The organism is Plesiocystis pacifica SIR-1, from assembly GCF_000170895.1.
GTDB classification, from domain to species: domain Bacteria; phylum Myxococcota_A; class Polyangia; order Nannocystales; family Nannocystaceae; genus Plesiocystis; species Plesiocystis pacifica.
In genome coordinates, this window is record NZ_ABCS01000022.1 from 1 (window position 1) to 57671 (window position 57671).

The 57671-nt window shown below is 71.0% G+C and carries 40 protein-coding genes (1 of these 40 running past the window's edge); 19 read left to right on the forward strand and 21 right to left on the reverse strand.

What is annotated here, in order from left to right; translation table 11 throughout:
* Positions 1-61: 61 nt before the first annotated feature.
* Positions 62-544 (reverse strand): AgmX/PglI C-terminal domain-containing protein, encoded by a 483-nt coding sequence (locus PPSIR1_RS13560; RefSeq protein ID WP_006971647.1) that lies wholly within the window; start codon positions 542-544, stop codon positions 62-64.
* Between the two features lie 185 nt (positions 545-729).
* Between PPSIR1_RS13560 and PPSIR1_RS13565 the strand changes: the two genes are divergently transcribed.
* On the forward strand, positions 730-1509 hold the full coding sequence (locus PPSIR1_RS13565; protein WP_006971648.1) for a hypothetical protein: 780 nt from the start codon (positions 730-732) through the stop codon (positions 1507-1509).
* Positions 1510-1595: 86 nt separating this feature from the next.
* On the opposite strand, the gene PPSIR1_RS13570 is transcribed toward PPSIR1_RS13565, so the two are convergent.
* Positions 1596-1970 carry a response regulator gene (locus tag PPSIR1_RS13570; protein ID WP_006971649.1) on the reverse strand — a complete coding sequence of 125 codons (375 nt, stop codon included), beginning with the start codon at positions 1968-1970 and terminating at the stop codon, positions 1596-1598.
* Positions 1971-2226: 256 nt separating this feature from the next.
* Here PPSIR1_RS13570 and PPSIR1_RS13575 point away from each other — a divergent pair, with 256 nt between their 5' ends.
* Entirely contained in the window at positions 2227-2862 is a 636-nt protein-coding gene (locus tag PPSIR1_RS13575; RefSeq protein ID WP_232296480.1) for a hypothetical protein, read from the forward strand.
* Here the strand turns inward: PPSIR1_RS13575 and PPSIR1_RS13580 are convergent, their stop codons facing one another.
* The gene (locus PPSIR1_RS13580) at positions 2863-3645 is read right to left on the reverse strand and encodes a hypothetical protein (RefSeq protein WP_006971651.1); all 783 of its coding nucleotides are present in this window, start codon (positions 3643-3645) and stop codon (positions 2863-2865) included. It abuts the gene before it with no gap.
* A gap of 57 nt (positions 3646-3702) precedes the next feature.
* Here PPSIR1_RS13580 and PPSIR1_RS13585 point away from each other — a divergent pair, with 57 nt between their 5' ends.
* The 3 genes from PPSIR1_RS13585 (at position 3703) to PPSIR1_RS13595 (ending at position 13481) form a co-directional block, all read left to right on the forward strand.
* On the forward strand, positions 3703-5286 hold the full coding sequence (locus PPSIR1_RS13585) for a hypothetical protein (RefSeq protein ID WP_157595519.1): 1584 nt from the start codon (positions 3703-3705) through the stop codon (positions 5284-5286).
* A 204-nt stretch (positions 5287-5490) separates the two neighbouring features.
* The gene (locus PPSIR1_RS13590) at positions 5491-11196 is read left to right on the forward strand and encodes a trifunctional serine/threonine-protein kinase/ATP-binding protein/sensor histidine kinase (protein WP_006971653.1); all 5706 of its coding nucleotides are present in this window, start codon (positions 5491-5493) and stop codon (positions 11194-11196) included.
* A 374-nt stretch (positions 11197-11570) separates the two neighbouring features.
* Positions 11571-13481: a flavin-containing monooxygenase gene (locus PPSIR1_RS13595; protein WP_006971655.1), complete on the forward strand. Its 1911-nt coding sequence runs from the start codon at positions 11571-11573 to the stop codon at positions 13479-13481.
* A 5-nt stretch (positions 13482-13486) separates the two neighbouring features.
* On the opposite strand, the gene PPSIR1_RS47795 is transcribed toward PPSIR1_RS13595, so the two are convergent.
* Positions 13487-14113: a hypothetical protein gene (locus PPSIR1_RS47795; protein WP_006971656.1), complete on the reverse strand. Its 627-nt coding sequence runs from the start codon at positions 14111-14113 to the stop codon at positions 13487-13489.
* A gap of 28 nt (positions 14114-14141) precedes the next feature.
* Here PPSIR1_RS47795 and PPSIR1_RS13605 point away from each other — a divergent pair, with 28 nt between their 5' ends.
* Positions 14142-15968: a S10 family serine carboxypeptidase-like protein gene (locus PPSIR1_RS13605; protein WP_157595520.1), complete on the forward strand. Its 1827-nt coding sequence runs from the start codon at positions 14142-14144 to the stop codon at positions 15966-15968.
* A 218-nt stretch (positions 15969-16186) separates the two neighbouring features.
* On the opposite strand, the gene PPSIR1_RS13610 is transcribed toward PPSIR1_RS13605, so the two are convergent.
* Positions 16187-17011, reverse strand: coding sequence for a hypothetical protein (locus tag PPSIR1_RS13610; protein WP_157595521.1), 825 nt, complete (start codon positions 17009-17011; stop codon positions 16187-16189).
* An 83-nt stretch (positions 17012-17094) separates the two neighbouring features.
* Here PPSIR1_RS13610 and PPSIR1_RS13615 point away from each other — a divergent pair, with 83 nt between their 5' ends.
* Entirely contained in the window at positions 17095-18447 is a 1353-nt protein-coding gene (locus tag PPSIR1_RS13615; protein WP_006971659.1) for an Ig-like domain-containing protein, read from the forward strand.
* A 13-nt stretch (positions 18448-18460) separates the two neighbouring features.
* On the opposite strand, the gene PPSIR1_RS13620 is transcribed toward PPSIR1_RS13615, so the two are convergent.
* From PPSIR1_RS13620 to PPSIR1_RS13635, 4 genes are all read right to left on the reverse strand, one after another.
* Entirely contained in the window at positions 18461-20272 is a 1812-nt protein-coding gene (locus PPSIR1_RS13620) for a methyltransferase (RefSeq protein WP_086001300.1), read from the reverse strand.
* A gap of 147 nt (positions 20273-20419) precedes the next feature.
* Complete coding sequence (locus PPSIR1_RS13625; RefSeq protein ID WP_006971661.1) at positions 20420-20770, reverse strand: hypothetical protein; 351 nt, start codon at positions 20768-20770, stop codon at positions 20420-20422.
* A gap of 18 nt (positions 20771-20788) precedes the next feature.
* Positions 20789-21337, reverse strand: coding sequence for an OmpA family protein (locus PPSIR1_RS13630; protein ID WP_006971662.1), 549 nt, complete (start codon positions 21335-21337; stop codon positions 20789-20791).
* A 199-nt stretch (positions 21338-21536) separates the two neighbouring features.
* Positions 21537-21923, reverse strand: coding sequence for a hypothetical protein (locus PPSIR1_RS13635; protein ID WP_157595523.1), 387 nt, complete (start codon positions 21921-21923; stop codon positions 21537-21539).
* Positions 21924-22119: 196 nt separating this feature from the next.
* On the opposite strand from PPSIR1_RS13635, the gene PPSIR1_RS13640 reads away from it, so the two are divergent.
* Both PPSIR1_RS13640 and PPSIR1_RS13645 read left to right on the forward strand, forming a co-directional pair.
* Complete coding sequence (locus PPSIR1_RS13640; protein WP_006971664.1) at positions 22120-23244, forward strand: MBL fold metallo-hydrolase; 1125 nt, start codon at positions 22120-22122, stop codon at positions 23242-23244.
* Between the two features lie 68 nt (positions 23245-23312).
* On the forward strand, positions 23313-24341 hold the full coding sequence (locus PPSIR1_RS13645) for an AAA family ATPase (protein ID WP_006971665.1): 1029 nt from the start codon (positions 23313-23315) through the stop codon (positions 24339-24341).
* A gap of 30 nt (positions 24342-24371) precedes the next feature.
* Here PPSIR1_RS13645 and PPSIR1_RS42635 read toward each other — a convergent pair whose 3' ends face one another.
* Positions 24372-24722 (reverse strand): glycoside hydrolase family 3 protein, encoded by a 351-nt coding sequence (locus PPSIR1_RS42635; protein WP_420813359.1) that lies wholly within the window; start codon positions 24720-24722, stop codon positions 24372-24374.
* On the reverse strand, positions 24626-25465 hold the full coding sequence (locus tag PPSIR1_RS13650; protein ID WP_006971667.1) for a glycoside hydrolase family 3 N-terminal domain-containing protein: 840 nt from the start codon (positions 25463-25465) through the stop codon (positions 24626-24628). Before PPSIR1_RS13650 ends, PPSIR1_RS42635 begins: the two co-directional genes overlap by 97 nt.
* Before the next feature lie 568 nt (positions 25466-26033).
* On the opposite strand from PPSIR1_RS13650, the gene PPSIR1_RS13655 reads away from it, so the two are divergent.
* The 4 genes from PPSIR1_RS13655 (at position 26034) to PPSIR1_RS13670 (ending at position 31799) form a co-directional block, all read left to right on the forward strand.
* Complete coding sequence (locus tag PPSIR1_RS13655) at positions 26034-26291, forward strand: acyl carrier protein (protein ID WP_006971668.1); 258 nt, start codon at positions 26034-26036, stop codon at positions 26289-26291.
* Between the two features lie 238 nt (positions 26292-26529).
* A complete protein-coding gene (locus PPSIR1_RS13660) occupies positions 26530-28098 on the forward strand; it encodes an NAD(P)/FAD-dependent oxidoreductase (RefSeq protein WP_269744709.1) in 1569 nt (522 codons plus the stop codon).
* A 40-nt stretch (positions 28099-28138) separates the two neighbouring features.
* Positions 28139-29446 carry an NAD(P)/FAD-dependent oxidoreductase gene (locus PPSIR1_RS13665; protein WP_053335360.1) on the forward strand — a complete coding sequence of 436 codons (1308 nt, stop codon included), beginning with the start codon at positions 28139-28141 and terminating at the stop codon, positions 29444-29446.
* A gap of 343 nt (positions 29447-29789) precedes the next feature.
* Positions 29790-31799: a TIGR04551 family protein gene (locus PPSIR1_RS13670; RefSeq protein ID WP_086001304.1), complete on the forward strand. Its 2010-nt coding sequence runs from the start codon at positions 29790-29792 to the stop codon at positions 31797-31799.
* Positions 31800-32038: 239 nt separating this feature from the next.
* Here PPSIR1_RS13670 and PPSIR1_RS13675 read toward each other — a convergent pair whose 3' ends face one another.
* Entirely contained in the window at positions 32039-33373 is a 1335-nt protein-coding gene (locus tag PPSIR1_RS13675) for a cytochrome P450 (RefSeq protein WP_006971672.1), read from the reverse strand.
* Positions 33374-33506: 133 nt separating this feature from the next.
* Here PPSIR1_RS13675 and PPSIR1_RS13680 point away from each other — a divergent pair, with 133 nt between their 5' ends.
* On the forward strand, positions 33507-33938 hold the full coding sequence (locus PPSIR1_RS13680; protein WP_006971673.1) for an SEL1-like repeat protein: 432 nt from the start codon (positions 33507-33509) through the stop codon (positions 33936-33938).
* A gap of 179 nt (positions 33939-34117) precedes the next feature.
* Complete coding sequence (locus PPSIR1_RS13685; RefSeq protein WP_006971674.1) at positions 34118-35380, forward strand: hypothetical protein; 1263 nt, start codon at positions 34118-34120, stop codon at positions 35378-35380.
* A 3-nt stretch (positions 35381-35383) separates the two neighbouring features.
* On the opposite strand, the gene PPSIR1_RS13690 is transcribed toward PPSIR1_RS13685, so the two are convergent.
* Positions 35384-36478: a fatty acid desaturase gene (locus PPSIR1_RS13690; RefSeq protein WP_232296481.1), complete on the reverse strand. Its 1095-nt coding sequence runs from the start codon at positions 36476-36478 to the stop codon at positions 35384-35386.
* Between the two features lie 103 nt (positions 36479-36581).
* Here PPSIR1_RS13690 and radA point away from each other — a divergent pair, with 103 nt between their 5' ends.
* Together radA and PPSIR1_RS42640 are read left to right on the forward strand one after the other, a co-directional pair.
* Positions 36582-38003 (forward strand): DNA repair protein RadA, encoded by a 1422-nt coding sequence (gene radA, locus PPSIR1_RS13695; protein ID WP_006971676.1) that lies wholly within the window; start codon positions 36582-36584, stop codon positions 38001-38003.
* Between the two features lie 73 nt (positions 38004-38076).
* Positions 38077-39570, forward strand: coding sequence for a ferritin-like domain-containing protein (locus PPSIR1_RS42640; protein WP_006971677.1), 1494 nt, complete (start codon positions 38077-38079; stop codon positions 39568-39570).
* Here PPSIR1_RS42640 and PPSIR1_RS13705 read toward each other — a convergent pair.
* The 4 genes from PPSIR1_RS13705 to PPSIR1_RS13720 form a co-directional block, all read right to left on the reverse strand.
* The gene (locus PPSIR1_RS13705) at positions 39545-40684 is read right to left on the reverse strand and encodes a sensor histidine kinase (RefSeq protein WP_006971678.1); all 1140 of its coding nucleotides are present in this window, start codon (positions 40682-40684) and stop codon (positions 39545-39547) included. The two genes, PPSIR1_RS42640 and PPSIR1_RS13705, sit on opposite strands and share 26 nt — an antisense overlap.
* The gene (locus PPSIR1_RS13710) at positions 40681-41352 is read right to left on the reverse strand and encodes a response regulator transcription factor (protein ID WP_006971679.1); all 672 of its coding nucleotides are present in this window, start codon (positions 41350-41352) and stop codon (positions 40681-40683) included. The genes PPSIR1_RS13705 and PPSIR1_RS13710 overlap by 4 nt, the downstream gene beginning before the upstream one ends.
* Before the next feature lie 61 nt (positions 41353-41413).
* Positions 41414-41902: a Spy/CpxP family protein refolding chaperone gene (locus PPSIR1_RS42645; protein ID WP_006971680.1), complete on the reverse strand. Its 489-nt coding sequence runs from the start codon at positions 41900-41902 to the stop codon at positions 41414-41416.
* Positions 41903-42190: 288 nt separating this feature from the next.
* The gene (locus tag PPSIR1_RS13720) at positions 42191-43684 is read right to left on the reverse strand and encodes an outer membrane protein assembly factor BamB family protein (protein ID WP_006971681.1); all 1494 of its coding nucleotides are present in this window, start codon (positions 43682-43684) and stop codon (positions 42191-42193) included.
* Positions 43685-44030: 346 nt separating this feature from the next.
* Here PPSIR1_RS13720 and PPSIR1_RS13730 point away from each other — a divergent pair, with 346 nt between their 5' ends.
* Together PPSIR1_RS13730 and PPSIR1_RS13735 are read left to right on the forward strand one after the other, a co-directional pair.
* Positions 44031-45626, forward strand: a complete 1596-nt coding sequence (locus PPSIR1_RS13730; RefSeq protein ID WP_006971683.1) for a hypothetical protein — start codon at positions 44031-44033, stop codon at positions 45624-45626.
* Positions 45627-45753: 127 nt separating this feature from the next.
* Positions 45754-46785 (forward strand): Rpn family recombination-promoting nuclease/putative transposase, encoded by a 1032-nt coding sequence (locus PPSIR1_RS13735; protein WP_006971684.1) that lies wholly within the window; start codon positions 45754-45756, stop codon positions 46783-46785.
* A gap of 26 nt (positions 46786-46811) precedes the next feature.
* Here PPSIR1_RS13735 and PPSIR1_RS13740 read toward each other — a convergent pair whose 3' ends face one another.
* The 4 genes in view from PPSIR1_RS13740 to PPSIR1_RS13755 are tightly spaced (at most 53 nt apart) and all read right to left on the reverse strand, a layout consistent with a single transcriptional unit that may run on beyond the window.
* Positions 46812-47639 carry a hypothetical protein gene (locus PPSIR1_RS13740; RefSeq protein ID WP_006971685.1) on the reverse strand — a complete coding sequence of 276 codons (828 nt, stop codon included), beginning with the start codon at positions 47637-47639 and terminating at the stop codon, positions 46812-46814.
* 53 nt (positions 47640-47692) lie between these two features.
* Entirely contained in the window at positions 47693-49180 is a 1488-nt protein-coding gene (locus tag PPSIR1_RS13745) for a hypothetical protein (RefSeq protein ID WP_006971686.1), read from the reverse strand.
* A gap of 27 nt (positions 49181-49207) precedes the next feature.
* Positions 49208-55708, reverse strand: a complete 6501-nt coding sequence (locus PPSIR1_RS13750) for a beta-ketoacyl synthase N-terminal-like domain-containing protein (RefSeq protein WP_006971687.1) — start codon at positions 55706-55708, stop codon at positions 49208-49210.
* Positions 55709-55761: 53 nt separating this feature from the next.
* Positions 55762-57671, reverse strand: partial view of an SDR family oxidoreductase gene (locus tag PPSIR1_RS13755; protein WP_198154508.1) — the 3' portion only. 976 nt of this gene lie beyond the right edge of the window; the window shows 1910 of its 2886 coding nt (coding positions 977-2886); the start codon falls outside the window, past its right edge; its stop codon occupies positions 55762-55764.

The following is a 57671-nucleotide window of genomic DNA, read 5'->3' on the forward strand; positions in this document are numbered from 1 at the left end:
ATCAAATCTAGAGGCTGAGGCTCGCTCAGCTGGGCTTCCGGGAGGAAGTCCAGCTACGCGATCACTCGGCCGGCGCGAGGTTGAAGGGGTACTCCATCGTCATCCCGTCTTTGCTGGGCGCGTCGAAGCCCCAGCCGGCCGCGGCCTCGGCGATGCACGCGGTCAGGCCCTCGTCGGACAGGGTGCTGCCCTCGGCGGCGGCGACGCTCACCGATCCGTCCGCGCCAAAGGTGAACACGGCCTCGAGCTCGCCGGCCAGCTCGGCGTTGCCCTCGAGCGCGCTCATGTAGCACTCGAGCACGGCGTCCATGTTGTCGTTGATGGTCGAGTCGAAGCTGTCCTTGGACAGCACGCTCGGGGCCTCCTCCTCGGGCTCGGCGGGGGCGTCCACCTCGGCGCCGTCGTCCATCGAGCCGTCGGCGTCGTCCGTGGCCGCGTCCGCGCCCTCGTCGGGGCTGGTGGTCGGCTCCTTCTTGCAGCCCGAGGCGGCGAGGGTGGCCAGGCAAAACAGTGTGCAGATCGCAGTGGAGGGGAGGCGAAGCATGGCTTTCGATACCACCAATCGCGATTCGATACTCGATTCGACACTCCAGAATCACCCAGAGTTTTTTGGGGAAATAGCAACACGCGCACGCCGAGGCCATGCGAAGTTTGTTACGTTGGGAATGAGAGGTACCCCCTATGCTTCGGTTTCAAAGCGTTTCTGTCCTAGTTGCCGCCAGCGCCTTCTTGCTGACGGCGTGCCCCAAGAACGAAGAGCCCGGTGACACCACCGGCGGCGACGAGGCCTCGGACGAGACCGACGAGGGCGGAGACGAAAAGGGCGACGACGGAAACACCGACGCGGGCTTCATCCCGGCCGACGACATCCCCAACGCGAACACCTGCGACCCGTGGCTGCAAGACTGCCCCGAGGGCGAGAAGTGTGCCGCCTACGCCGTGGGCAACACCTGGGACGCGACCAAGTGCGTCGAGGTCATGGGCGACGGCGTCGTCGGGGACGAGTGCGTCTACAACGGGGCCGTGCTCGGCACCGACGACTGCTCCAAGGGGCACATGTGCTACTACACCAACGAGGAGGCCGTGGGCATCTGCGTGGCGCAGTGCACCGGCTCCCCGGACAACCCGGTCTGCGACGACGGCTTCAACTGCTCGATGTCCAACTCGGGCTCGCTGCTGCTGTGCCTCTACGGCTGCAACCCGCTCATCCAGGACTGCGAGGTCGACGGCTCCGGCTGCTTCTACGACGGCACGCTGTTCAACTGCGACCCCGCCGGCGACCTGATGGAGGGCGAGGTGTGCGGCTTCATCAACGACTGCGCCGCGGGCAACTACTGCGCCGACGCGGCCGCGCTCCCGGCCTGCGCCGGCTCGTCCTGCTGCTCGGGCTTTTGCGACCTCGACGACCCGAGCTGCACGATCCCCGATACGGAGTGCGTGGCCTTCTTCGAGGAGGCCTCGGCCCCTCCCGGCCTCGAGAACGTCGGCCTGTGCATCCTGCCCGGCTGAGCTCGACCCGCGCCGCCAAACAAGAGAGGCCCCGCTCGTCGGGGCCTCTCGCTTTTAATTTGCTCGGCCGGCTCGGCCCGCGCCGCTCACTCGTCGGGCGAGACGGCCTCGATGAGATCTTCCATGTCGACCGGCTTCTCGAGGAAGCGGTTGACCAGGCCTGGATCGAGGTAGTTGGCCAGATCCATGTAGGAGCTGCCCGAGAGCAGGATCCGCTCGCAGTCGGGGAACTGATCGCGGACCTTCTTCAGCAGCCAGGCGCCGTTGGGCCCGTTCATGTTGAAGTCCACGATGACCACGTCGTAGAGCGCCCCGCTCTCCTTTTGGACCTTCTCCATGTGCTCGAAGGCAGCCTCGGCTCCAAGGGCAATCTGGACCTCGGCGTAGTCGCCGAGCAGCCGCTTGAAGGACCGCAGGATGTCGAGATCGTCGTCGACAACTAGAACTCGCTTTTCCGTCACCTTGAGCCTCTTCCTCCTCCGAAGTGTACGGCATTCGTGAGCGCTTGACTCGGGTCGAGTTCGCCCCATCACCAAGATTGCGCAGACCGAGCGCATTCGACACACCACCGGACCCATGGCCGGAACACCCCACCCACCGACGGGCGAGAGCCGCCACGGCGAAATGCGAGTGGGCTCCGCTGCAAGACGAACTCTTGGCCAAAAGATCAAGTTTTGGCCTGGTCACGAGCGCCCCCGATGCGCGAGACTGCGAAAGATGCGTCTCGCTGACATGCGCCGCCGTCTTGGAGTCCTGGGCCTGTGTCTGGGTCTTTTCCTGCTCCTGCCCCCCGAGGAGGCCCACGCAGGCCAGGCTACGGCCAGCAACCCGCCGGCGGCCCTGCGCCCCGGCCAGACCAAGACGCCGCACGAGCTCGGCGCGAGCGTCAATGGCGGGTTTGGGCCCGATGCGCTGTTTCCGTCGGGTCACTGGCGCATGCACTTCCCCTCGACGGGCAAGATCGGCCAGCTCAGCGGGCTGTGGATCGGCCTCGACGCGGGCCCGACCATTCGTCTGGGCGACGTCGATCTCGACCTCGACCGCCCCGGCCGCGGCGGCGTCTGGGGGCACACGGGCTTCGAGATCGGCTACGAGATCGACCCCTGGTCGAACCTCGCCCTGACCATCTCGCCGGTCCTGCACAACGACTTCCACTTCGGGCCCAACCGCTTTCGCTTCGTGCAGACCTTTGGCCCCGTGGTCCGGCTGTACATCAACCAGCACTGGGTCGTGTACGTCGAGCCGGGCTGCGGCGGGTGGAACCTCAACACCCACCACCGCAGCGACGACATCGATGACATCCGCGCGGGCTTCTCCTACCGCGGCGGCATGGGCTTTTCCTACAAGTTCTAGCTAGGCGCCCTCGCCCTTGGAGGCCCCGGGGTTGCCGGGGCCGACCCCGGGGATGGCGGTCATCAGCAGGACCAGGGCCAGCAAGGCCGCGCCGATCGCCAGCGCGGCGCGGGTCAGGGCCTGGCCGCGGTTGGGCTGATCGAGGGTGTCGAGGAGGACCACGGGGGGCTGCTCGAGGCCGGCCATGGACGCGCCCTGCACGGTGAACAGCGAGTCCGCGATGTCGACGTCGACGGGGCCCAGGCGCCCGCGCAGGGTCTGGAGGCTGGGTCCGTCGAGGCGCTCGGGCGAGACGCGGGCGACGACCAGCAGGCCGTCCTCGGCGATGACCTCGTCCTCGGAGCCGAGCAGCGGCAACAGCACGGCCTTCGCTCGGTCGTCCTGATCGGGGCGCTCGCCCGAGTTCACCGCGTACTCGTCGACGACCCAGGCGTCGCGCAGGTAGCCGCGCAGCGCCACGTAGTCCCGGCTGCCCAGACGGCTCATGGGCAGGGCTCGCTCGCGCAGGTCGTGGATCGGGAGCGACTCGGGATCGCCGGTCATCGCCAGCATGTCGGGCACGCCGGGGCTCGAGCCAGCGGCCATGGCCGCGAGCGCGGCCCCGATCACGGCCTGCGAGCGGTTGTCCACCGCGTGATAAAGGATTGGGATCGCGCACGCGGCCGCGAGCGCGGGGCCGAGCCAGCCCAAGCCCGCGGAGCTCAGCACCCCCGACACGGCGGACACGGCCATCAACGCGGGGATGACCAGAGCCGAGACGATGGCGAGGCTGCGCAGGAGCACGGGTGGAGCTTAACAAGGCTGCCCCCCATCGAACACGGCCCTGCTATGCTGCCGCTGGTGCTCTTCGCGCACGTCTTCGGCCCGCTCCTCGCCCAACACCCCGCTCGCGCCCCGCGTCCGGGGTCGGTCGCCGGTCTGGTCCTGGGCTCGAGCCTGGCCCTCGCCACGACGGGCTGCGGACGCAAAGCCGAGGCCCAGTGGATCCCCGACGACGCGGCGGTCGTGCGCTGCACCGTGTCCGGGCCCAACCTCCAGCTCCCCCACCTCGTCGACGAGCTGGCCACGCCCCTGCCGCCCACGGGGCTGCTCGCCCGCAAGATGGACCCCATCGCCCTCGACGAGCTCGGCTACGAGCGCGACCGGATCGTGTGCGCGACCATGCAGACCCCGAGCGCCGAGGAGTTGGAGCGGGCGAGCGCGGCCATCGAGGAGCTCAGCGAGCTGCGCAAGACCATCAAGCCCACCGTCCGCAACCTCGGCCGCTGCCGCTGCACCTACGCCGAGGCCATCGACGCCAAGGGGCTGATCTCCGGCTGCCGCGACACGCCGACCGACGAATCTTGCGAGCCGGAGGCCGAGCAGGTCGAGGCCTTGCAGGAGGCCCTCGCCCCGCTGCGCGCCAAGCTCGAGACCACCGAGGTCCCGCGGATCCACTGGCGCATGGTCGGGCGCAGCGATCGCCTGGGCCGCTTCGCCGCCCGAAGGGACGAGCTGATCGCCCGCCACCCCGGCGGCTCCGAGGTCTACGTCCCCGGCAACCCCCTGCCCCCGCGCTACGGCGCCAAGCTGATCGCCGCGATGCTCAGCGAGGACCACGTCGTCGCCGTGGTCAGCCAAGACAGCGGCCAGGGCCTGCTCGTCGTCCGCGAGATCGGCAGCCTGCTGGTCCTCGATCACTTCTCGCACCCGGACTGGGGCGGCCACGCGCGCGCCGACGAGTACATCCTGCTCACGATGATGGAGGACGCGCAGATCGAGCGCTACCGGGCGGCCCTCGACGCGCCGACGAGCGCCCGCGCGCTCCAGCTCGAGCCCCGCGACGGCTACCTCATCGAGGTCGACCGCGACGCCCTCGAGCGGGTCGATCGCGCCGCAGAGATCTCGACCAATTTCGTCGCCCGCAACTACGACCCGGCCCGAGAGCAGCGCGTGCTGCCGCCGCTGCTGACCGATCGCGTCACCCTCCAGGTCCCCTTTGGGACCGAGGGCACCACCTTGCGCGCGCGCTATCGGCTGACCAAGGAGGGGCGCAAGTGGACGGAGTTCGCCGCCGGGGCCCCGCTCGTCGAGACCCTCGCCGACCTCGGTGAGCCCGACGTCATCCCCCGCTTCGTGGCCGCGCGAGGTCGCGCGGGGGGGCTGTTCCAGCTGCGCGGGACGGCGACGGAGCGGCTGCTCTTCGCCGGGCTCACGGGCCTGCCCAAGGTGCTCCTGGCCATCGAAGCGGCCAACCCCGGCAGCATCGAGGGCGACTTCAATGACTGGCAGGTCGCGCTCCCCTCGGGGCCCCTGCCGGGCGAGCTGAAGAGCCGCGACGGTGTCCGCGAGCTCCGCGAGCGCCTGTCGATCGACCCCCACACTCTGTCCGGCGGGCTCAGCAAGGACGGCGGGTACGTCGACGTCGAGCTCGCGCGGCGCTGAGGCCACGGGGCAGACCCGAACCTTCGACGCGAGCGAACAGGCACCTCCTGTCTCGATCCTGATCCCAGGGTCGGGACGCGCGAGCGGGATCGTCCAGGCTGCCGGCTCCGTCCGCGAAGCCGTGGCCGATTCCTGCGCGCTTCGCTAAAGTGCCTGCGGCTCACGCCGCGGCGGTGCCCGGCTCAGGGGCGCTGGCTCCCCACCATGGCTCTGAACATCGACGGCCTCCGACCGCTCAAGCTCCTGAGCAGTACGGCACACACCCAGGTCTGGTCCGCCGAGCGCGAAGCGGACGGCCTCGAGGTCGTCGCCAAGGTGTTCAGCCTCGAGGGTCAGCCCGGGGTCGAGGCGCGGGTCGAGCACGAGTTCGAGCAGCTCACGCACCTCGACGTGCCGGGGGTCGTCCGCGCCCTCTCGCTCGAGCGCAGCGGCCACGAGATGGTCCTCGTGCTCGCGGCCCACCAGGGCGTGAACCTCTCGGAGCACCGCGGCGAGCGGGTCCTGCCCGTGTCCGAGTGTCTGGAGATCGCCATCCAGCTGACCACGATCCTCGACGCGGTCCACCGCCGGGGCGTGCTCCACCGCGACATCAAGCCGACCAACGTGCTGATCGACCCCAGCACCGGCGAGGTCGCCCTCGCCGACTTCGGCATCTCGGTGCTGCTTCAAAACGAGCGCCGGCAGCTCCACGACATGCTGGTGGTCGAGGGCACGCTGCCCTACATGGCGCCGGAGCAGACCGGCCGCACCGGCCGCTCCGTCGACTACCGCAGCGATCTCTACGCCCTCGGGGTCACGCTCTACGAGCTCCTCGCCGGCCGCCGCCCCTTCCCCGCGGACTCGGCCCTCGAGCTCATCCACGCCCACCTCGCGCGCAAGCCCTCGCCGCCGCTGCGCGCCCGCCCCGACCTGCCCCGGATCCTCTCGGACCTGGTCATGAAGCTGCTCGAGAAGGCCCCCGAGCGCCGCTACCAGTCGGCCGCGGGCTTGCTCGCCGACCTGCTCGAGATCCGCGCCCGCCTCGGCCGCGGCCAGAACTTCGAGGACCTCCGCCTCGGCCACGCCGACGTGCCCCTGACCCTGCAGCTGTCGCAGGTGCTCTACGGCCGCGAGACCCAGCGGGCCGCGCTCGCGGCCGAGTTCGAGCACGTCCGCCGCGAGGCCAGCCCGCGCCTGGCGGTGATCGTCGGCGAGTCCGGGGTCGGCAAGTCGGCGCTGTGCGGCGAGCTGACCGAGACCGTCCACGCCGTGCGCGGGTTCATGACCCGCGGCCGCTTCGACGACGGCCTGGACCAGCACCCCTTCTCGGCCTTCGTCGGCGCCCTCGAGGACCTCGCCGACCAGCTGCTGACCCTGCCCGAGGAGGCCCTCGAGCGCTGGCGCAAGAAGCTGGCCTCGGCGCTGATCGGCTACGTGCCGATCATCCTCGAGTTCGCGCCGCGCTTTCGCCCGCTGCTCGACTACGACTTCGAGCGCGAGCAGCTCGGGATGATCAGCGTCAGCGGCTCGGGCGAGGACACGATCCAGCGGACCCTCGAGTGGGTCCCCAACCAGGTCGCCCCGGAGCTGGCCCCGGCCGAGGCGCGCAACCGCATCGAGGTCGCCTGCGCCCGGCTGATCGCCTGCTTCGCCCGGCCCGAGCACCCCCTCGTGCTCGTGCTCGAGAACCTGCAGTGGAGCGACCCGGGCAGCCTCAACCTGCTGCACAGCATCTTCGGCGAGGATCAGCTGGCGCTCCTGGTCGCGACCACCGCCCGGCCCGAGGCGCTCGAGGACGGGCACCCGACCCTCGGGCTCCTGGCCAAGCTGCGCAGCGCCGAGCTCGAGCCGGCGCTCATCGAGCTCGCCCCCCTCGAGCGACCCGAGCTCGAGCGCATGCTCAGCGATCTGCTGTCCCGCCCCGTCGCCGAGCTCGGCGAGCTGACCGGGCTGGTGCTGCGCAAGACCGGCGGCAACCCCCACTTCGTCCAGCAGTTCCTCGTCCACCTCAGCGAGCAGGACCTGCTGACCCACAGCGCCCAGGGCTGGCGGTGGCAGGCCGAGGCCATCGCGCGGGCGAGCCTGCCCGACGACTTCCTCGGCATGCTCACGGCCAAGCTCGAGCGCATCGGCGAGCAAGACCCCGAGCTGCGCGAGCTGTTGTCCGTAGCCAGCGTGTTCGGGACCGAGTTCGAGGCCACCGCCCTCGAGCGCGTGGCGGCCTCCGAGCGGGTCGAGGTCGAGCTCCACCGGCTCACCGACGAGGGCCTGCTCTCGGCCCTGGGCGGCCACGGCTACGCCTTCTCCCACCCCCGCGTGCGCGAGGCCGCCTACCGCTGCCTGAGCCCGGACAAGGCCCGCTCCCTGCACCTGGCCGTGGGCCGCGACCTCCAACTCAACCTCGACGAGGAGGCGCTCAACCGGCGGATCTTCGAGGTCGCCGACCACCTCAACCGCGGCTACGCCCTGACCGGGACCGTGACCGCGGACAGCCAGGTGCTGCCCCTGCTCGACGACATCAAGCTCGAGCGCCTGGCCAGCATCAACCTCGCCGCTGGCCGCCGGGCCCTGCTGACCGGCGCCCCGGGCTCGGCCTCGGCCTACCTCGACGTCGCCCGCTCCCTGGCCACCTTGCTGTCCCCCGACTTCCCCGGCCCGGGCGAGGCCAACCACGCCCTGAGCTACGAGATCGAGCTGCGCTCGGCTCAGGTCGAGGCCCTGGTCGGCAAGCTGCAGCGCGCCGACGAGCTGTTCGAGGCCCTGAGCCAGCGCGCGCTCGAGCTGGCCGAGTACGGCGAGATCGCCATCGAGCGCGCCTGGGTGCTCAACATGGCCGGTCAGCCCGAGCGCTCCCTCGAGCAGGCCCTCGACGTCGTGCGCCGCCTGGGCGTCAAGTTCCCCCGGGAGCCGAGCCCGACCCACATGCTCTTGGCCCTCCCGCGCATCGCCTGGAACCTGCGCGAGGCCTCCGTCGTCCGCTGGCGCAACATGGCCCCGTGCACGGACCCGGCGATCAACGTGGCGATCGACATCCTGTTCGCCACGACCTGGACCTCCTACGCCGCCGCGCCCGTGACCTTCAGCCTGGCCGTCGAGCGCGCGGGCTCGCTGATCCTCCGCCACGGCGACCACGAGCTCGCGCCCAACATCTTCGCGCTCATGGCCATGGTCCACGGCAACGCGTTCAACAAGCGCGAGCGGGCCCGCGAGCTCGTCGTCCAGGCCCGGCAGATCATCGAGGCCCGGGCCGTGCCCAAGGGCGTGCACAACATCCTGCAGCTCGAGCACTTCCTGCAGCTGTGGAAGCTGCCCCTGCACCGCCTCTCGGACCAGGCCCTCGAGCTCTTCGAGCTCGGGCTGGCGGCGGGCGACGTGCGCAGCGCGGCCTACTCGAGCTCCTTCGCCGTCGAGCTCGGCTTCTACGCCGGCATCCACCTCGAGGTCGTCCAGCGCCGCTTCGAGACCCGCCAGCGCTGGCTCGACCGCTGGGGCCTGCTCGCGCCGAGCGGCTCGACCATCGTCCAGACCGCCTGCGTGCGCCTGACCAAGGGGCCCCCGCCGAGCCTCGACGAGTCCCGGGGCCTCGAGCGCCCCGAGCACGCCGTGGTCCAGACCACCCTCGTGCACGGAGCCGACGCCCTGGTCGAGAGCCTGGTCTACTCGGTGTTCGAGCGCTGGCGCGAGGTCCTCATCCTGCTCGAGGACGTCCCCGCGGAGCTCATCCGCACCATCCCAGGGACCTGGCACGGCGTGTTCGCGGCCTTCTTCCAGGGCCTGGCCGCCTCCTCCCTGGCCCTCGAGCTGCACGCGTCCAAGGTCGCCTACCGCCGCGAGCTCGTCCGCGTGACCCGCCAGAACGTCAAGCGGCTGCGCCGCGTCGTCGCGCAGGGCGGAAACTTCGAGATGCTCCTGCTCCTGCTCGAGGGCCAGCTCGCCTGCCTCGACGGCCGCCTGTCCGAGGCTGGGCCGCTCTACCTGCAGGCCGCGACCATCGCCCGCAAGCAGCGCAACCCGATGCTCGAGGCGCTGACCCACGAGCGCACGGCCAAGCTCGGCGAGCTCCTCGACATCCCGGCCTTCTCCGACGGCCCGCTCGAGCGCGCCCGCGAGCGCTACCTCCACTGGGGCGCCTTCGCCAAGGTCGAGGAGCTCGACAGCCGCCGCCCGGCCCTGCGCGAGTCCCCGGCCGCGACCGAGCGCGGCCTCGACTCGACCAGCAGCGGCCGCATCCGGACCATCGCCTCGGCTTCCATCAGCACCAGCAGCGGGCTGACCAGCCACTCCTCCCTCGACGCCGCGACCTTGCTCGAGGCCTCCCGGGCGCTGAGCGAGGACATCCGCCTGGCCGAGGTCGTCGAGCGCATCCTCGGCCTCGCGATCGAGAACGCCGGGGCCGAGCGCGGCGCGCTGATCCTGTCCGAGGCCAGCGAGCTGCACGTGGTCGCCGAGGCCCACGGCGACGGCCAGGTCGTGTCCCACGTCGAGGCGCCCCTGTCCCTGAGCGCGGCCGCCGAGCGCCTCCCGGCCAGCTTGCTGCGCTGGGTCGAGCGGACCAACGAGGCGACCGTGTTCGCCGACATCACCAGCGACTCGCGCTTCGCCTCCGACCCCTACCTGCACAACCGGGGCTCGCGCGCCGTGCTGTGCACGCCCCTGCTCAAGCAGGGCAACCTCGTGGGCCTGCTCTACCTCGAGAACCGCCTGCACACCGACGCCTTCACCCGCGATCGCCTCGAGACCATGCGCGTGCTCGCCAGCCAGGCCGCGGCCGCCCTCGAGAACGCGCGGCTCTACGACGACCTGCGGGCCAGCGAGATCCGCTGGCGCTCCCTCGTCGAGCAGCTCCCCGACTACGTCGTGATGGCCGGACGCGAGGGCCGCGTCGACCTCGTCAACCCCGGCCGCAACCCCGAGCAGCTGCCCATCAACCGGGCCCTGCGCAAGCTGGTCAAGGCCGGGCGCGAGGACCCCCAGCACCCCCTGTCCGCGGTCCTCGACGGCCTCGGCGAGCAGACCTTCGAGCAGGCGATCACCACCAACGAGGGCGAGCGCCGCTGGCTCGACGTGCGCGTGGCCCCGCTGAGCGTCGACGGGCAGATCGAGCGGGCCCTGCTCGTGGCCACCGAGGTCACCGAGCGCAAGCGGGCCGAGGCCCAGCGCGAGCACCTCGAGGCCCAGCTTCGCCAGCAGCAGCGCCTCGAGTCCATCGGCACCCTCGCCGGGGGCGTCGCCCACGAGATCAACAACCCGGTCCAGGGCATCATGAACTACGCCGAGCTGATCGCCGGCTCGTCCGCGGCCGACGAGCTGATCCGCGAGTTCGCCCAGGAGATCGACCACGAGACCCAGCGGGTCGCGACCATCGTCCGCAACCTGCTGGCCTTCGCCCGCGAGGACCAGGACGCCGCGTTCACCGAGGTCACGCCCAAGTCCGTCGTCGACGCCCCGCTGTCGCTGATCCGCGCGCTGATCCGCCGCGACCAGATCCAGATCGACCTCGAGATCGCCGAGGACCTGCCCAAGGTCCGCTGCCGCGCCCAGCAGATCCAGCAGGTCGTCATGAACCTGGTGACCAACGCCCGCGACGCCCTCAACGGCCGCTTCACCGGCTTCCACGACGACAAGCGCATGCTGATCTCCGGCGAGCCCTTCACCCGCGAGGGCCAGCCCTGGCTGCGCCTGAGCGTCGCCGACAGCGGCGGCGGCGTCCCCCAGGACGTCTCGCTGCGGATCTTCGACCCCTTCTTCACGACCAAGGGCCGCGACCGCGGCACCGGGCTGGGCCTGTCCGTCAGCCACGGGATCATCAGCGACCACGGCGGCGAGCTGCGCCTGGTCAACCGCCCGGGCGAAGGCGCGACCTTCATCATCGAGCTGCCGATCGCCGGGCCTGAGGCCGACGCTGGCGAGCCCTCGAGCGCCGCCGATTGAGGCCCCAGCGGGTCGGGCCGCGGGCCCACCTGCCCAACCCATCCGCGGCCTGGGAAAGGCTCCGGTCTAGAGGTTGCGCACGCAGGCGCGATCGAACATGACCGGCGTCCCGCGGGCGCTGCCGGTGAGTGCCACCATTCAGACTGTATCTAAATCGACACCCACGAACTCACGAGTATCGATTGCGCTCACTGTAGAGACCCACATAACTCCGTTCCATGAAGGAATCGAGCGAAGCCGGCGATCACGCACGAACTGCGCGTGCGAACGCGCTCACGAGGCCGCGTCAGGATTCACGCCCACATTGCAATCCGTATACTCAGGCAACTTCGTCGCGCCCGTCTCCACGGAGGGAAAGGGCACTCAAGGACACCATGAATGATCGTAAACGATGTGCCGTAATTGGCGCGGGGATCTCGGGGCTGCTCGCGGCCAAGGAGCTGATCGACGCCGGCGTCGGTGAGGTCGTCATCCTCGAGAAGGCCCCGGAGCTCGGGGGCGTGTGGTCTCGCTTCATCCGCAGCCGGACGATCCTGACCTCGTCCAAGTGGATCACGGAGTTCTCGACCCACCCGATGCCGGGGGACTACCCGGACTTCCTGACCATCCAGCAGATGCTGGCCTACGTCCGCTCCTTCGTCGAGCGCTTCGAGCTCGGCCCGCGGATCCGCTGCGGCGTCGAGGTGCTCGGGGTCGAGCGGGGCGAGGACGGCCGCTACGCCCTGGCGACCTCCGAGGGCGAGCTGCCCGGCTTTGACTTCGTCGTGGTCAGCACGGGCCTGCACGGCGAGCCCACCGGCATGGACATCCCCGGCCTCGACGAGTTCGAGGGCACGGCGATCCACGGCAGCACCTACACAGACCCCGAGCCCTTCCGCGACAAGCGGGTGCTGAGCATCGGCCTGGGCGAGAGCGGCGTCGCCGTGTGCAGCGAGGTCCACGGCGTCGCCGCGAAGACCTACGTGTCGTCGACGGGCTTCACCGGGGCGACCCGGGTGTTCCCCTACACCATGCTGGCCGCGGACCAGATGCAGTTTTGGCCCCTGGGCGAGTACATGAAGGACTACCAGGAGGTCGCGACGGCGGAGATGAGCTGGTACTTCCGGCTGCCCGAGGCGTGGCGCCCGGCCTTTCGCCAAGCGCCCCCCCATCTTGAAGTCTACCCCGAGCAGTGGCGGCCCAAGGACATCTTCCCCTATCGCTGGCACGCCAAGTTCTTCCCCAAGCCGGCCACGGACAACGCCCAGGACACCGGCAACATGACCCGGCCCGGCTCGCCCCCCGACGACGTGCTGTGGCTGGCCCACTCCGGTCAGGTCGTGCCCAAGGGCCGGGTCGAGCGCTTCGAGGGCAGCACCGCCCACTTCACCGACGGCAGCGCCGTCGAGCTCGACGCGGTCATCGTCAACGCCGGCTTCACGCCCACGCTGCTGAAGATCGACTTCCCCGACGGCTGGCAGTACCGCCACCTCGACCTCTACAAGGGCTGCTTCCACCCCGACCTGCCCAACGTCGCCTTCGTCGGCCTGGTCCGCCCGACCATCGGCTCGCTCACGGCCATGGCCGAGATGCAGTCCCGCCTGGTCGCCCAGGTGTTCACCGGCGGCGTGCAGCTGCCCGAGCGCGAGGCCCTGCGCGCGTTGATCGAGCGCGAGGCCAAGGCCCACGTGACCGAGTGCCCGACCATGCTCGCCCGCGTGCCCCACGTGTACTTCTTCGACCAGTGGATGGAGGAGGTCGCCGAGCTCGTCGGCTGCCGCCCCCGGGCCCGCGATCACCTCGGCTCCATCGCCCAGCTGCGCGCCTACTGGTTCGGCTCGCCCATGCCGCTGCGCTTTCGCATGCGCGGCCCCGGGGCCCTCCCCGACGCCCGCGAGCGCTACGCCAAGCGCATCACCAAGAACTGGTCCGGGACCATGGGCAAGATGATCACGGCGATGGTCCTGATCCGCTTCGCCTACCCCTTCTTGCTCAGCGCTGGGGTCGGCGCGACCTTGGCCCTCGCCACCTCCTTGCCGCTGTGGGTCGCGCTCGTCGCAGGGCTCGCGGTGCTCGGGCTCTACATGGTCTCGGACCTGTTCCGCATGGTCGTGTCCCTGCCCTTCGTCTTGCCCATGCTCGACTTCGGCGAGCCCAACTGGGAGCGCCTGCGCAAGATCTCACCGGCGACGCCGCCGGACTACGCCTCGCCGGGGGTGTTCCAAAACGACGGCCCGCCGGCGGATCAGGTCATGCGCGACCTCCACCACGAGGCCCTCGCCCAAGCCCACAGCGCGGCCGAGTAGCCCCGTCAGCTGTCGACTTCGAAGGCCAGGGTCATCGAGGTGCGGTCCCAGACCAGCACCTTGGCCCGCGGCACCTTGCCCGTCGCGGCCTGGACCAGGGCCTGGCAGTTGGCCATCGACAGCTGGCGGTAGATCGGATCCCGGCAGTAGCGGAAGTCCTCGTAGTGGATCAGCACGCGCCCGTCGTCGGTGAGCTCGGTGCTCAGCTCGGCCGGCCCGCGGCGCAGCCGCTTCCACACCACCGGCACCTTGCGCAGCACGAAGCGGGCCGAGGCCAGGCCCAAGAGCATGCGAAAGAAGCGGCTGATCCCCGCGAGCGCCAGCCCGCGGACGATCTCCATGAAGCGCTGATCGTCGCCGTGGGCGAGCTGCTCGTGGACCGCGTGCATGAAGCGGCGCATCTCGCCTTCGGGGTACCACTCGTTGAAGTCGGCCTCGTCGAAGATCTTGCGCGTGTGCCGGGGCAGGCTCTCCATGAGCAGGTCCCAGGCCTCGTCGCCGTACTGCTCGCAAAAGTGCATGCGCGCGGTGTCAAAGGTCAGCCCCTTGACCTGCTGCACGTCGTCGGTGACCGAGCTGATGCTCGCCGAGGTCGACGCGCTCGGGCCGTCCTTGTCGATGCGAGAACCCATTCGGTGCATCTACGATAGCATTCAGATCGTGACTTCTCGACGACGCGCGCCCGCCGGTTCGATGGGCGTCCTCGCCCTCTCGCTGCTCGGCGCGTGCGCGCAAAGAGGTGACGGCGAGGTCGGTGCGCTCGAGCTCGGCGACTCCGCGGACACCTCGGAAACTGGTGAGGACACGGTCACGGGCGACGACGAGGCCTCGACCACCGCGGGCGTCCCCGACCTCCCCGCGCACGAGTGCGGCGAGCCCCCCTGCGAGGCCTGCGTGTGCGTCGACGAGCAGTGGCTGTGCAACTGCGCGGGGCTGGGCAACGACGCGGGCTTCGTCGAGCTCCCGCCGCGAGATCACGCCCTCGGCCCCGCCGACGGATCGGGCCCCACCCAGGACTCGACCACCGCGCCCGCGCGCATGTTCTGGGCCATGCAGGCGGCGGAGTTCGGCGCCGATGACCGCCCGGTGTTCGTGTTCTTCAACGGCGGCCCCGGCGTCTCGAGCGGAATGCTCCTGGGCCTCAACATCGGGCAGCAGACCTTCGCCCCCCTCGAGACCGGACCTGACGAGACGGTCGCGCGCAACCCAAACAGCTGGACCGCGCTCGGGACCTTGGTGTGGATCGACGCCCGCCACACCGGCTTCTCCCACGGCCTGCTCCCGCCCCCCGCCGACGTCACCGACGCCGCCCAGCGCAGCGCGGCCATGGACCTGTCGAGCTTCAACGCCTACGTCGACGCGGCCGACTTCGTGCGCGTGCTGCTCGAGCTGTTCGAGCAGCACCCCAGCCTGGCCGACAACCCCGTGGTCCTGGTCGCCGAGAGCTACGGCGGGACCCGGGCCCAGCTCATGCTCGACATGCTCTTGCAGCCCCAGGCCTACGCCGAGGGCTCGCGCCCCCTCGTCGATCCGGCCCTCGCCGAGGCCGTCCTCGCCCACCACCTCGCCGTCCACCCCGAGCTCGAGGGCGAGGCCGCGGCCGTGAGCCCCGAGCTCGCCGCCGAGCAGTTCGGGCGCCAGGTGTTGATTCAGCCCGCGCTGACCGGCGTGGTCCAGCGCATCACCGCCGGCGAGGCCTTCGAGGGCCCCGACTCGCCGCTCCTCGAGCTGGCCGAGGAGCTCGGCGTGCCCTACCAGACCTGCGCCGAGCTCGGGGGCGCGTGCAACCCCTACGGCCACGCGCACACCTACGCGACCACCCACGACCGCAGCCCCTACGACACCCGCTCGCCGGCGAGCTGGCTCGTCGACATCCTCGACCTGGTCGCGCTCCGGCTCAACGCCACCGCCGACGTCGACGCCCTGCTCGGCCTGGACCTCCCCTTGCTCGACGCCCTGCCGCAGATGAGCGCGGCCGAGCGCGGCCCCGCGTGGCGCTCGGTCAGCACCACCGCCTTCACCCCCGACGCCCAAGCCGGCGACTGGCCCGAGCTCGGCGGCGAGCTCCAGCCCTGGGACCGCTACTTCGTCACCTTCCACCACGAGGTGTTCAACGAGTTCGACAGCTCCGCCGCCGCGGCCCTGGACATCGACCCCATCGACGAGCACTTCGGCGAGCGCTTTTTGACCAACCTCGCGTGGGTCGACACGCTGATCACCCAAACGCCCCACGACCTGGTCGTCTACACCCCGGCCCTGCCCGCGGCCTTCGAGACCTACGCCATGGTCAGCGAGGTCGAGGTCGAAGAGGGCCCCGAAGGCGACGCCCGCTGGCACGTAAGCTACAGCCCCGGCGCCCTGCCCCAGCGCCCCGAGCTGGACCTGCGCACGATCACCGCCCCGCGCTACACCGCCTCCCATGCCATCAGCGCCGACGCGCCCGAGAAATTCCTGGCCGACGTCGAAGCCTGGCTCGAGCTGGACTAGCCGCGCGCGCCCAGGCACGACCTCGCGCCTCGAGTCGGAGCCAGCGCTCGGAACTCGAGCCCCTCCATCAACTCGGCGAAAAGACCAAGCGAGGTGTCGTGAGGACTTCTCCGATGTCCTACCGAGAAAGGCAGCCGCCCACGGGTTCAGCGCCAGCTGAGTCCGTGGACGATGCTTTCGTGGATCATGGGTCCCGGCGCGGCCGGGGTGGGCGACTGCTAGCCGCAGCCCTGCACGAGCGCCGCCTGCTCGTCCGGGCAAGGGTTCAACCCGCCGTTGCAGCTGTCGCCAAAGAAGCACTGCTCGAAGGTCGCGCAGTCCTGCGCCGCGTAGCAGCCGGCCCGGGCGTCGAAGGCGTCCATGCACACGTCCGGGTCGTCGGCGACCAGCGCATCGAGAGCTGCCAGGTAGTTGCAATAGCCCGGCTCGGTCACCGACGGCAGCGGCTCCCCGCAGGCGATGCCCGTGTCGAAGTACTGCTCGCAGCCCGTGCGCACGCACGCCGCCTCGACGGCCGCCGCCTCGACGGGGCAGGGATCCTCGCCCAGGCACCCCCACAAGCTGCACTCGGCCATGGCCTCGCAGTCCAGCGCGGCGTAGCAACTAAAGCGGGCGAACATCGCGTCGGCACAGTCGAGGAACTCGCCCGTCGCCGGGTGGTCCTCGACGACGAACATGCAGTAGTCGAGGTCGCCCGGCCCGTCGATCTCGCAGGTCTCCCAGGCGGCCACGAGGGCCTCGCAGGCCTCGGTCGGCAGCTCGATGGGCGGCCCGGTCTCGGTCTCTTCCTCGGACTCCGCGGACGCCTCCGTGGACTCTTCGACCCCCGTCAGCCCCCAACCGTCGTCGTCGGGGCCCGCTTCGTCGTTCGAAGACGAGGAGCCCTCGCTGCTCGAGCCGCCCTCGCCCCCCGACGACTCGCCCTCGGTCTCGGCCAGCTCGTCGCCGACCCCCTCATCCTCGGAACTGGGCGGCGAACAGCCCGCCAGCGCAACGGTGAGCAGACACGAGGCGACCGGGACCAGGGCTCGACGCAGCATCACCCGATCATTGTCATCGTCGCCGGGGTCAATGACAATGATCGAGTATGCGCTGTCCACGTCTGCATGCCGCCCCAATCGCGGCCGTGCTCACCTTACTGTCGGCCCCAGCGCTCGCGGCAGAGCCGGGGAGCTCGGGCCTGCTCGGCGGTGAACAAGCCGAACCTTGCGCCTGGCCGACGGCCGCGACGGCGGGCTTTGGTGCCGGCCTCACCGGCTTTCGCTGCGGCGCGACCTTGATCCACCCCCAGGTCATCGTCACCCTCGACCAGTGCATCGAGGGCGCGCTCGGCTTCACCGGCGCGCGCTTCGGCGACGGGCCCGAAGAGGGCAGCTTCCAGGAGACCGAGGGCTCGGCCTTCGACATCGACCAGTACTGCACCGTCCACCCCAGCGCGCCCTTTGGCGTGTGCGTGCTGCCCGAGCCCGTCGACGTGGCCATCAACCCGATCGTCTACGGCTGCGAGACGGGGGTGTTCGAGGTCGGCCGCCCCGTGGCCATGGCGGGCTTTGGGCCCACGGTCTTCGGCGAGAGCTCGACGCTCTACAAGCACTGGGGCGAGAACACGATCCAGACCTTCAACGACGGCAGCGTGATGGTCTCCGACCAGGGCGCGGTCGGCTGCCAGCAGCTCGACGTCGGCAGCCCGCTCTACGTCGAGTACCCCGACGGCACCTGGCACCTCGCGGGCATGGCCATCGACACCGTCGACTGCGAGGGCACGACCAACTACCTGCGCCTCGACATGTACGTCCCGTGGATCGAGGCGACCCTCGGGGTCGACGTGACCCCCTGCCACGACGCCGACGGCACCTGGAATCCGACCTCGATCTGCTCAGAGCTGTCCATGGCCGGCCCCGACGGCGGCGGCGGCTCGTGGTCGCAGTGGTGCCCGAACCTGCCCACGCTCCCCTTCAGCGAGACCTGCGGGCCCGCGGCGGGCGTCGAGCCAGGCGAGCCCTCGGTCGAGATCGCCGACCCCGAGGACGGGGCCGAGTTCGCCCTCGGCGAGGAGCTCGAGATCGCCGTCCACGTCGACCACCCCGTCGTCGAGGTCGCCATCGAGGTCGACGGCCAGGTCCAGAGCGCCACGGACTCGAGCTGGCCCTACGGCTTTGACGGCGTGTCCTTCCCCGAGGGCAGCTACACCCTGGCCGCCGTCGCCCTCGGCGAGGACGGGGTGACCCGAACGTCGGCGCCCGTCGTCGTCTACGTCGGGGTGGAGAACGAAGACACCGACACAGACACCGGCACCGGCAACGACGACGAGGCCGGCGACGAAGGCGACGGGACCGGCGACGATGATGCCGCTGCCGACGGCGAGGCCGAGGGCTGCGCCTGTCGGGCGGACGCGGGCGGCCGCGGGCCCTGGGGGCTCGGCCTGCTGGTGCTCTTGGGCCGGGGTCGCCGCAGCCGGCGACGACCCAGCGACAGGTAGGCCCAGCCCCTGCTCAGGTGTCCCCCGTGCCCGACTCGGCCTCCGCCTCCGCCCGGCGCGTGTCGAGCATCTCCTGCCCGAGGTGGACCAGGTAAAAGGCGATGTGCATGGGGACGAGCCACGGCGCCAGCTCGCGCATGGGCCCGTGGACGTAGTAGCCGACGAGGGCCACGAGGGTGCCGACGATCATCGGGTGCGGCACGACGTTGTAGGGGAAGCTGGTGACCCGGCGCGGCTGCACCTGGCCCAGCTCGACGCCGAAGTAGGTCTGGTCGAGGCCCAGGGCGTAGGTCGCCGCGCTGGCCAGGCCGTAGCCCCCGAGGATCAGGCCCAGGGACAACCAGTTGATCCCGTGGCTGGCGATGGTCGAGACGTAGAGGCCCAGGAGCATCGCGTGCGCGACGGTCCGGAACAGCAGCGCGTCCCGCTTGAACTCGCCGAAGCTGATCGACTCGCGCAGGTGGAAGACCGCGATGTAGAGCAGGTAGTGGACGAAGCTGGCCCCGATCAGCAGGGGCAGCATGGACTGGCTGGCCGCGCTGGCGATGCCCAGGGCCGCGATGTAGGCCAGGTTGGTCAGCCCCGCGTGCAGGCCGAGGAAGTTGAAGGTCTTGGTCGTCCCCAGCACCAGGTTGGTCGCCGCCCGCTGGATGAGGTTCTTGGGGGTCAGCGTGGCCACGAAGAGCGCCCGGGCGCGGTCGTCGTAGTAGCCCGTGGCTCGGGCCAGGAGCTCGCCCCAGGTGCGCAGGAACTTGGGGTAGACGACGTAGTGGAGCTTGAGCACGCAGCGCTGCTCGGGGTCCTGGCGACCCGGCAGGTCGCAGATGTAGTGGGGCTCGCGGTTGAAGTCGAAGGCCAGGAAGTCGGCCTTGGTCAGCACGTAGGACAGGGGCTCGTTGTGGACCGTGGGGTGGATGAAGCGGGTCTGGACCCGGGAGTTCTCGGTCACCGCCAACAGGCCGCGGTAGACCGTCGCGAACGGCCACACGGCGAAGGGCCCGTCGACGTGCGGCATGTAAAAGACCGTGTCGCTGCTGCGCTGGGCGTTGGCGGCCGCGACGTAGATCTCGTTCATCTCCGGCACGATCTCCACGGCCCAGCCCGGGTGCACGCGCTCGAAGGCGGCGCGCAGCTCCTCGCTCTCGGCCAGGCGCTGGAGCGCGGCCTGGATGTCCGCGGGCGGATCGTGGAACCACCAGTGCGTCGTGTGATCCTCGCTCGGCTCTTGCTCGGCGACCCAGCGGCGCACGAGCTCGATGTCGGCGAGGGCGACCGCGTCGTGGAGGGTCGTGTCGACGATGCGCACCCGGGGCAGGAACACGCGCAGCCGCGACAGGTGGGGCACGACGGCGGCGAACACCAGGGGCACGAGCAGCCAGGTGTGGATGCCCAGATCGCGCAACGCCAGGCGCTGGAACTTCCCGTCTTCGTCGCCCTGGTAGGTGCTCTGGAAGGTCTTCTCCCCCGAGATCCCGTGCGCGGCGTCCTGCAGCAGGTAGCCCGCGGCGAGGGCCGCCGCGTAGGCCCACCACGGCGCGTCGAGGACCTGGGTCGCCTGCATGGCCGCGGCGGCGATGCCCCCGAGCAGGACCGTCGACGCCAGCCACAGGCCGCGGGGCGCCACGGAGACGAGGCTCAGCGCGTAGACCAGCGCCAGGCCGGCCGCGGCCATGGGGTGGACCAGGGCCGCCAGCCCAAAGGCGCCGAACAGGCCCAGCGGCGTGGTCAGGAGGTGCAGGGCGACGTTGGTCGGGTCGCGGTGGCAGGCCAGGAACTCGCGCTCGAGCTCGGCCCACATCCCAGGCTGTTCGCTGGTGCCGGACATCGTGACCCGGGATGGTAGTCCCTCCGCCCCCGGCTTTTGCGACAACCATGCAAAGAGCCGCTCCAGGCAGTCCTGAAGCGGCTCACGAGCGCCTTCCGCTGCGCGGGGCGCGTTTTTTGCTGGCGCCGCCTCAGGCAGCGCCGGTGCTCAGGACTTCTCCCAGGTGAAGGTCGCCGAGCCGTCGCGCATGTCGCCACGCTCGATGGCGACGCCGGTGATGGCCTTGGCCACGCAGGCTCCGACCTCGGCGCTCGCGGTGCTGGCCTTCTCGTCGACGGTGGCGTCGGCGACGGTGCCGGTCTTCTTTTGGACGGTGAAGTTGACGACGACCTTGCCAGGCTCGCCGTTGAAGCAGCCCTCGATCTCGGCGTTCTTGGTGTCGACGGCCGAGCGGGTGACCTTGCGGTAGTCCTCGGGCCCGCGGGCGATGCAGGCGGTGGTCAGGGCGGCGAGGCCCAGGCAGAGGCTGGCGCGGATGATGGTCGATTTCGTGTTCATGATGGACTCCTCGACGGCTCAGTTCCCGCGGGCGGGGGCTTCTTCGGGCTTGATGATCTTGAACTCGACGCGGCGGTTTTGTCGCTTACCCTCCTCCGTCGACTCGTCGGCGATCGGTTCGGTCTCGCCCTTGCCCTCGGAGGTCACGCGCGAGGCGTCGACGCCGTGGCCCGCGAGGTAGTCGGCGACAGCCTTGGCCCGCGCCGTCGACAGCTCCATGTTGTGCTTGTCGCTGCCTTCGGTGCTGGTGTGCCCGATGATGTCGAGCATGGGCAGCTCGGGGTGAGCGTTCATGACCTCGGCGACGTCGTCGAGGATCTCGAAGGAGTCCTCGAGGATCTCGGCCGAGTCGTGGGCGAAGTGGATCTTGCCGTCGATGATGATGTGATCACCCTCGAGCTTGGCGTGCCCGGTCTGGGGGGGCTCGGGCTCGGGCGCGGGCTCAGCAGTGGGGGCAGAGGCGTAGCGGATCGAGTCGTTGAACGCGATCGGCCCGCAAGCCGTGAGCAGCATGCCCAGGCTGAGGGCGACGCCGACGGTCGCGGTGGAGAAGAGCTTGGCTCGCATGCCGGTATTCGCGCATACCCACGCACGAATCGCAACCGCTTCCCGAGAGAGAGACCTCCCCTCGGACTGGAAAAAATGCGTTGAATGTTTCCGCTCACTCACACCGCTGGACCTCCGAGGGCCCGCGGAGGCGCTCTAACGCACCCTCGCGCCGCCCTCGGAGCTACCAAGACGATCGCTCGGCGTATTTGTAGCGAGCTCAAAAACACAGCGAACGCGGCTCGCCCCCCACGTCGACCGCCTCGCAACGCATTCCACTCGGACATTCGGCCGCGGAACAATCGAGGGCACAGGCCGCGTCACCGCTTACAGCCACGCACACGGCCGGGGCCCCGCCGTGAGCTGGCTTCTCACAGCTGCTGGCGTCGCCGAGGCTGCACGGCTCGGTGCAAAAGCCGGGTTCGTCGGCGGGGCGCAGGCACCAATCGCTCTCGCAGTCGGTCCCGTCCTGACAGCCGGCATAGGACGCGCCGACCTCGAAGGGGTTGTCGGTGTCGCTGACCGGGTCGACCTCGATGCTCCCCGGCTCGGCGCAGGCGAGCCCAAAGACCACCGCGGACAGCGCGAACATCATCGGCGAGAGCACGCCGCCAACGAACTTGGCAGGCCAGGCGCTGCCAACCCAATTGGCTGTAATTCGCTTACCTGCGGGCCCCTTTGCGTCGCTTTGCACGGATTCTAGGATGCTCCATGCGCGTGTTTTTTCCAGGTCTCGGCGCAGACAATTTTGCTTCTCGCGGCGGAGCTTGAAACGCCCCCGTGTCCTGGTCGAAGGTGGAGCCATGGGCCTGCTCCACTCCCCCGTGAGCCTCTACGCCGGCGCCCGGCGTGAGCGCGTCGAGGCTTGCCCGCGCTTCGTCGACGGCGAGTTTTGCAACACCGCGCCGGTCGGCCCGGGGCTCCAAGAGGGCAGCAGCCGGGGGGTGATGCGCGAGTTCTTCTTCAGCCGCGCGCGGCGGATGCCCAGCGAGCCCCTGCCGACCCTCGACCCCCGCCCGGGCTGGGCGCAGGCCCCGGACACCGGGCTGCGGGCGACCTGGCTGGGGCACTCCACGGTGCTCGTGGAGATCGACGGCCTGCGCGTGCTGACCGATCCGGTGTGGTGCAAGCGCGCCTCGCCCTCGCAGCTCATGGGCCCCAAGCGCTTCCAGCCCGTGCCCGTGACCGTCGCCCAGCTGCCCGAGCTCGACGCGGTGGTCCTGTCCCACGACCACTACGACCACCTCGACGCCGCCGCGATCGCCGAGCTCGGGCGCAGCGGCGTGCCGATCTACACCTCCCTCGGCGTCGGCCTGCGCCTCGAGCTCCTCGGCGTGCCCGCCCAGAACATCCACGAGCTCGACTGGTGGGAGTCGGCCCGGCTCGTGTCCCGGGACGGTCGCCGCGAGCTCCAGATCAGCGCCGCGCCCAGCCAGCACTTCTCCGGGCGCGGGCTCAACGATCGCAACGCCACCGCGTGGTCGAGCTTCGTGCTGACCAGCGAGCGCCACCGCGTGTTCTTCTCCGGCGACACCGGCCTGACCCCGGAGTTCGCCGAGATCGCCGCGCGCCTGGGGCCCTTCGACCTGGTCATGCTCGAGGTCGGCGCCTTTCACCCGGCCTGGGGCCAGATCCACCTCGGCCCCGACAACGCCCTCGAGGCCCTCGCGCTCCTCGGCGGCGGGGCCTTCCTGCCCGTGCACTGGGGCACCTTCAACCTCGCCATCCACGACTGGGACCAGCCCGCCGAGCGCCTGTTCGAGCTGGCCCCCAGCCGGGGCGTGCAGCTGCTGATGCCCAAGATCGGCGCGCCGATCGAGCCCTCGCGGGTCGAGTGCACGGCGCCGTGGTGGCGCGAGCTGGCGACCCGCGAGCTCGGCACAGACGCGCTGAGCCTCGACCCCATCCGCGTCGCGCCCCCGCTCTAGACCTCCACGGACCCTGCCCCATCGGCTGTTTGCAGGCCTGGTCCCAGGCGGTATACCCAGCGCTGCCCGTGACCGCCCCCGAGCCTTCCACAACCTCCGCTGGTGCGCCCTCGGACCTCGACACCCTGGCCCAGGTCGCGCGCACCCACGACCGACTGATCGAGCAGATCGAGCGCCGCGTCGTCGGCCAGCGCGAGGTCGTCGAGCTCCTGCTCATCGCCCTGTTCGCCGGGGGCCACGCCCTGTTCGTCGGCGTGCCCGGCCTGGCCAAGACCCTGCTGGTCTCGAGCCTCGCCGAGGCCCTCGAGCTCGACTTCTCGCGCATCCAGTTCACCCCCGACCTGATGCCCAGCGACATCACCGGCTCGGAGGTGCTCGAGGAGGACGGCAGCGGCCGCCGGAGCTTCCGCTTCATCGCCGGGCCGGTGTTTTGCAACCTGCTGCTCGCCGACGAGATCAACCGGACCCCGCCCAAGACCCAGGCGGCCCTGCTCCAGGCCATGCAGGAGGCGCGGGTCAGCGCGGGCGGAAAGACCCACCCGCTGCCGCCGCCCTTCCACGTGTTCGCGACCCAAAACCCCATCGAGCAAGAGGGCACCTACCCCCTGCCCGAGGCCCAGCTCGACCGCTTCATGCTCGAGATCCTCGTCGACTACCCCGACGAGGACGCCGAGCGGCGCATCGTCGCCATGGCCTCGAGCGCGGCCGTGGACCAGCGCGCCGCGATCACCCCCGTGCTCACCCCCGCCGAGCTCACCCGCCTCCAGGAGCTGGTCCGCCGGGTCCCCGTCCCGCCCTCGGTCGTCGACCACGTCGTCGCCCTGCTGCGCGCGACCCGACCCACGGAGGAGCGCTGCCCCGCCGGCCTGCGCGAGCTGCTGCGCTGGGGCGCCGGGCCGCGGGCGGGTCAGCAGCTCGTGCTCGCGGCCCAGGCCCGGGCGGCCCTGCGCGGGAGCGAGAGCGTGTCGATCGGCGACGTCCGAGCCCTCGTCCGGCCCGTGTTCCGCCACCGCCTCGTGCCCAGCTTCGCCGCCGAGAGCCGCGGGGTCAGCCGCGACGAGATCCTCACCCGCGTGCTCGAGGCCGTGCTGCCCTGAGCTCCCACGCGAGAGCGCTCGCGGCTTCGCTCAGGCCCGCTCGGTCGGGTCGAAGCTCGGCCCGGCGACGCCCTCGAGCTCTTGCCCCTCGCGCAGCGCCGACGCCAGCGCGCGGTGGCTCGCAAAGGGCGGCCCCGGCTCGGTCAGGGCCACGACCTTCGGCGCCGCGAAGCGCTCCTTGAACGCGATCAGGCGGCGCAGGGCGTCCTCGACCACGCCGTCCGGCGCACGCTCGAGCTTCGCCAGGCACTCCTCGCGCAGGTCGGCCGCCGAGCAAGCCAAGACTACGTCGACGCCGGCTCGCAGGGCGCCGACGCTGCGCGCTTCGACCGAGAAGTGATCCGCGACCGCGCGCATCTCGATGTCGTCGCTGAGCACCAGGCCGTCGTAGCCGAGCTGGTCGCGCAGCAAGCCCATGACCTCGGGGGAGAGGGTCGCCGGGCGCTGGCGTCGAGCTTGGGGAAGAGCACGTGGGCGGTCATGATCGTCGCCACCTCGGCCTCGATGACGGCGCTAAAGGGCGGGAGCTCGACCCGCTCGAGGCGCTCGAGGTCCAGGTCCAGGCGCGGCAGGGCCAGGTGGCTGTCGAGGTCCGTGTCGCCGTGGCCGGGGAAGTGCTTGGCGCAGGCCGCCACGCCGGCCGCCTGCATGGCGCGGATGAAGGCCGCCCCGTGGGCCCCGACCGTGGCCGGGTCGCGGGCGAAGCTCCGGTCTCCGATGACGGGGTTGTCCGGGTTGCTGTCGACGTCGACGACGGGCGCGAAGTCCAGGTCGAAGCCGCAGTCGAGCAGCTCGAGGGCGAGGGCCCGGGCGAAGCGAGCCGTGTCCTCGGGCGCGCGAGCCCCCAGGGTGCGCATCGGCGGCCACTCGGTCCACGGGTCGCGCAGACGCTGGACCCGACCGCCCTCTTGGTCGAGGGCCACGGTCAAGGGCGCGTCGGCGGGGGCGAGGGCGTGGAGCTCGGCGACGACGCGGCGCACCTGGGCGGGGTCCCCGATGTTGCGCTTGAACAGGATCACGCCGCCGACCCGGCCCTCACGCACGCGCTCGCGCAAATCGGGCGGGATCTCGAGGCCGTGAAAGCCCACGAACAAGAGCTGGCCAGGATGCCACTTGCTGCTCACGGGCGCAGGGTACCCCGGCGACTCCGCGGCGAGGCCTACAGGCCGCGTTTGGCGCAACTCACGCCCCAACCGCCCATGGGGCGGCCTGCATCGGGCCGAAGCTCGGGGCCCTGCCGTGGGCGACCAAGGCGCAGGCTCGCGCATCCGGGGTCGACGAAGCCCCGGGCAGGCGTTGCGAAACTAGCGCGATTGTCTCGCCTCACTGCGCGCAGAACCGATCCGCGAGCGCCTCCAGCCTGGAGGTCTCGCTAGACACGCGCGGGCTGGTGATCAAGACTTGGTCCGCAGCGAAAGGGCGAGTGCCAAGCTGGCACGAATCAGGAACTGGTCGATGCACGCCATGGAGGCTTCACACACGATCGCGAGCAGTGCTGCTCACTCGTCCCCGTGGGGGGCGAACTCGATGGTGGTTGCCATGGCCAGCGGCCCTGCGTGCGCGGCACCCTCGGGTGGTGCGCGGCCTCGCTCGTCTCGCGCTCCAAGCCCGCCGCGTCCGCTCCCGCCGACGTGAGCTGCCCCTGCTCTCCGTTTTCCCCTGGGCCCTCGCCCGACCCAAGTTGAGTCCGACATGACCGAAGCGAACACCATCGAAGCCGACATCCGCGAGTACATCATCTCGAACATCCTCGACAACCAGGACGACGGGAACTTGACGGCCGAGTCGCCGCTGCTCGAGTGGGGCATCCTCAACTCCCTGCAGATCCTCAGCCTGGTCGACTTCATGGAGACCAAGTACTCCATCAAGATCGAGCCCACGGATCTCCGGCCTCAGAACATGGCGACCATCTCGTCGATCGCCGCCCTGGTGCGCACGCGCCAGGGTTGACAATTGCCCGGAGCCGGCGGCGCGAGACAATGCATTGGCTCGACGCCGTCGGCTAGCGATTCGGAGCAACAGTTGGCACGCCACGAGGCCAGGAGTACAGTCATTCCAGAGCGAGAGACCGGCCCCAGAGCGAGACAAGGATCGTCAACGTGTTAAGCTGCGCCTGCATCGGTCGCGGTGAGCCACGGCGAGGGAGACCCAAAAAGTGCGTACTTCGGACATCAAAGACAAATACGACGTGATCGTAATCGGTTCTGGCATCTCGGGATCGATGGCTGCGACGATCCTGGCCCACAAAGGCCATAGTGTCCTGATCATTGATGGCGCTGCCCATCCAAAGTTCGCCATCGGTGAGTCCACCGTTCCGCTGACCTCACAGACCTTCGAGCACCTCGCGGCGCAGACGGGCATCCCCGAGCTGCTGACCCTCGCCCGCGGGCCCCAGGGCATCCGCGAGAAGATCGGCACCACCTGCGGCATCAAGCGCGCCTTTTGCTTCCTCTACCACCGCGAGGGCGAGGAGAACCGGCCCGAAGAGAACAACCTGTTCGGCAACGTGTGGCGCGACGAGAACCACCTCTACCGCCAGGACGTCGACACCTACATCTTCCGGGCCGCGCTGCGCTACGGCGCCGATGCCCTCGAGAACACCCGGGTGTCCTCGGTCGAGCTGGACGACGACGGGGTCACCGTGTCCACGGTCAAGGGCCAGCGCTTCCGCGCCCGCTACCTCATCGACGGCTCCGGCCCGCGCAGCCCCTTCATCAAGCAGCACGAGCTCGCCGAGCGCCCGACCTCGCTGCGCACCAACACCCGCACCATCTTCACGCACATGACCGACGTGAAGAGCTACGACGACTGCGTCGACAACCCCTTCAGCCAGCCGTGGTCGACGGGCACCAACCACCACGTGTTCGACGGCGGGTGGTTTTGGGTCATCGCCTTCGACAACTGGGAGGGCGCGACCAACAAGGTCGCCAGCGTCGGCCTGACCCTCGACGCCGACCGCTACCCGCCCCGGGACGACGTGAGCCCCGAGGAGGAGTTCGCGGAGTTCGTCGGGAAGTACCCGAGCATCGCCCGGCAGTTCGAGGACGCCCGGGCCGTGCGCCCGTGGATCCGCGCGCCCAAGATCCAGCACTCGAGCCGGCAGTGCGTGGGCGATCGCTACTGCCTGATGGCCCACTCCTACGGTTTCGTCGACCCGCTCTACTCGATCGGCCTGATCATGACGGTGACCGCGGTCTCGAAGCTGGTCGACCCGCTGTGCAAGGCCCTCGAGACCGACGAGTTCGCCCGCGAGGACTTCCTCGACGTCGAGAAGGCCATGGTCCGCCGGCTGCGCTACGCCGACATGCTGATCTACGGCTCGTACAAGTCGTGGTCCAACTACAACCTGTGGAACGCCTGGGTCCGGCTGTGGGCCATCGGCCTCCACGCCCTCGAGTCGATCTTCGCCAGCCACCTGATGATGGGCAAGTACTCCAAGTACGAGCTCGTCGAGGACTACATCACCAGCGAGTACGAGCCCCAGGGCTACAAGGCGCTGATCGAGGCCGGCTACGCGAGCATCAGCGCCTACGCCGACGGCACCATCGACGCCGACGCGTGCGCCAAGCAGCTCTGGAAGCTGATCGAGGACTACGACTTCGAGGTCCGCCTGCGCCCCGAGCCCGAGTTCGACGGCGTCGAGTGGGCCATGCGCACGCCGGACGTGCACGACCTCTTCCTCGGGGTCCCCGAGAACCATGAGCGCTGGCGCAAGGAGCAGGTCGACCCCTGGATCCCCAGCGACACCCCGGCCTAGGGCAGCCTGGCCCCCCCAACAACGACGAGTGAACGGACAGATGCAGATTCCCAGCGCGTGTGACGTGGTCATCATCGGCGGAGGCCCAGCGGGCACCAGCGCCGCCACTCAGCTGGCCAAGAAGGGCTACGACGTGGTCCTGTTCGAGAAGGCCAAGCACCCCCGCGAGCACGTCGGCGAGAGCCTGATCCCTCACTTTTGGCGCTACACCGACGAGCTCGGCGTCAGCGAGAAGATCCTCGCCGAGGGCTTCCAGGAGAAGACCGGCGGGACCGTGGTCTGGAACGGCCGCATCCAGCAGGTCTCCTTCTCCGACTTCGCCTACGACCGCCGGGCCCTGCACGTCGAGCGCGCTCGCTTCGACCACATCCTGTTCCAGCACTGCCAGGAGAACGGGGCCAAGACCTTCGAGCGGGTCATGGTCAAGTCCGTGCGCTTCGCCGAGGAGGCGGGCGGGAAGCAGACCGTGGTCTGGCGAGACATCGACGCCGCCACCGACGGCGAGATCGAGTGCGAGTTCGTCGTCGACGCGAGCGGCCAGGCCTCGGTGCTCGGGCGCCAGCTCGACATCTGGGAGATCGACGAGGACTTCCGCTTCGTCAGCCTGTGGGGCTACTTCAAGGGGGCCAAGTACGTCGCCCTCGACGGCAAGGCCCACCCCTTCGAGAAGTCCCGGGAGATCAAGCCCACGACCTTCGTGACCGCGCTCAAGGACGGCGACGGGGCGTGGAGCTGGCTGTGGCACATCACCATGCGCGAGAACACCAGCGTCGGCCTGGTCATCTCGCGCGAGGAGCTCGCCCGCGCCAAGGCCAACTACGAGTCCCTCGAGGCCTACTACCGCGAGACCTGCTCGACCACGCCGATCATCAACCAGCTGCTCGAGGACGCCACCTACGAGGGCGAGTTCTCGGCCATCCGCGACTTCTCTTACCGCGTCAAGCAGGCCGCCGGCCCCGGCTACCTGATGATCGGCGACGCCGCGACCTTCATCGACCCGGTGTTCTCCCAGGGCATCGTGCTCGCCTTCTACACGGCCAACCTGGCCTCGTGGGCCATCGACCGCGCGATGAAGCGGCCCGAGGACACCGAGCGGACCATGGCCATGTACTCGCACCAGCTGCTGATGCGCGCGGACATGGCCCGGTCCATGGCCCTGCCCAGCTACATGCCACCGGAGGTCAGCGAGGCCGGGCGCACGGCCGTGGGCTTCGAGTCCAAGCAAGAGCAGAAGCTGATGCGCGTCGCGGCGGGCCTGACCAACCGCTCGCAGAACTTCCACACCCTCGTGGGTGGCCAGGAAGACGAAGAGGACACGATCAAAATTCTGGAATCCATCGAATTTTGAGCGCCAAGAGGCGCTCAAAATTCGATGGACTCCACTATTTGGCCCTCGCTCGCCCGCGAGGCTCGGGGTGTTTTTGGGGCCTCGGTTGGAGAGGGCCGAGGCCGAGAGGCCTCGGGTTGGAGAAGGCCGAGGCCGAAGGGCCTCAGTCGCACAGGAGCAGGGAAGCCACCTCAACGCGGGAGTGAGGCAGGGCTTTCAGCGCGCCTCTTTGGGACGTGAGCCCTCCCCCACGCGAGCCACGCGGATCCTTCCACAGCGGCCAATTTGGCCCAGTTTGGTTGCTATCGGCGTTTCTGGGCGTGTTGACGGTGCCCGGGGGGGCCGCTATCGTGCCCCGCCTTTCATGCCCACCTCTCGGCGACTCATGAGCCTTGCTGCCGCCGCCCTCGTCTGGGGGCTGCCCGCGACGGTACTCGCAAACCAGCCGCCCCCCGGTGTGGGCGGCATGCCAGGTGCCGGGCCGGCGGGCCCCGGCGCGCCTGCTGGCCCGAGCGATGACAAGGACGGCCCCGCCGAGGCCGCGCCCAAGGACAAGGGCGCCCTCGCGCCCGTGGTCCCGGTCCCGGCCCAGCCCGAGGGGCGCCGCCGGGCTCAGCTCTTCGAGCTGCACGGCTACTTCCGGACCCGGGCCGACTACTTCCACCGCCTGGACCTCAACATCACCCCCGAGGGCCTGCAGCAAGACACCAACAAGTTCTTCCTGCCCCCGGCCGAGACCCCCGAGCCTGACCTGAGCTCGACCGAGCCCGGCGCGACCCTGCCCAACGACGCCAACTGCACCAACCAGCTGCTGGCCAACGGCGTGTCGGCCCAGCGCATCGGCAACCGCTGCGCCCGGCGCCGGGGCACGGGCGGGGCCAACCTGCGCCTGCGCCTCGAGCCGACCATCCACGTGACCGACACGGTCAAGGTCCACGCCCAGGTCGACATGCTCGACAACCTGGTGCTCGGCAGCACCCCCGACGCCTACTACGGCGCGAACCCGTGGGCGCCCATCGACCTGTTCACCCGGACCCAGCTCCCGCCGGTCCAGGGCACGGACTCGCTCAACGACTCGATCGTCGTCAAGCGGGCCTGGGGCGAGGTCCGCTTCGGCTTCGGCCTCACCCTCGAGGTCGGCCGCATGCCCAACCACTGGGGCATGGGCCTGGTCTACAACGACGGCAACGGCTACGACCGCGGCGAGGTGGCCGACATCACCCGCATGGTCGACACGGACTACGGCGACTCCGTCGACTCCGTGCGCGCCTCCTTCGACTTCGGCGCGGACAAGCGCAACGCCATCCAGGTCGGCCTGAGCTACGACTGGGCCGCGAGCGGCCCGACCACCGCGCAGCTGTTCGGGCCGCAGTGGGAGTCGGGCAACCTCGTCGCCCAGACCTTCTCGGCCGAGAAGTACGACAACGTCCACCAGGTCAGCGCGTGGATCGCCCGCCGCGACGACCCCAGCATGCTCCGCCGCAAGCTCAGCGCCGGCGTGCCCGTGGTCAACTACGGCCTCAAGAGCTGGCTGCGCTGGCAGACCCTCGACGCCGCCCTCGGCTACACCCCCGGCCAGCTCGGCCAGTTCGACCAGGACACCAGCTACTCCGCGGCCCTGGTCCACCGCCGGGCCTGGACCGTGACCCCCGACCTGTGGCTGCGCATCAACTGGCGGACGCTGCGGATCGAGATGGAGGGGGCCATGGTCGCCGGCCGCTTCCGCCACGCCGAGCAGGAAGACACCGCGCCCGCCGACCTCGACGACGCGCTGGCCACGGCGACGGGCGTCGACGACACCCGCATCCTCCAGTTCGGCTACGCCCTCGAGTTCAAGTACGGGCTGTTCGACGACCGCTTCCACATCGGCCTCGACCACGGCATCGCCTCGGGCGACAGCACCCCGCCCAACGCGACCAACTACGCCGACGCCTTCCCGGGCACCAACGACGGGCTCGGCGGCGGCTCCAGCCTGACCGCGTTCCGCTTCAACCCGGCCTACGTCCAGGACATGCTGCTGTTCAAGGAGCTGCTCGGGACCGTGTCCAACGCCGGCTACGTCAAGCCCTGGGCCGCGTTCTACTTCTTCCAGAAAAACTTCAGCGCCCGCCTCGACATCGAGTTCGCCGGCGCCATGAACAACGCCGGGACGCTCGCGGGCAACAAGTCGCTGTGGGGCCTCGAGCTCGCCGGCGCGCTGCGCTACCACGACAACGACGACCCGATCTTCGTCCAGGTCCAGTACGGCGCGATGTTCCCCTTCGGGGCCTTCGAGCCCGAGGTGACGCTGGAGACGGTCAACGGGCCGTCGGTGCAGATTCTGGACGCGAAGGCGGCCCAGACCGTCCAGGGCCAAATCGGCATCCGGTTTTAGCCTTACCCCCGCAGGCGCTCCTGCACCGGGGACGCTTCGTCGCTGTCCGCTCCTCCGCTTGGGCCGGTGGGCAATGGGGTTCGTGCCTTCTAGTCCGCCTGTGGTCGCCCCCCGAGGGGGGCGTCGTCTGGCGGGGGTGACGATCGTCTTCGTGCTTGCCGAGGTCTCGACTTCGTCCCGCGTACGCCGAGGTCTCGTCTTCGTGCCCGGCGAGGTCTCGCCCTCCTGCCCGCCCGTGGTCACCGAGTCGGAGATCGGGCGAAGCGGCAGACCGTGTCGGCGGCGCGGGGGCGGACCATCGGCAGGTAGGTCTCGCGCGGGAAGCCGTCCATCTGCGGGCGAACGCCAGCGGCTTCGAGTTGGCGAACGAGGGCGACGATGAACTGCACGCCCTCGACGAGGGCCATGTTGTAGCCGAGGCAAAAGTGCGATCCACCACCGAAGGCGCTGAGCTCGACGGGCGTCAACTTGCGCTGGTCTCGAATCCAGCGATCGGGATCGAAGCGCTCGGGGTCTGCGAAGGCCTCGCCGTCTCGAGCGAACAGCCACAGCGGCACGCCGAGCACGACGTCTGCAGGGATCGCGTAGCCCGCGGCCGTCGTCGGTGCGAGGGTCGTACGGGTGACGAAGGAGATGGGCGGGTGCAGGCGCAGGCACTCGCGGAACAAGGCCTCGGCGAGGGGGTAGGCGCGCAGCGCTTTGGGCGTGAGCGGCAGGCCTTCGCTCGCGCGAGCCTCGTCGAGCAGGCGTCGGTGGAGCGCGGGGTGCTCGACGAGGTAGGCGACCATCCAGGCCATGATCGAGGCCGTGGTCTCGTGCCCGGCGAGGACCAGCAAGCGGAGGTTGTCGAACAGCTCGGTCGTGTCGAGCCCGGCCCCGTCCTCATCGCGCCCCCGGACGAGCTCGGCGATCAAGCCCGTCGACTCGGAGTCTCGGCGGGCCGCGTCGATGTGCTGGGCGAGGCGCTCGTCGACCCACGCCCGGGCCTTCATCGCGCGGCGGTAGGGCATGCCAGGGATGTTCCACTCCGGGGTCAGGACCCCGCGGACCATGATGGCGTAGCGCGACACCCACTCGTCGAGCTCGTCCCCGGGCACACCCAGGACACGAAATAGGACCTCGAGGCTCAGGGCCTGGGTCTCGTCGAGTACGCGCACCTGACCCCGCTCGATCATCGCCGGGATCCGCCGACCCACGACCTCGGCGATGACCGCGCTGACGCCGGTCATCGACAGGCCCTTGGGGGTGAAGGGCGCGCTCGAGGACGCCCGCCGTCGGCGATGATCGGCCCCGTCGGAGCTGAGCATCGAGGTGTGCCCGATGATGATCGCGCCGAGCTCCGCGCTCCCGACCGAGCTCAGCTCACGGTCGAGCAGCAAGGCGTGGGCCTCGGGACGAGGCCACAGGTAGATGTCGGATCCAAAGGGCATGCGCAGACGTACGAGCGGCTCGCCGCCCCCCGCGACCTCGCGCAGCAGCTTCGGCCAGGCGCGGGACATCGCGACGAGGTGGCCGACGCCAGGCAATCGCCCGGGGGCGTCGGGGATGTCTGAGAGCACGCGCAGGCTGTCCATCGGCGTGGATCCTAGGAGGCCCGGCCGCTCGTCCACAACCCCGCTGCCATCGCCCGTGGATCGGGGCTCGAGCTCGCGCGTACTCGAAGTCGTGCGGCGTCTCGGTCTGGCTCTCGCTCCGCTCCTGATTTGCGTGGGCTCGGGGTGCGCCCCGCTCGAACTCTCGGCGGTCCCAGGCTACGCGGCGCCGCGAGAGGTTCGGCAAGCCGCGAGGCAGTGCGAGCGGCGGCCCGGGCGGTGCCTGAGCCGAGCGGACGGCTACCGCGAAGGTGGGGACTACGAGGCCGCGGCCTTTGTCTACCTGCACGCGTGCTTGGCCAACCCCGCGATGAGCTGCTGGCGGGTCGGGTGGAAGCATTTCATCGGCGACGGAGCCGTCCACGACATCGCCTTTGGCCTCTACTACCTCGGGCTCGCCTGCGAGGGAGGGAACCCGAGCGCGTGCACGGCCCTGGGCTTGTGGTGGGAGGGGGACCCGAACGAGGACTGGCGCGGGTGGCTCGAGGCTGGGTGCGCGGGACACATCGAGCTGGCCTGCGAGGCGCTCGAGGGTGCGGGCGACTGAGGGGCTAGCTTCGCTCGAGCTTCGCGCGCGCGTCCGCGAGGTGCGGGTAGAGCTCGAGCTGGGTCCCGGAGATGATGATCCACGGCCCGTCGGGGCGCGCCAGCGAAGACCTCGCGCCCGGGCGTGTCCCGGATGGGCTGACAAGCTCGGGGGCGCATGGGCGGTGCTAGCATTCGAGGATGCACCTGCGCCCGAGCGTCTTCGCGTCCGTCGCCATCACGCTCGCGGCCTGTGGGCGGCCGGCGATCGACCCCGGCCAAGACGAAGGGGCCGACGAGGTCGGCACCGAGACGGGCTCCGGCTCGACCGATACGGAGTCGACCGATGGCGAGTCCACCGAGTCCACCGATAGCGAGACCACCGAGTCCACCGACGAAGGCAGCGAGTCCACGGACACCGGGCCGCCGCCCTGCCCCGAGATCCACGACGGGAACTTCACCCTGAGCGGCAGCGTGAGCGCAGCTCAGCTCGAGGCGGCGAGCTGCCTGGTCGAGATCACCGGCGATCTCCACATCGAAGGCACGGAGCTGACCGAGCTCGACGCCTTCGCCTCCCTCGAGCGCGTGGGCCAGCGCCTGACGATCATCCACAACACCGGGCTCACCACCCTCTCGGGCCTCGACGCCCTCGAGGAGGTCCGCGACCGTGTCCAGGTCTCGGGCAACGCCGGCCTGGAGTCCCTCGCGGGCTTGGGCGGCCTGCGGCGCTTGCACGGGCTCACGGTCAGCAACAACCCCGACCTGCTCAGCCTCGAGGGCGTGCAGGGCGAGTGGGAGCTGCACGCCTGGGGCGGCGGCATCCAGTCGACGATCTTCGTCGCCGGCAACGACGCGCTGACCAGCGTCGACGGGCTCGGCGGGATCACCAGCGTCAGCTCCGAGCTCCCGGTTCGGGTGGTGCTGCTCAACAACGAGGTCCTCGGCGGCGACCTCACCGGGCTGTCGGCCTTCGCCGCCCTGCCCGACGACACCCTCGGGCTGAGCCTGCAAAACTCGCCCATCGACAGCGTCGAGGGCCTCGAGGCCCTCGTCCACGCCCGCTACCTGTGGATCCTCGGCCTCGCCGGTGACTACGTCGACTTGAGCGGCCTCGACAACCTCGAGCGCGTCAGCGCGGAGCTGACGATCGGCTACTGCCAGGGGCCCACGGAGGTCGACCCCGACGGCTACGACCCCCAGAACCTCGCCCACATCCAGAGCCTCGCCGGGCTCGAGCAGCTCACCGAGGTCGCCAACCTCGACATCTGGGGCAACCTCGCGCTCACGGACATCAGCGCCCTGGCCAAGCTCGAGACCGTCGGCGACCTGGACATCGAGGCCAACCCCCTGCTGCCTCAGGCGCAGGTCGACGCCATCGTCGCAGGCATCCCCAACCTCGGCAGCGCGAGCACGAACTTCAACGGCGCGGGCAATGAGCCGAGCTGCGGCTTCATCCCCTGGTGAGGCTCACTCGGCGCTGGACGCCGCGGCCTTCTTGGCCTCGACGTAGGGCTGCCAGTGGCGGGCCAAAAAGCGCGGCCGGTGGTCGTGGTAGCTCGACACCATGCCCAGGCGCGAGAGGGTCTTGATGTAGACCCAGGCCAGGTCGAACTGCCACCACAAAAAGCCCGCCCGGGCGCTGTTGGGGTAGAGGTGGTGGTTGTTGTGCCACTCGCCAGCGACGTAGCCCGGCCAGTACTGGTTGATCGACAGGTCCCGGCGGTTGAAGTCGACGCCCTCGACCCGCTTGTCCTCGCCGCCGCCGTGGCCCGCGAAGTTGAAGGTCCGGATGCCGACGGCCCAGATGTGCGCGGAGCCGAAGATGGTCACGGCGAGGGCGTGGCCGCCGATGAGGTAGAAGGCGGCGTACCAAAACAGCCAGTTGAAGGCGAAGGCGGCCGTCATCCACACCGGGTGGGCGATGGAGCCCCAGCGCTGATACTGCTCGTAGCTGTTGACGATGATCCCGGTGTGCTCGACGAAGCCGACGGCCCGGGCGTACTCCTCCCGCGACAGGTCCTGCGCGATGGGCTGGTGGAGGGAGTCGGCCAGGAAGCAGTAGAGCCCGCCGAAGGTCGCGTTGTAGGGGTCGCCGGGCTTTTCGGGCACGGCGTGATGGACCAGGTGGGAGATGATGTAGATCTCCTCGGGGACGACCTTGATGACCAGGTTGCGGGTCACAAAGCGCCACACCGGGTGGCTGAAGGTGAAGGCCTTGTGGGTGCCGTAGCGGTGCAGCCAGATGGTCCCGTAGGTGCCCATGCCGACCATGCTGTAGAGGAAGCCCACGACCAGGCCCCACCAGCTGAAGTAGTAGGCGAAGAACAGGACGATGAAGGGCGCGAGGGCCAGGGTCCAAAACCAGTTGGTGAAGCCCAGCCAGTTCTTGCGCGAGGCGAAGATGTTCACCCGCGACGCGAGCTCCCGCCACATCTGCGCGTTGCTCGGGCGCTGCTCCCAGCCGTAAGAGGGCGGCTCGAGCACGCGCTTGAGGAAGCTGATTCCGGAGGCCGCCTTGGGGCCCGCGGACGGCTCATCGAGATCGCGGATCGACTGGCCCATCGCGCGCACGCTATCACGGGAGTGTCGCGCGATCTGCACCACACCCGTGCGCGAGCCTGGTTCAGGGACCGCGTAGACTCCCGCCCCTGCCCCCGAGGACCCGATGGCACGCAAGACGAAAAAGCCCAAGACGATCTGGCAGTGCACGGCCTGCGGCGCGACCACGCGCGGCTGGTTTGGCCAGTGTCCGAGCTGTCACGAGTGGAACACCATCGAAGAGCAGGTCGAGCGCCCCGCGGCCGGAGAGCGAGTGGTGCTCGCAACGCCCGGGGCGAGCAGCGAGGGCGCCGTCGTTCCAGTGACGGCCGCTCAGGAGCAGCTCGCGGACGCCCAGCGCCTGAGCACGGGCATCGCCGAGCTCGACCGGGTGCTCGGCGGCGGGCTCGTCCCGGGCAGCCTCGTGCTCCTGGGCGGGGCGCCGGGCATCGGCAAGTCCACGCTGATCCTCCAGGCCTGCGCCGGGCTCGTGGGCGTGAACGACGATCACGCCCACGAGCGCCCGGTGCTCTACGCCAGCGGCGAGGAGTCCATCGCCCAGGTCGCCGGCCGGGCCAAGCGCCTGCGCGGGGGCAGCTTCACGGCCGCGGACGAGCGCCTGCTGCTCCTGGCCGAGACCCGCATCGAGGCCATCCTCGACGCCGCCACGGCGCGCAAGCCCAAGGCCCTCGTGGTCGACTCCATCCAGACGGTCTACAGCGACGCCCAGGACGGGCTGCCCGGGAACATCGGGCAGATCCGCAGCGTCACCGGGCACCTGCTGAGCTGGGCCAAGAGCCGGGCCATCCCGGTGATCATCGTCGGCCACGTGACCAAGGACGGCCAGCTCGCGGGCCCGCGCCTGCTCGAGCACATGGTCGACACCGTGCTCGCCTTCGAGGGCGACGAGGAGCGAGCCACCCGCATGCTCCGCGCGAGCAAGAACCGCTTCGGCAGCACCGCCGAGCTCGGCGTGTTCGAGATGACCAGCCAGGGCCTACGCGAGATCCCCAACCCCAGCGAGGTCTTCCTCGCCGATCACCCCGAAGAGGCGATCGGCTCGGCGGTCACGGCTTCCCTCGAGGGCTCGCGCCCGCTCCTGCTCGAGATCCAGGCCCTGCTCGGCCCGAGCCCCGGGGGCTCGCCGCGGCGCACCTGCGTCGGGGCCGATCCCTCGCGCCTGGCCATGCTCTTGGCCGTGCTCGATCGCCACGCCGGCTTGTTCGTCGTCGACCAGGACGTGTTCGTGAACGTCGCCGGCGGGCTGCGCCTGAGCGAACCCGCGGCGGACCTGGCCGCGCTCTTGGCCGTGGCCAGCTCGCACCTGCGCAAGCCGATCCCCCGGGGCACGATCGCCATCGGCGAGGTCGGGCTGACCGGTGAGCTGCGTCGGGTGCCGCGCATGGAAGAGCGCCTGGCCGAGGCGCGGCGGCTCGGCTTTCGCCGGGCGATCGTGCCGAGCAAGTCCGTGCCCGCGGGGAGCCCCCAAGAGGGGCTCGCGATCGTCGGGGTCGACAGCGTCGCCCAGGCGGTCGAGCGGGCGTTTTGAGCGGCACTCCGGGCCACGGCGCGTGCAAGAAATTCCGAGCCTCGCGGGCGCCCCCTTGCGTAGGATCGAGGCGATGACGACGAAGCTGCACGCGGCCTACCTGAGCATCCTCTTCGCGCTCGGCTGCAGCGCGACGCCGGGCAGCGACGACGAGTCGAGCAACGAGCAGGGCTCGGACGGCAATGGAGAGACCTACGCCTGCGCGGACCCAGTGCCGCTCATGCAGACCGGCGACGTCCCGAGCGGGTGGGTCGAGTGCGCCGACGGCTTCGTGCATCGCGCCGAGGCGGTCGAGTGCGTGGTGCCTGCCCAGACCGACGATGCCCAGTGCCTCTCGGGCGGTGAGACGGGCGGTGAGACCGAGGGCGAGACGGAGGGCGGGCAGTTCGTCTCCAATTGCATGACCGCAGCAGACTGCGAGGAGGCGCCCTACGGCAGCTGCAACTACTGGTTCGACGACTTCTCCGCCACCGAAGGCTGCAGCTGCAACTACGGCTGCGCCGCCGATGCCGACTGTGGACCCGACGCCATCTGCGTGTGCGCGGGGGTCACGGGCGAGCGCTCGTACTGCAAGCCGAGCGAGTGCGCGAACTCGGACTCCTGCGGCGACGGGCTGTGTGGCCTGAGCGACGCCCCCGGCATCTGCGGAGGGACGGCCTACCACGTCGGCTGCGTCGCCCCGAACGCCGAGTGTCACCTCGACGAGGACTGCGAGCCTGGGGCCTGCGACAACGGGGGAGCCACCGAGCCGTGGGAGTGCAACGTGGGCACCTGCGAGGCGCCCGAGTGGTGCCAGGGCGCGTGCGGCCGCCCCTTGCTGGTCGAGGGCCACGCCCGCGTCGCCTCGGTCGCCGCGCGCACGGACTGGAGCGTCCAGAGCGCGCCCGAGCCGACGGCGCTGCGTCGGACCCTCGCGGACTACTGGACCGAGGTCGGCCTGTTCGAGCACGCCTCGGTCGCCTCCTTCGCCCGCTTCGCCCTGCAGCTGATGGCCCTCGGCGCGCCACCGCAGCTGCTCGCCGAGGCCCGGCGGGCGACCAGCGACGAGATCGAGCACGCGCGCCTCGCCTTTGGCCTGGCGAGCGCCTACCTCGGAAGGCCGGTCGGCCCGGGGCCCTTGCCGATCCACGGCGCCCTCGATGCCGAGCTCGATCGCTTTGCGATCGTCGACGCGCTGATCCGGGAAGCCTGCGTCGAGGAGACCCTCTCGGCCCTCGAGGCCGCGGAGGCGGCGAGCCACGCCGAGGACCCCGAGATCGCCGCGGCCCTCGAGCGCATCGCCAAGGACGAGCTGCGCCACGCCCAGCTGGGCTGGCGAGCGCTCCGGTGGATGATCGACGCGGACGGCCCCAACCTGCGAGCCTTCGCCCTCGCGCGCCTCGACCAGGCCATCGACGAGGCGCGCCGGTCCGAGTCCGCCCGCGGCCTGCCGGCCTCGCTCCGCCGCCATGGGGTGCTCGACGACGAGCTGCGCGCGCAGCTGCGGACGCGCGCCCTGGACACGGTGCTCGAGCCCTGCGTCGCCGCGCTCCGGGGCCGCGCTAGCGCAGCGGCAGCAGCAAGCTGACCCGCGCGCCCCCGCCTTCGCGGTTGCTGGCCCGCGCCTCGCCCCCGTGGACCCGCGCGATCCGGGCGACGAGGGACAGGCCCAGACCCAGGGAGCCGCCCTCGCGGGCGCGCCCCTGGACGAAGGACTCGAACACGCCCTCGAGCTCGCCCTCGGCGAAGCCGGGCCCGCGGTCCTCGACGCCAAAGGCCAGCGCCGGGCCGCCGTCGAGGCTGGCTTCGTAGACGCGCAGTGCCGTGAGCCCGTGTCCGTGGCTGCGCGCGTTGGCCAGCAAGTTTGCGAGGGCGCGGCCCAGCAAGGTCGGGTCGCCCTCGATCGTCGGCAGCGCGGCGCCCTCGTCCCGGCCCTCTCGCCACTCGAGCTCGAGCTTGCTCGCGTCGGCGCCCACCCGCTCGAGGGCCCGAAGCGCCACAGACACGGGATCGAGGCGGCGGCTCTCGACCCGCTCGAACTCCAGGCGCGAGTGGGCCAGGAGCTGGTCGACGAGATCGTCGAGCTCGACGACCTCGCGCTCGAGCTCGTCGAACACCGGGCCCGGCGCCCCCTCCCCGTCTCGAGCCGTGTCGATGAGCACGCGCATGTGCCCCAGCGGCGTGCGCAGCTCGTGGGAGACGCTCGCCAGCAGCTCGCGCTGGCCCTCGACCTGGGCCTCGATGCGCTCGGCCATGTCGTTGACGACGTTGGCGAGGATCGTCAGCTCGTTCGGGTGTTCGCCGTGGTGATGCCTGCGCCCGTGCCACCGGTGCCCATGTCCAGGTCCAGATCCGCGATGCCCGTGCCGCCCACGCTCGCGGCGGCTCTCGGCCCCAAAGCGGCTCAGCTTCATGCGCCGGTCGAGCTTGCCCTCGCCCAGGTCCCGGGCCACGGAGGCGAGCTCCATCAGCGGCCGCGTCACCCCCCAAGCCATCACCCCCGCGGCCATCCACAGCACCGCCGTGGCGCACAGCAGGGCCACCGGCAGCGCCACAGCGCTCGGCGCGAGCCAGGCGTGGAGGGCGTAGCCGAGCCCCCCGCCCACGGCCACGGCCATGCCCAGCGCCGTGAACAGGCGGCGCTTGAGGCTGGCCTGAAACCACCACACGAAGGCCGGGGGCCGGCGCCAGCGCGGCTTCACCCCTCACCCCGCCCGAACACGTAGCCGACCCCGCGCACGGTCTTGATCTTGTCGCCGCCGAGCTTCTTGCGCAGCTTCGAGATGTGCACGTCGACGGTCCGCTCGCTGACCACGGTGTCGTCGCGCCCGGCCTCGTGCAAGAGCGCCGCTCGGGTCACGACCCTGCCCGCCCGGCGCAGCAAGGCCACGAGCAGGTCGAACTCGAGCCCAGTCAGCGAGGCGGCCTCGCCCTCGACCCGGACCTCCCGGGTCCCGATCAGCGCGACCACGCCGTTGGCTGACAGGCGCTCGCGCCCGACCTCGGGGTGCATGCGCCGGAGCACGGCCCGCAGCCGCGCGAGCAGCTCCCGGGACGAGAAGGGCTTGGCGATGTAGTCGTCCGCGCCGAGCTCGAGGCCGACCACGCGATCGGCCTCGTCCCCGCGGGCGGTGAGCATCAAGACCGGGATGGCGCTGCGCGCTCGCAGGCGCCGGAGCACCTCGAGGCCGTCCATCCCCGGCATCATCCCGTCGAGCAAGACCACGTCGTGGGACTCGTTGGCGAGCACCCGCAGGCCCGCGGCTCCGTCGACGGCGTGCTCGAGCTCGACCCCGTTTTGGCCGAGGTAGCCCGAGAGCAGCTCGAAGAGCCGGGCGTCGTCGTCGATCAGCAGCGCGCGGATGGCCATGGGCGGTCTCCATGGTAAGGCGGGCGCGCCCGAAAGGGGCGCCCGCCGGCTCCCTGGCGGTTCAGCGGTAGGGACCCGCCATCGGCCCGCGCCGAGCGAGCCACCGGGCCAGTCGCTGGCGCTGGTCCGGGTCGAGGGCGTCGTGGACCTTGGCCAGCGCCCCGACCACGCTCTTGCGCGCCTCGGTCAAGCGCTCGTCGTGGCGGGCGAAGAGCTCGCCGAGGCGCTCCTCGTCGAGGCGCTCCGGGCCAAAGGCGTCGGCCAGGTCCCGACGCGAGGCCTTGCCCTCGTCGCGCATGCCCTCGAGGTCCCGACGCAGCTCGCGGGCGGCGTCGGAGATGACCCGCTCCTGCTCCGGGCTCGCGTCGATCAGGTCGGCGATGCGCTCGACCCAGCGCCCGCCCCAGCCCCGGCGGCCTCGGCCGTGGCGTCCGCAGCCGTGACGGCCGCGGTGACCGTAGCGACCGTGGTCGCGGTAGTGGCCGCGGTGGCGGCGAAAGTAGGCGTAGGCCCCAAAGCTGGCTGCAACTCCGATGATGAATCCGAACATGGTGGTGTCTCCTCGTTGGTCACCAGCTTGACCCTCGAGTGTGTTGGCCCAAGACCCGCCACCATGAAGAAGTGTGAAGTCGGCCCGCGCGGCCCCGGGCTCCCCCAGCTGGGGGGCCCTAGCCCTCACCCGCCTCCACGACGACCGCGAACCAATCCACGCCCCCGCGAGCGGGGGCGACCACGAGCCTTCTCCAAGGCACGAACTTCATTGCCCACCAAGCCAAAGAGGAGGAGCGGAGCGACGAAGCGTCCCCGGTCCGAGGTGGCTGTGGGGGCAAAACAAAACTCAGTCGTAGGTCTCGACGCCGACCGTGCCCGTCAGCTGACCGGTGGCGACGTCGAAGATCTCGAGCGAGCTGGTCCGGACCAGGAATACGTGCGTGCCCCCGGAGACCAGGCCGTTGAGGGAGTCCACGGCGAAGATCGGGCGCAGGGTCGTCTCCCACACGCGCTCGCCCCCCTGCAGATCGAAGGCGGTGATCCGCCAGTCCTCGTTGCCCGCGCCGTAGGTCGTCACGTAGCGCCCGTTGGCGATGACGCCGAATTTTTCCTCATCACGGACCGTGGTCTTGGGCACCGAGGGGGTCGCGGCCTGCCAGCGGATCGCCTTGGTGTTCGGGTCGAAGGCGACGGCGTAGGGGACCTTGGTGCCCGGGGCCTTGTGGCCCAGCGCGACGGCCTGGTCCCCCTCGACGGCCAGGAACTCGAGCTTGGCGCCCTCGACCTCGGGGAAGGGGCTCTCCAGCTTCTTGCGCGGGTTCCGAGGGTCGCGCCGCCCCTCGCGGATGGCGTCGGACCAGTCGCCGCCGCCCGAGGCCGCCGTGAACGCGTCGTGGCGCGAGCGGAAGCACCACTGCGGCCGGTCCTTGGCCTCGGTCAGCTCGCCGGTCTCGGGGTCGAGGAAGCTCGCGCGCTCGTCGATCTGGTGGACCCAGACCTGGGCCGGCTCGCCCGAGACGGGGGCCTCGACGACGGACTTGGGCGGGACGCACAGGTAGTCGACGACGTCGGTGAGCGAGTGCTGGTGCAGCTGCTCCCCCGAGGCGAGGGCGAACACCCGCAAGGTCCCGACGCCGTCGGTGACGATCATCGCGTCCCCGAGCACGCCGCAAAAGGACGACTGGTAGGCGCTCGAGTAGTCGCCCAGGGACTCCGTGCGCCAGCGCAGGCTGCCGTCGACGTCGTGCACCGAGCAGTACAGCGAGTCGCCCGTGCCCACGGCGCGGGTGCGCCCGACGACCACGGTCTGGCCGTCGATGGTCGCGGCGACCGGCGGCCCGGCGACGTCGTCCCACAAGATCCGCTCCCCGGTCAGCGCGCTCCCGACGTCTCCGCCGATGGCGTTGAGGCCCTCGCGGAGCTTGTCGCCGCCCACGTCGAAGCCGGCGTCCTCGAGGCTGTCGATGACCACGAAGAACACGGGCACGAGGCTGCCGATCACGGTGAACAGCACGATGCTGGTGATCAGGCAGCCCAGCCCACGGCCGCTGCGCGAGGCTTGCTTGGCCGCCCGAGCCTGGGCCCGCGCGGCGTCGGCCTGCGCCTGGGCCAGGTCGGCCTGCGCCTGAGCCTGGCGCGCGCGGGCCTGCTCTTGCTGCGCGGCGAGGATGGCCTGGGCGATCGCCTTGGGATCGACGGCCGCGCCCGCCTGGGTCTTGGCCTTGCGCGCCTGATCGAGCTGAAAGCGGCTACCGCAGTAGTCGCACTGGTACGAGCCGCAAGGTTGCTGAGGAGGGAGGTCCGCCCCGCAGCTGGGGCACTCGACGCTGATCATGTCCATGGTGGTGACCGCGGGCAGTCTACCGTGCTCTTTGCGCGTTGTCCGTGCTCTGCAAATCCTCGGGCGTCGAGAGCCGTTGGCAGCGCCGTGTTGCCCTCGTCGCCGCAATTGCTGCTCCTGATGGTCCTGGGCCCCGCGGCCTCGCCGGAGCTGCCGCCCCGGCCGAGCGACGCGAGCGTTGCCAGCGACCCCCTCGCTGAACGAGAAGTCGCAGCCCAGGACGAGGCCCTTCACCACCGGCGCTTCGTCGCCCGCGCCCTCCACATCGAGGCCGCCGAGCTTGCCGAGACCGGGCTCTCCGAAACACCCCTCCCATGACCCCCGCGCCGAGGTCTACAATGGTCGAATGCTGGTCTGGATGCGTCCTCGGAGTCGACACGCCCGGGTTGGGCTCACCTGCCTCGCGCTCGGGGCTCCGCTCGGCTGCGAGAGCCCGAGCGAGGACGGGGGCGGCGACGACGAGGCCGCCGACGCCGACGCCGACACCGACGCAGACACCGATACGGACACCGACACCGGCGGCGAGGACCCCCTCGAGACGACCCCCCTCAACCACAGCTTCGGCACCTACGCCCTCACCCCCTTCGAGGAGATCGAGCCCTGCGCCCAGTGGACCCTCGACAACGAGGCGCCGGTCTACGTCCAGGCCGTGACCCTCAGCAACCTCGGCTACTTCCACCACTCCAATTGGTTCGTGGTCCCCGAGGACGAATTCGCCGGCGAGGACGGCTTTTTCCACTGCGGCGATCGGGGCTACACCGAGTTCGCCGCCGCCATGGTCGGCACCGTGCTCACGGCCCAGTCGACCCAGAGCTTCACGGAGACCCAGCGCACCGGCGACGGAGCCGTGATCAAGATCCCCGCGGGCTACAAGGTCATCGGCAGCACCCACATGCTCAACGTCGGCCCGGCCGCCGTCGAGACCGAGCTGTTCATGGGCCTCGAGCTCATCCACCCCAAGGACGTGCTGTCCGTGCTCACGCCCTTTCGCCTGAGCTACACCGACCTCGACATCCCGCCCCTGACCCAGAGCCACTTCACCGGCGTGTGCGACAAGTTCGGGGACAACTACCAGGGCCAGCTCGGGCTGCCCGTCGACCACAAGCTGCACTACGTCGTCCCCCACTACCACTACCTCGGCAACTACTTTCAGCTCAGCTTCATGGGCGGCGAGCACGACGGGCAGACGGTCTACGAGATCGACGGCTTCAACGGCGAGGCCAACGGCAAGACCTTCGACCCGCCCCTGGACCTCAGCGGCACCACCGGCCTCGACTTCACCTGCGGCTACGACAACTGGCGCGACGTGTCCGTGGGCTGGGGCATCGGCGATCAGGAGATGTGCGTGATGCTGGCCCTCGCCGAGTCCGAGGGCATCACCGACATGTCCGTCATCGCCGGGTCCACGGCCGTGGGCGAGCAGGACGGCGTGGTTCAGTTCGAGGGCGCGTGCAGCTACCTGGTGATCCCCAAGAAGGAAGACCAGGGCCTGCCCACGGACCAAGAGCGCGAGGGTGAGCTCTACATCCCGCCCTCGGGCAGCGCCGAGATCCCGGCCGTGCCCGAGTGCGTCGACCACGACGAGGGCGTCGCGCCGAGCGTCGAGCCCACCCTCGACAACATCGCCGGGGTCATCTTCGAGCAGTCCTGCAGCTTCAACGCCTGCCACGGCGCGGCCACGGCCGCGGCCGGCCTCGATCTGGTGTCCCCCAACCTCGGCAACCGCCTCCTCGACCACGAGGTCCTCGGCAACCCCGGCGCGTCCCTGGTCGAGCCGGGCTCGCCGGAGAACTCCTGGCTGTACCAGGTGCTGTCCGAGTGCGAGCCCGAGAAGAGCGGCGGCGGCGTGGCCTCGCACATGCCCCTCAACTCGCCCTTTTTGCTCAACGACGAGGCCATCGCCCTGGTCCGCGAGTGGATCGCCGACGGGGCGATGCTCTGACGGCCGGCCAGACTACGGGCCAGCCTTCGAGGGCTTCGGCGAAGGACGGGCGCTGACGGCCCAGTTCCCCCTCAGACCCCCCCAAAGCGTGCGCGAGGCCCCTCTCGCGCCGCGCTAGGGGACGCGCATGCACGGCACCAGCCCAAGCCCCCACGACGCCCTGTTCAAGTCCGCCTTCAAAGACCCGAAAGACGCCGCCAAGCTGCTCCAGAACGTCCTCGACGAGCCCATCGCCCACGCCATCGATTGGTCGACGCTTCGCCCCGAACCCGGGAGCTACATCGACGAGACCCTCGCCGAGCGCCACAGCGACCTGCTCTTCTCCGCGTCCATCGGTGGCGAGGACGCCTACGTCTACCTGCTCATCGAGCACCAGAGCACCGTCGACCGCGACATGCCGCTGCGCATGCTCGTCTACCTGACCCGCGTGTGGCTGCGCCATCGCAGCGCCCACCCCGGCAGGGACCTCCCGCCCATCCTCCCGGTCGTGGTCAGCCACGCCCCCGGCGGCTGGACCGCGCCCGTGACCTTCGAGTCCCTCGTCCGACCCGGCCCGACGGATCTTCCCGAGCTCACCCCGCACATCCCCCGCTTCGAGCTGGTCATCAACGACCTCACCCACCTCAGCGATCAACAACTCCGCGAATGGTCGATGCGAGGCTTCGCCACCCTCGTGCTGTGGATACTCCGCACTCGGCACGAGATCCCCGAGCTCATCGACGGCGTCTCCACGTGGCGCGACATGTTCCGCGAAGTGTTCGAGGCCCCCGACGGCGTTCAGGCGATGACGAAGATCTTCCACTACATCGCATGCATCGCGCAGCGGGTGCAGGTCCAGGAATTCCATGCCAAGCTCGATGAGCACGTACCTCAGACGAGGGAGGTCATGAAGACGTACTACGAAGAGCTGATGGAAGAGGGGATGGCGAAGGGTCTCGCCAAGGGCCGCGAAGAAGGCCGCGAGCAGAGCCGCATCGAGACCTTGCAAGAGACGCTCATCGACCTCCTGAGCGCGAAGTTCGACCTCCGCGAGCTCGAGCATGCCGAGCGCATCCGGTCCGCAAACGAAGCCCGCTTGCGCCGCTACATCACCCGCATCCTGACGGCCGAGACCGTCGAGGCAGTGTTCGACGAGTCCGAGCCGGCCCCCGCGGACTGACCCGCACGCGGGCTGGCGCGTGCTCCCTAGGGCGCGCCGGCCCCGATCTCGAAGGCCACCTCGTGGGTCATGTCCTGGCCCGCGACGAGGTCGACGATCTTCAACTTCAGCGTGTAGCTCCCCGGCCCAGGCACGCCGAGCTCTCCCGTGATCCGCCCCCCCGCGCTCCCGGACTCGGCCTGGGGGAAGCGGATCTCGTCGGGCTCGCGCTGGCGGTAGACCTCGCGGCCCTCGGCATCGACCACGGACTTGTCGATGGTCACGTGGTGCTCGCGCAGCTGCGAGTCGAGGCCCTCGAGGGACAGCGAGTAGGCGATCTGGCCCGGGTCCGTGGGGGCCTCGAGGGGCTCGCCCTCCGCGCCCACGAAGTGAAAGCTGGCCATGCGCAGCGAGCCCGTGTCGACCTCGAGGGCCCGCTCGACCAGGGCCTCCCAGCGCGCCTCCTCGAGGCTGAAGCCCTCGACCTTGCCGTCGACCACGGTCAGCTCCAGGCCGACCTCGCCGTGCTCGAAGGCGACGGTGTAGCGCCGGTTCACGCCCCCGACGACCGCCTCCTCGTCCTCAGCGCTCAGCGTCGGCCGCCCGAGCCAATGCAGGGTGCGGGCGAAGACCGAGAGGTCTCGCTCGCCCAGCTCGCCAGCGAGCTTCGCCGCGCACAGGTCCGCGAGGGCGTCCCGATCGCTGTCCTCGAGGGCGTCGAGGAGCGCCAGGGCCAGGCCGTCGATGGGGTCCTGGGCGTCCTCGGGGGTGGCGCTGCCCCCCTTTTCGCAAGCAGAGAGGCTCAGGGCGGAGAGGCTCAGACCGAGGCAGAGGGCGAAGGTGGACAGCCGGGGGGGCAGCGGCGGGCGACGCATCGCGGGGATGATAGCCCAACGAGGCGCTCCCCCTGATGCTTGGTCTGCTTGGTCTACCCGGGCCTCGAGCTCTGGTAGCGCGGCCAGCTGCCCGCGTTGCGCATCGAGCCGGGTCCTGCGAGGCAGGCGACCCCGGGCAAGCGCTCGTCGAGCCTCGCCAGCCACGAGAGCGGTACGCGGCCGACGAATCGACACTCGCGCAAGCTGGTGAGCGTGGCGAGCTCGGCGAGCAGCCCGTCGAGCTCGCTGTCGAGCTTGGGCAGGGACTCGTCGACACGAACGACGACGCGGCGCAGCGAGGTGCAGCGCGGGGCGAGGCCGGCGCAGATATTCTCGTAGACCGCGACCGGGGACAGGTCCAAGGTCAAGGTCTCGACCTCCTCGAGCCTGGCGTTGGCGAATTTCTCGACGCCAGCGCTGTCGCAGCCGAGAGCTTTCAGCCTGAGCCCGAGGTCGAGCTCGAGGGCCACGTCCGCGTGGAGGCTGAGGTCCTCGACGCTCGAGGGGACCGCCACGCTGCCCGTGATGAAGTCGCGGATCTCGAGGCGTCGCAGCTGCGGGGCGCCGCCGAGCGTGAGCCCAGGCAGCTCGGTGTGCAGGACCAGCTCGCGCAGGCCAGGAGGGACCCGGAGCGCCCCGCCATCGAGGTGCTCGGCGTCCCACAGGGTCAGGGCGGCGACCGAGGATGCGTGCAGCGCATCGAGCTCGTCCTCGTCGAGATAGAACAGGTCGAGGGACTCGAGGGTGACCGGCAGCGGGAGCAGGCCTGTCCCCGGCTCGTCGCGCATCAGCGAGAGCTCGCGGAGCTTGGCCCAAGACACGCCGCCGAACTCCGGCATCCCCCCCAGGAGCTCGAGCCGCTCGAGGCTCGGACCGAGCGCGGCGAGGGCCTCGAGCTCGACCGCGCCCCTGGAGATCAACGACAGCTCCCGCAAGGGGAGCCCCGCCACGTGGGCGAGGACCCCGTCGGTCCCGGCGTCATGGACCGCGAGCTCGAAGCGCTCGAGCCGCTCGAGCTGAGCCAGCGCCTCGCCGCCGCGAGACAGGCCGTTGCGGACGCGCAGCTCGGACAGCCCGCTCAGGCGGGCGAGCGGGTCGAGGTCGAGGGGGCGCCCCCCGGTCTCGAGCTGGTGCAGGTCGAGGACCTCGAGCCCCGCCGCGTGGGTGGCGACGCCCTCGATGAAGCCCGCGATCGCGTCGAATTCGATCCGGGCTTCGACCATCCGGACGTGGCCGAGCAACCCGGGCTCCACCTCGGTGGCGAACGCGCGCTGGTCGACGCTGATCGGCAGCCCGCCCCGGAGCGTCACCGAGTGGTCGGCGAGGGCCGGCGGCCAGGCCAGGGATGGGTGAAGGCTGCGCCACCGCTGGGCCTCGCGCGTGAGCCGGCGGGACTCCGCGGCGTCGGGGCTGAGCGCCGCCGCGAGCTCGAGCGCGAGCAGCTCGCCCCGGCGGTCGCCCGCGGCCATGAGCTGATCCGCGAGCACCTCGACCTGCCCCCGCTGCGAGGGGGCGTCGGCGATCGTGGGCGGCTCGAACACCCCCGGAGTATAGGCGTCGGTCCCCGCTCAGCGCACGGCGAGGCTCAGCCCCTCGGCCTCGTAGATGCGCTTGCCGTCGACCCACAGCGAGGCCTTGGCCACCAGGCGCTGCTCGGAGCGCTCGGTGAGCTCGAGGTCCACGACCACGAGGCGGTTCTCCGGCACGACCTGGCCGCGGTAGCGCCACAGCATCGGCACCTCGGTCGCGGCGACCTCGAAGCGCTGCCCCTTCTCCACGCCCACGCCGAGCTCGAGGGCGAGCAGGCGCAGGGCCTGGAGCATCGCGTCCATGCCGATCGAGCCGGGCTGGACCGGGTCCTGGAAGAAGTGGGCCTGGAAGTACCAGTGCGAGGGGTCGATGGACCGCTCGGCCCGGATCCGCCCGAGCTTGGCCTCGCCGCCCGCGGGCCACAGCCCGGAGATGCGATCGAGGGTCGCGAGCTTGTCGACGCCGAGCTTGCCCGCGAGCAAGCCCGCGTCCGGGTGGGCGGCGATGGTCGCCGGCACCTGCTTGGGCGCGGGGCCGGCCTCGGTCAAGGCCGCGCGCTGGGCCTCGCTCGTCGGCAGCCCGGCTTGGTTGGCCAGGGCCTCCGCCGGGAAGAAGCCGAACACCGTCGACAGGGTGTAGAGCGCCTCGCCCCCGCTGGTCCGCACCGCGACCTCGAAGGCGACGATGGTCATCGCGCCGAGGCTCGAGGCCGAGACCAGCTTGGACTCGGTGACCAGCGTGCCGATGTCCGGGCCGACCTCGGCGTGGATCACCGCGTTCTTGCCGTCGAGGTTGCGGAAGTAGAGCTCGTCGTCGTGGGCCGCCGCGAAGCCGCAGTAGCTGGCCAGCCACCCGCACGGCTGGAGCGCGACCTCGAGCAGCACGCTAAAGGCCATGGCCCCCGTGCCGCTGTCGCCGAAGTACCACGAGTCGCGGGGCACCTCGTAGGCCGCGCGCACCCGCGAGCCGACCTCCATCTTGCCGATCGCGCCCTCGACCTCGAGGATGCGGGTCATGAAGTGGTAGGGCGGCCCCGGCAGGCGCGGGACCTTGCGGCCGCCGTCGAAGGGGGCGTAGAGCGAGCCGAAGGCCCGCGAGGGCTTGCCCCAGGCGCAGGCGAGCATGGAGTCGTAGCCAAAGCGGAAGCCGTCGGGGGTCACGGCGACGGCCGGCTCGCTCGCGGCGTCGATGACGGGAGCCATGGCCTCGAGCGGCCAGTCCGGGACCAGGCGCAGGCCGATGCGCGGGCAGTGGAAGGCCTTGCGCCCGTCCACGCTGCCGAGCATGGTGGCGAATAGAGTCGGCTGCGGCCCGGCGATGAACTCGTCGATGAACAGCTCGTAGACCATCTCCTTGGCCCCGGGCACGGCCTGGCCGCGGCACGAGAGCTTCCAGGTCTCCCCGGCGACCGGCTCGAAGCGCCAGCCGTCGCGCTCGAGGGTGCAGCCCAGCGCGGTCATGTAGATCGCCATGGCCTGCAGCCCGCCCTCGAACATCAAGGTCCCGGGCATGCACGAGTCCTCGTGGAAGTGGCCCTCGTAGAACCAGCTGTCGCGCTCGAGGGGCAAGGTGGCGCGCATGTAGCCGCGACCCCACGGACCGCCCGCGGGCCGACCGGCGCTCGCCGAGCGCCCGGGGGGCTCGAAGTGGGTGACCCGCTCGACCAGGCGCATGCGATCCGCGGCGATCGCCGGGGTCCGGGTGTGCGTGTGCGTGCGCGCGAAGGCGGGGCCGAAGGCGTCGACGGGGCGGCGATCGGCGAAGGCCACGATGTCCTCGGGGGAGAAGCTCGACTTGGGGCTGACCGCGGCCGGCGCGTCCATGCGCGGGCCGGCCTCGCTCGCCGTCGGCGGGCCCTCGGAGGGCTCCCACAGCACGCCGGCCGAGTTGTCGAGCTCGTCGTAGGTGAAAAAGCCCGCCTGCCCGTGGCGGACGCTCATGCGCACCTCGCCGTTGATCCGGCAGTCGTAGTGGAAGAAGAACAGGCGCACGTCGCCGTGGGCCGCGTGGCCGTCGACGTAGATGTCGTACTGGAGCACGTCGCCGGGCTTGGGCAGCGGCCCGTAGCTGGTCAGCTCGCAGCCGAGCAGGCGATAGACCCGCTCGCCCTGGTTGAGCAGGTCGGCGCCGAGCCAGGAGATCAAAAACAGGTCGGCCTGCCCCGACTCCACGAAGATGCCCGCGGGCATGCGGCCGTCGTGGAGGTACCACGAGTCCGACTTCACGTCGGTCTCGGTCCAGCAGGTGCCCAGGCCCATCTGCTTGTTGGCCAGGTCGATGGGGTCGCCGGTGATGCCCGTGACCCGATCGGCCAGGAGCAGCGGCGGGCAGGGCATGCGGACCTGGCGGGCGTGGCGGTCCTGGGGCGTGAAGGCCTCGCCGAAGAGCGTCGAGATCTTGCCTCGGGCGTGGACGATGAGCTGCTCGCGGTCGAAGCTCGGGCCCACGGGGGCGGGCGCCGGCTTGGTGTTCTGCGGCAGGGAGCGGCGCGGCTTCGCGGTCGCGGTCGCGGGCTTGGCGGCCTTCGCTGCCGGCTTGGCCACCGCCTTCGCAGCTGCCTTCACGACGGGCTGGGGGCGCGCGGGGGCGACCTTCGTCGCGGTCGGGGTCGCGCCGCGGAGGTAGACGGTGCCGCGGGTCACGGGCGGGAGCGCGGGGGCGGGGAGCATGCGTTGCATGGCGGACTCGGGGCTCGGGCGGGGCACGGACACGCGCGCCCAGTGGCTGGGGTAGGTGAAGGTCTTGCGGGGGCGCTTGCCGGGCGCGCGGCTCGGCTCGGCGGGGGGCTGGGGCGCCTCGGCCTCGAGCCGGGACGTGAGCGCGCCGAGCTCGAGCTCGACGCCCGCGACGTAGAGCTGGGCCGCGGCGTCGCAGATCTGCACGAGGGAGCTCTCGCGGTAGCGATCGAGGGGCACGGAGAGGTGCTCTCGCCCGCGCAGCGCGGCGCCGATCCACTTGCTGCACCCCGACAGCGGCCCGTGCTCGACGAACACGCGCACGCCGTCGGCGTAGGCCCGCTCGATGAGCTTGGGGAAGTCGACCACGCCCATGGCCTGGCCGGTGAGCGCGTCGGCGACGGCCTCGTCGCTGAGCGCGTAGCTGGTGCAGGTCGCGTGGGTGTAGAAGCGGACGCCGGGGACGGCCGTGGTCGGGCGGTGGTGCAGGGCGTGCCAGCCCGCCTCGAACTCCCGGGCCTCCGGGCAGTGCATGATGAAGTCGTAGCCGATCGAGCGGGCCCGGTGCGCGCCGACCTTGGCGATGACCCGAGCGCAGGCTCCGGCCTCGCCGGCGATGACGACGTCGTGGCTGGCGTTGACGATGGTCAGGTGGGCTCGCGGCTCGCTGGCGAGGGCGTCCCGGACCGCGCCGAGCGGCGCGAGCACCCGCATGGTCGCCCACTCGACCCCGTGGCCGTTGAGCTGGGCGTCGTCGAGCTGCCACGCCCGCCGGGCCGCGTTCATGCGCCCGCCGAGCTCGCGCTCGTAGAGCTCGCAGCGGTGGATGTCGACGGCGAGGCTCTCGAAGTCCTGCCACGCGCCCATCGCGAACAGGGCGTTGGACTCGCCCGCGCAGTAGCCGATGGCGGCCTCGGGGCGCATGCCGAGGACCTGGCGGGTCAGCCGGGCGTGGAGCTGGATGAGGTAGGACGAGGCCCACAGCTTCTGCGCCGGGGTCGGCAGGCGCATGGACTTGCCCCCACCTCGATTTTGGGTGGGGCTGTAGGCGGCGTCGTAGATCCACCCGACGTACTCGTGCAGCGAGGCGAACTCGTCGCCGATCTGGTCGACGAGCTCGGGCATGAGCAGGCCGAGCTCGCGCCCCATGTTGGGGTAGGCCGCGGCCGGTCCGGTGAATACGAAGGCGAGCTCGCCCTCGACGGGCGCCTCGCGGAAGTAGACCCCGCCCTCGGCGGAGGCCGCGAGCTTCGCCAGCGCCGCGAGCTTGGCCGGACCCGGCTGCGGGCGGGCGAGCACGGCCCGGGCCTTGGCCAGGCGCTCGCGCAGGTTCGCCTCGTTGCGCCCGACCACGGCCAGGCGCAGGGGCCCCGAGCCGCCGCGCTCACCGGCCGCGACGGCGCGGGCGAGGCCGGCCATGTCCGAGGCCGCGAAGGTCAAAAGGCGCGGGCGCTCGAGGCTCGGCACGGGGGTCACGGCCGCGTGGCGATCGGCCGCCACGGTCATCTCCGTGCGCAGGCCCCCCAGGGACTCCACGGCCACGCGGACCCGTCGACGGCTGCGGTGCGGGAGCCACGGGACCGCCGGTTGGCCGACCACGGGCGGCAGGGCCCGGCGGCGACAGGCGCTGATCTGCGCGGCGAGGTGGAGCAGGCCCGAGGCCGCGTGGCTGTGCCCGAGCAGCGGGCTCGCGCCGGACTCCCCGCTCAGCTCGCGGTGCGGCTCGACCTCCTCGACCTCGCCGACCTCCTCATCCCCAGGAATCACCGCGAGGATCTCCGCCCCCCGGGCGTGGGCGTCGGCGAGGCGCTCGAGCACCAAGAGCACGGCCCCGTCCGCAGGGCGTTGCTGGGTCTCGGGCAGTAGCGCCTCGGCAGCGGCCGCGTGCGCGGGCTCGCGGGACAGATCGACGGCGGCGACCAGGGCCGCGTCGAGCTCCCCCGTCGCCAGCTTGTCCACCGCGACGTCGAAGGCCACCGTGCCCGAGGCCTGCTCGGCGGAGATCGAAAAGCACGGGCCGCGCAGGTCGAAGTGCGCGCTGATCCGGTTGGCGACGACGTTGGGCATGCAGCCCAGGACCAGCGCCGCCGGGATGTCCCCCGCCCCGCGGGGCAAGTCGTCGCCGAGGTGGCTCAGGTCGTGGCGGTAGCGCAGGGCCGTCCGGGCGATCTCGGCGTCGCACTGCATGCCCGCGAAGATCCCCGTGCGCGCCTTGGGCAGCGCGTCGATGGTCGGCCCCAGGTCGAGGGCCAGGCGCAGCAGGCTCAGCTGCTGCGGGAGGGTCTGGTCGAGGTCGATGGGCGGCGTGCGGACCTCGCCCAGGGCCAGCTCGACGGCGGCCAGGTCCGGGTGCTCGGTGACCTGCGTGGGCACGGGCGCGCCCTCCTTGGGACCCTCGGGCAGGACCCGCGCGGCAAAGGCCGACTCGTCCGCGAGCCCCGAGGCGACCACGGCCTGGGCGACCACGGCGACGGCCTCGCGCGTGGCGACCGGCTTGGGCTCCGCGCTGCCTTCCGTCCACTGCTCGACGATCAGGTGGGCGTTGTTGCCTCCAAAGCCGAAGTTGCTGATCGCCGCGACACGGGTGCGACTGCTCTCGACGGTCCACCGCTCGGTGCGGTGGACCACGCGGAAGCTGGCCAGCTCGGGGTTCAGCGGCGCGCCGTCCAAGCCCGGCGTGACCGGGAACTCCCCCGCCTCCATGGCCGCGAGCACCTTGAGCACCGAGGCCGCGCCGCTAGCCGTGATCAGGTGACCCATGTTGGCCTTGAGCGAACCGACCGCCAGGGGCTCGCTCGCCCCGGCCTCGGCCCGGGCCGGGCCGTAGACCTGCTGCATGCTGCGCAGCTCGACCTGGTCGCCCACGGGCGTCCCGGTCGCGTGACACTCGACGTAGGACACCTGCTCGGGCCGCAGCCCGCTCATGGCGTAGGCCGCCCGCATCGCCCGGGTCTGCCCGTCCTCACGCGGCGCCATCATGTTGCCGGCCTTGCCGTCGTTGCTCAGGCCCACGCCGCGGATCACCCCGAGCACGCGCTCGCCTCGGGCCAGGGCGTCGTCCAGGCGACGCAGGGCGACCACGGCCGCGCCGTGGGCCGGGACCAGGCCGTCGGCGTCGCGGTGGAAGGGGCGGCTCTGGCCCGTGGGGCTCGAGGCCTGCAGCGCCCGGAAGCCCAGGTGCAAGAAGAGATCGTCGGCGTGGTTGACCCCGCCGGCGAGCATCAGGTCGACCTCGCCCCGGGCCAGGCGGCGGCAAGCCAGCTCCATGGCGTAGAGCGAGGAGGCACAAGCCGCGTCGAGGCAGTAGCCGCCGGCGCCGAGGCCCAGGACCCGCGCGGCCAGCTGAGCCGGGAGGCCCGACATGAAGCGGTTGCGCGGGTCGGCCTTGGCCGATTCGTCGTCCAGCCACACGCCGTGGGCGAAGTCCGAGAGCGACTCCGTGGGGTAGCTGAGGTTGCCGAGGATGAGCCCGGCCCGCGCCTGCGCGGCCTCGTCCAGATTGGTCGTCGCCTCCGCCAGCGCCTGGCGCCCCGCGGCCACGAGCCAGTGGACCATCGGCGACAGGGTCGCGCCCGAGCGCCCCTCGCAGGGCAGCACGGCGTCGACGGCCGCGACGTCGGCGGGAGCGGGCGAAAAGCCCCGAACGAGCCCGGCGGCGCGGGTCCGCGTGGCCTGAGCCAGAGCCTGCGCCCCGACCCAGGGCCCCACGCGCCAGTCCGCGCCGACCTCGGCGTCCTCGATGACGCAGCGCCCCGACTGGACCTGAGCCCACAGCTGGGCCGGGTTCAGGGCGCCGGGAAGAATGCAGCCCCGACCGACGATCGCGACGGGGACGAAGGCAGGACTAAACTCTTGCTTGGACATGACAACGATCGCGCCTCCTCTCGGAGGCGGTTGAGTCGGGGTCGACGCCGAGCTCACTCGGCGGCCGCGGACTGAGCCCGCGGGAGGGCGAACATCTGCAGGCCCTCGATGCGAATCACGACGCGCCCGTCGGCGGCGATGAGCGCGGCGTCGCAGCGCGTGTGCTGGTTGGAGGCCTCGCGCACCCGCAGCTCGCAGCGGTAGGGGCCCTCGGTCGCGTCGAGCTCGGCGCGCAGGATCTCGCAGCGCTCGATGGCCAGGGGCAGGCTCGGCTCGCCGAAGCGGGCGAGCCCGCACAACAGGCCCAGCTGCAGCATGCCGTCGAGGGCCACGGGGTCGAGGGGGCGGCGGCGCGGGGACCACTGGACCCCGCTCGTCGCGTAGCCTTGCAAGAGCGCGCTGGCGCCCTGCTCGGACAGGCCCTCGAGGCTGGTGATGGCCTGGAAGGCCGGGCCGTGGAACAGCCGGCCGGGGGCGTAGACCTCGGACACGGCCCAGGGGCTCGCGGGCAAGCTCGCGGCCTCGACCGCGCTCAGCCGACCCTCGCCCGCCCGCAGCCGCGCGCCGTGGCGTCGGCCGCCGTCGCCGTCGACCGTGGTCAGCTCGACGCCGAGGCCTTCGCCGGCGGACTGGGAGACCACGCGCAGGGTCGTGGGCGCGGCGTCGTAGTCGGACACGACCACGCCCCGGAGCACGCGGAAGTCCTCGAACACCCAGCTGGGCGCGCTCGGCAGCTCGACCTGGGCCAGCTGCACGAACCACTCGAGGACCATGGCGATGGGCAGCACGACCTCGCCGCGGACGCGGTGATCGTCGAGCTGCGGCGCGCTGCCGCGGTGCACCCGGGCCAGGCCGGCGTAGCCCTGAGCCTCGCCGGGAGCGAGCTCGAGGCCCGCGCCGATGACCACCTCGGAGGGGCCGCCCGCGCCGAGCTCGGCGACGAAGGCCTGGCAGCCCTCGTCCAGCGGGATCAGCCCGACGCCGCGCGCCTCGAACATCGCGGCCAGGGTCGGCGTGACCATGCCGCCCGCCCACGGCCCCCAGCCGATGCTCGACACGGCGCAGCTCGGGCCGCGCCGGGCCGCCTCGGCGGCCGCGGCCTTGTTGAGGATCTCGTTGGCCATGGCGTAGTCGGACTGCCCGGGGTTGCCCCCGCGCGCGGCCACGGAGCTGAACAGGCACAGCCAGCGCAGGTCGTCGCTCGCGGTCGCGTCCAAGAGCGCGCGCAGGCCCGCGACCTTGGTCTCGAACACGCGCAGGAAGCCCTCGTCGGTCTTGTCTTGCAAGGAGGCGTCGGCGAGCACGCCGGCGCCGTGGATCAGGCCGTCGACGCGACCCCAGCGGGTCCGCACCGAAGCCACCGCGTCGCGCACCTGCTCGACGCTGCGCACGTCGACGGCGGCGTACTCGACCTCGGAGCCGTACCCGCGCAGGGCGGCGAAGTTCGCCCGGACCTCGCGGTTGGCGAGGATGCGCCGGGCCTGGCTGCCCAGCTCCCGGGGCGAGACGGCCTCGCCGCGGCTGCGCGCCGCGAGCATCAGGGCCCGCTTGAGCTCGGCGTCCGTGCTCGCGCTGGCCAGGCTCGGGTCCTCCTCGGCCAGCGCCGTGCGCCCGAGGATGAGGAACTTGCAGCGCCCGGGGGCCGTGCGCGCGAGCTCGATGAGGGCCGAGGCCGTGACCCCGCGGGCGCCCCCGGAGACCACGAACACGCCGCCCTCGGTGACCGGGACGGTGGGCCCGGGCACGGTCTCGAGCGCGCCCTCGAGGGTCACGCGGGTGCCGTCGGCCGCGAGCCCGACCTCGCGCTCGAGGCCGCCGCGCTCGAGCTCGGTGAACAGCGCCGCGGCGGCGTCGTCGGCCGTGCGCGCGGCGGACAGGTAGCTCAGGTCGATGGTCCGGACCTCGGCCGTCGGCCACTCGAGGGCCGCCGTCTTGGCCAGCCCGGCGATGCCGGCGTAGCCCT

Coding starts and splice junctions, on each gene's coding strand:
- PPSIR1_RS13560 (WP_006971647.1), bottom strand. CDS start 544: ATGCTTCGCCTCCCCTCCACTGCGATCTGCACACTGTTTTGCCTGGCC.
- PPSIR1_RS13575 (WP_232296480.1), top strand. CDS start 2,227: ATGCGTCTCGCTGACATGCGCCGCCGTCTTGGAGTCCTGGGCCTGTGT.
- PPSIR1_RS13590 (WP_006971653.1), top strand. CDS start 5,491: ATGGCTCTGAACATCGACGGCCTCCGACCGCTCAAGCTCCTGAGCAGT.
- PPSIR1_RS13595 (WP_006971655.1), top strand. CDS start 11,571: ATGAATGATCGTAAACGATGTGCCGTAATTGGCGCGGGGATCTCGGGG.
- PPSIR1_RS47795 (WP_006971656.1), bottom strand. CDS start 14,113: ATGGGTTCTCGCATCGACAAGGACGGCCCGAGCGCGTCGACCTCGGCG.
- PPSIR1_RS13620 (WP_086001300.1), bottom strand. CDS start 20,272: ATGTCCGGCACCAGCGAACAGCCTGGGATGTGGGCCGAGCTCGAGCGC.
- PPSIR1_RS13625 (WP_006971661.1), bottom strand. CDS start 20,770: ATGAACACGAAATCGACCATCATCCGCGCCAGCCTCTGCCTGGGCCTC.
- PPSIR1_RS13630 (WP_006971662.1), bottom strand. CDS start 21,337: ATGCGAGCCAAGCTCTTCTCCACCGCGACCGTCGGCGTCGCCCTCAGC.
- PPSIR1_RS13640 (WP_006971664.1), top strand. CDS start 22,120: ATGGGCCTGCTCCACTCCCCCGTGAGCCTCTACGCCGGCGCCCGGCGT.
- PPSIR1_RS13655 (WP_006971668.1), top strand. CDS start 26,034: ATGACCGAAGCGAACACCATCGAAGCCGACATCCGCGAGTACATCATC.
- PPSIR1_RS13665 (WP_053335360.1), top strand. CDS start 28,139: ATGCAGATTCCCAGCGCGTGTGACGTGGTCATCATCGGCGGAGGCCCA.
- PPSIR1_RS13670 (WP_086001304.1), top strand. CDS start 29,790: ATGCCCACCTCTCGGCGACTCATGAGCCTTGCTGCCGCCGCCCTCGTC.
- PPSIR1_RS13675 (WP_006971672.1), bottom strand. CDS start 33,373: ATGGACAGCCTGCGCGTGCTCTCAGACATCCCCGACGCCCCCGGGCGA.
- PPSIR1_RS13685 (WP_006971674.1), top strand. CDS start 34,118: ATGCACCTGCGCCCGAGCGTCTTCGCGTCCGTCGCCATCACGCTCGCG.
- PPSIR1_RS13690 (WP_232296481.1), bottom strand. CDS start 36,478: ATGGGCCAGTCGATCCGCGATCTCGATGAGCCGTCCGCGGGCCCCAAG.
- radA (WP_006971676.1), top strand. CDS start 36,582: ATGGCACGCAAGACGAAAAAGCCCAAGACGATCTGGCAGTGCACGGCC.
- PPSIR1_RS42640 (WP_006971677.1), top strand. CDS start 38,077: ATGACGACGAAGCTGCACGCGGCCTACCTGAGCATCCTCTTCGCGCTC.
- PPSIR1_RS13710 (WP_006971679.1), bottom strand. CDS start 41,352: ATGGCCATCCGCGCGCTGCTGATCGACGACGACGCCCGGCTCTTCGAG.
- PPSIR1_RS42645 (WP_006971680.1), bottom strand. CDS start 41,902: ATGTTCGGATTCATCATCGGAGTTGCAGCCAGCTTTGGGGCCTACGCC.
- PPSIR1_RS13720 (WP_006971681.1), bottom strand. CDS start 43,684: ATGGACATGATCAGCGTCGAGTGCCCCAGCTGCGGGGCGGACCTCCCT.
- PPSIR1_RS13730 (WP_006971683.1), top strand. CDS start 44,031: ATGCTGGTCTGGATGCGTCCTCGGAGTCGACACGCCCGGGTTGGGCTC.
- PPSIR1_RS13735 (WP_006971684.1), top strand. CDS start 45,754: ATGCACGGCACCAGCCCAAGCCCCCACGACGCCCTGTTCAAGTCCGCC.
- PPSIR1_RS13740 (WP_006971685.1), bottom strand. CDS start 47,639: ATGCGTCGCCCGCCGCTGCCCCCCCGGCTGTCCACCTTCGCCCTCTGC.
- PPSIR1_RS13750 (WP_006971687.1), bottom strand. CDS start 55,708: ATGTCCAAGCAAGAGTTTAGTCCTGCCTTCGTCCCCGTCGCGATCGTC.